At 60.2% G+C, this 54,053-nt stretch carries 52 protein-coding genes and 1 pseudogene (1 of these 53 only partly in view); 28 read left to right on the top strand and 25 right to left on the bottom strand.

Annotated elements, in window-relative coordinates; translation table 11 throughout:
• Positions 1–262: 262 nt before the first annotated feature.
• Positions 263–1,936, top strand: coding sequence for a putative bifunctional diguanylate cyclase/phosphodiesterase (locus tag J0G10_RS29900; protein WP_095049339.1), 1,674 nt, complete (start codon positions 263–265; stop codon positions 1,934–1,936).
• A 109-nt stretch (positions 1,937–2,045) separates the two neighbouring features.
• On the opposite strand, the gene J0G10_RS29895 is transcribed toward J0G10_RS29900, so the two are convergent.
• A complete protein-coding gene (locus J0G10_RS29895; RefSeq protein WP_095049340.1) occupies positions 2,046–3,443 on the bottom strand; it encodes a NorM family multidrug efflux MATE transporter in 1,398 nt (465 codons plus the stop codon).
• 158 nt (positions 3,444–3,601) lie between these two features.
• Here J0G10_RS29895 and J0G10_RS29890 point away from each other — a divergent pair, with 158 nt between their 5' ends.
• From J0G10_RS29890 to J0G10_RS29880, 3 genes are all read left to right on the top strand, one after another.
• Entirely contained in the window at positions 3,602–4,522 is a 921-nt protein-coding gene (locus J0G10_RS29890) for a LysR substrate-binding domain-containing protein (protein ID WP_007920406.1), read from the top strand.
• Positions 4,523–4,706: 184 nt separating this feature from the next.
• Positions 4,707–6,683 carry a methyl-accepting chemotaxis protein gene (locus J0G10_RS29885; RefSeq protein ID WP_007920409.1) on the top strand — a complete coding sequence of 659 codons (1,977 nt, stop codon included), beginning with the start codon at positions 4,707–4,709 and terminating at the stop codon, positions 6,681–6,683.
• A gap of 219 nt (positions 6,684–6,902) precedes the next feature.
• Positions 6,903–8,117 carry an aldose 1-epimerase family protein gene (locus tag J0G10_RS29880; RefSeq protein WP_095125012.1) on the top strand — a complete coding sequence of 405 codons (1,215 nt, stop codon included), beginning with the start codon at positions 6,903–6,905 and terminating at the stop codon, positions 8,115–8,117.
• Here J0G10_RS29880 and J0G10_RS29875 read toward each other — a convergent pair.
• The 4 genes from J0G10_RS29875 to J0G10_RS29860 all read right to left on the bottom strand — a co-directional run bounded on the left by J0G10_RS29875 (position 8,114) and on the right by J0G10_RS29860 (position 12,083).
• Positions 8,114–9,607: a YifB family Mg chelatase-like AAA ATPase gene (locus tag J0G10_RS29875; protein WP_220557162.1), complete on the bottom strand. Its 1,494-nt coding sequence runs from the start codon at positions 9,605–9,607 to the stop codon at positions 8,114–8,116. The two genes, J0G10_RS29880 and J0G10_RS29875, sit on opposite strands and share 4 nt — an antisense overlap.
• A gap of 596 nt (positions 9,608–10,203) precedes the next feature.
• Positions 10,204–10,749: an N-acetyltransferase gene (locus tag J0G10_RS29870; RefSeq protein ID WP_342593393.1), complete on the bottom strand. Its 546-nt coding sequence runs from the start codon at positions 10,747–10,749 to the stop codon at positions 10,204–10,206.
• Positions 10,750–10,944: 195 nt separating this feature from the next.
• Complete coding sequence (locus J0G10_RS29865; protein WP_220557161.1) at positions 10,945–11,463, bottom strand: BRO-N domain-containing protein; 519 nt, start codon at positions 11,461–11,463, stop codon at positions 10,945–10,947.
• A gap of 359 nt (positions 11,464–11,822) precedes the next feature.
• The gene (locus J0G10_RS29860; protein ID WP_095049348.1) at positions 11,823–12,083 is read right to left on the bottom strand and encodes an accessory factor UbiK family protein; all 261 of its coding nucleotides are present in this window, start codon (positions 12,081–12,083) and stop codon (positions 11,823–11,825) included.
• 413 nt (positions 12,084–12,496) lie between these two features.
• On the opposite strand from J0G10_RS29860, the gene glnK reads away from it, so the two are divergent.
• The 4 genes from glnK (at position 12,497) to sutA (ending at position 15,281) form a co-directional block, all read left to right on the top strand.
• Complete coding sequence (glnK, locus tag J0G10_RS29855; protein WP_002555808.1) at positions 12,497–12,835, top strand: P-II family nitrogen regulator; 339 nt, start codon at positions 12,497–12,499, stop codon at positions 12,833–12,835.
• 38 nt (positions 12,836–12,873) lie between these two features.
• Positions 12,874–14,211 carry an ammonium transporter gene (locus J0G10_RS29850; RefSeq protein WP_038359173.1) on the top strand — a complete coding sequence of 446 codons (1,338 nt, stop codon included), beginning with the start codon at positions 12,874–12,876 and terminating at the stop codon, positions 14,209–14,211.
• 215 nt (positions 14,212–14,426) lie between these two features.
• Positions 14,427–14,852 carry a secondary thiamine-phosphate synthase enzyme YjbQ gene (locus J0G10_RS29845; RefSeq protein WP_095049349.1) on the top strand — a complete coding sequence of 142 codons (426 nt, stop codon included), beginning with the start codon at positions 14,427–14,429 and terminating at the stop codon, positions 14,850–14,852.
• Between the two features lie 102 nt (positions 14,853–14,954).
• The gene (sutA, locus tag J0G10_RS29840) at positions 14,955–15,281 is read left to right on the top strand and encodes a transcriptional regulator SutA (RefSeq protein ID WP_007920420.1); all 327 of its coding nucleotides are present in this window, start codon (positions 14,955–14,957) and stop codon (positions 15,279–15,281) included.
• Between the two features lie 190 nt (positions 15,282–15,471).
• On the opposite strand, the gene J0G10_RS29835 is transcribed toward sutA, so the two are convergent.
• From J0G10_RS29835 to lptM, 6 genes are read right to left on the bottom strand one after another with little or no spacing between them, the layout of a single operon-like run.
• Positions 15,472–16,179 (bottom strand): HAD family hydrolase, encoded by a 708-nt coding sequence (locus J0G10_RS29835; RefSeq protein WP_220557160.1) that lies wholly within the window; start codon positions 16,177–16,179, stop codon positions 15,472–15,474.
• Positions 16,176–17,075, bottom strand: a complete 900-nt coding sequence (gene xerC, locus J0G10_RS29830) for a tyrosine recombinase XerC (protein ID WP_007950060.1) — start codon at positions 17,073–17,075, stop codon at positions 16,176–16,178. The genes J0G10_RS29835 and xerC overlap by 4 nt, the downstream gene beginning before the upstream one ends.
• A gap of 2 nt (positions 17,076–17,077) precedes the next feature.
• The gene (locus tag J0G10_RS29825) at positions 17,078–17,803 is read right to left on the bottom strand and encodes a DUF484 family protein (protein WP_220557159.1); all 726 of its coding nucleotides are present in this window, start codon (positions 17,801–17,803) and stop codon (positions 17,078–17,080) included.
• Between the two features lie 13 nt (positions 17,804–17,816).
• Entirely contained in the window at positions 17,817–18,647 is an 831-nt protein-coding gene (gene dapF / locus J0G10_RS29820; protein WP_007911094.1) for a diaminopimelate epimerase, read from the bottom strand.
• A gap of 3 nt (positions 18,648–18,650) precedes the next feature.
• Positions 18,651–19,898 carry a diaminopimelate decarboxylase gene (lysA, locus tag J0G10_RS29815; protein ID WP_220557158.1) on the bottom strand — a complete coding sequence of 416 codons (1,248 nt, stop codon included), beginning with the start codon at positions 19,896–19,898 and terminating at the stop codon, positions 18,651–18,653.
• 9 nt (positions 19,899–19,907) lie between these two features.
• A complete protein-coding gene (lptM, locus tag J0G10_RS29810; RefSeq protein ID WP_007911098.1) occupies positions 19,908–20,081 on the bottom strand; it encodes an LPS translocon maturation chaperone LptM in 174 nt (57 codons plus the stop codon).
• Between the two features lie 317 nt (positions 20,082–20,398).
• Here lptM and cyaY point away from each other — a divergent pair, with 317 nt between their 5' ends.
• The 3 genes from cyaY to rnk all read left to right on the top strand — a co-directional run bounded on the left by cyaY (position 20,399) and on the right by rnk (position 21,499).
• Positions 20,399–20,731 (top strand): iron donor protein CyaY, encoded by a 333-nt coding sequence (cyaY, locus tag J0G10_RS29805; RefSeq protein ID WP_077575013.1) that lies wholly within the window; start codon positions 20,399–20,401, stop codon positions 20,729–20,731.
• Positions 20,732–20,735: 4 nt separating this feature from the next.
• Positions 20,736–20,960: a DUF1289 domain-containing protein gene (locus tag J0G10_RS29800; RefSeq protein ID WP_093429716.1), complete on the top strand. Its 225-nt coding sequence runs from the start codon at positions 20,736–20,738 to the stop codon at positions 20,958–20,960.
• A 128-nt stretch (positions 20,961–21,088) separates the two neighbouring features.
• Positions 21,089–21,499 (top strand): nucleoside diphosphate kinase regulator, encoded by a 411-nt coding sequence (gene rnk, locus J0G10_RS29795; RefSeq protein WP_007911103.1) that lies wholly within the window; start codon positions 21,089–21,091, stop codon positions 21,497–21,499.
• 6 nt (positions 21,500–21,505) lie between these two features.
• On the opposite strand, the gene J0G10_RS29790 is transcribed toward rnk, so the two are convergent.
• The 3 genes from J0G10_RS29790 to J0G10_RS29780 all read right to left on the bottom strand — a co-directional run bounded on the left by J0G10_RS29790 (position 21,506) and on the right by J0G10_RS29780 (position 25,315).
• Positions 21,506–24,349, bottom strand: a complete 2,844-nt coding sequence (locus J0G10_RS29790) for a class I adenylate cyclase (protein WP_220557157.1) — start codon at positions 24,347–24,349, stop codon at positions 21,506–21,508.
• A 183-nt stretch (positions 24,350–24,532) separates the two neighbouring features.
• Entirely contained in the window at positions 24,533–24,778 is a 246-nt protein-coding gene (locus J0G10_RS29785) for a TIGR02647 family protein (RefSeq protein ID WP_047596728.1), read from the bottom strand.
• Between the two features lie 246 nt (positions 24,779–25,024).
• Complete coding sequence (locus J0G10_RS29780; protein WP_093429718.1) at positions 25,025–25,315, bottom strand: hypothetical protein; 291 nt, start codon at positions 25,313–25,315, stop codon at positions 25,025–25,027.
• A gap of 123 nt (positions 25,316–25,438) precedes the next feature.
• Here J0G10_RS29780 and J0G10_RS29775 point away from each other — a divergent pair, with 123 nt between their 5' ends.
• Positions 25,439–26,098 carry a glutathione S-transferase family protein gene (locus tag J0G10_RS29775; protein ID WP_095049355.1) on the top strand — a complete coding sequence of 220 codons (660 nt, stop codon included), beginning with the start codon at positions 25,439–25,441 and terminating at the stop codon, positions 26,096–26,098.
• Positions 26,099–26,235: 137 nt separating this feature from the next.
• On the opposite strand, the gene argH is transcribed toward J0G10_RS29775, so the two are convergent.
• Complete coding sequence (gene argH / locus J0G10_RS29770) at positions 26,236–27,630, bottom strand: argininosuccinate lyase (RefSeq protein ID WP_095049356.1); 1,395 nt, start codon at positions 27,628–27,630, stop codon at positions 26,236–26,238.
• Between the two features lie 334 nt (positions 27,631–27,964).
• Between argH and J0G10_RS30430 the strand changes: the two are divergent.
• The 8 genes and pseudogenes from J0G10_RS30430 to rsd form a co-directional block, all read left to right on the top strand.
• Positions 27,965–28,105: pseudogene (locus tag J0G10_RS30430) on the top strand (sensor histidine kinase); the annotation flags it as partial.
• A complete protein-coding gene (locus J0G10_RS29765) occupies positions 28,102–28,848 on the top strand; it encodes a LytR/AlgR family response regulator transcription factor (protein ID WP_093429721.1) in 747 nt (248 codons plus the stop codon). The pseudogene J0G10_RS30430 and the gene J0G10_RS29765, both read left to right, overlap by 4 nt.
• 138 nt (positions 28,849–28,986) lie before the next feature.
• Positions 28,987–29,928 carry a hydroxymethylbilane synthase gene (gene hemC / locus J0G10_RS29760; protein ID WP_093429722.1) on the top strand — a complete coding sequence of 314 codons (942 nt, stop codon included), beginning with the start codon at positions 28,987–28,989 and terminating at the stop codon, positions 29,926–29,928.
• Positions 29,925–30,686 carry a uroporphyrinogen-III synthase gene (locus J0G10_RS29755; RefSeq protein WP_095049357.1) on the top strand — a complete coding sequence of 254 codons (762 nt, stop codon included), beginning with the start codon at positions 29,925–29,927 and terminating at the stop codon, positions 30,684–30,686. Before hemC ends, J0G10_RS29755 begins: the two co-directional genes overlap by 4 nt.
• Positions 30,687–30,702: 16 nt before the next feature.
• Positions 30,703–31,845 carry a uroporphyrinogen-III C-methyltransferase gene (locus J0G10_RS29750; RefSeq protein WP_095049358.1) on the top strand — a complete coding sequence of 381 codons (1,143 nt, stop codon included), beginning with the start codon at positions 30,703–30,705 and terminating at the stop codon, positions 31,843–31,845.
• Positions 31,842–33,080 (top strand): heme biosynthesis protein HemY, encoded by a 1,239-nt coding sequence (locus J0G10_RS29745; protein ID WP_095049359.1) that lies wholly within the window; start codon positions 31,842–31,844, stop codon positions 33,078–33,080. The genes J0G10_RS29750 and J0G10_RS29745 overlap by 4 nt, the downstream gene beginning before the upstream one ends.
• A 218-nt stretch (positions 33,081–33,298) precedes the next feature.
• Positions 33,299–33,850, top strand: coding sequence for a disulfide bond formation protein B (locus J0G10_RS29740; protein ID WP_095125006.1), 552 nt, complete (start codon positions 33,299–33,301; stop codon positions 33,848–33,850).
• A gap of 183 nt (positions 33,851–34,033) precedes the next feature.
• Positions 34,034–34,492 carry a sigma D regulator gene (gene rsd, locus J0G10_RS29735; protein ID WP_095049361.1) on the top strand — a complete coding sequence of 153 codons (459 nt, stop codon included), beginning with the start codon at positions 34,034–34,036 and terminating at the stop codon, positions 34,490–34,492.
• Between the two features lie 60 nt (positions 34,493–34,552).
• On the opposite strand, the gene J0G10_RS29730 is transcribed toward rsd, so the two are convergent.
• Positions 34,553–35,218, bottom strand: a complete 666-nt coding sequence (locus J0G10_RS29730; protein ID WP_095049362.1) for an FKBP-type peptidyl-prolyl cis-trans isomerase — start codon at positions 35,216–35,218, stop codon at positions 34,553–34,555.
• 192 nt (positions 35,219–35,410) lie between these two features.
• Between J0G10_RS29730 and J0G10_RS29725 the strand changes: the two genes are divergently transcribed.
• Positions 35,411–36,619 carry an AlgP family protein gene (locus J0G10_RS29725; RefSeq protein ID WP_095049363.1) on the top strand — a complete coding sequence of 403 codons (1,209 nt, stop codon included), beginning with the start codon at positions 35,411–35,413 and terminating at the stop codon, positions 36,617–36,619.
• On the opposite strand, the gene J0G10_RS29720 is transcribed toward J0G10_RS29725, so the two are convergent.
• Positions 36,616–37,077 carry a TIGR02444 family protein gene (locus J0G10_RS29720; protein WP_095125002.1) on the bottom strand — a complete coding sequence of 154 codons (462 nt, stop codon included), beginning with the start codon at positions 37,075–37,077 and terminating at the stop codon, positions 36,616–36,618. The two genes, J0G10_RS29725 and J0G10_RS29720, sit on opposite strands and share 4 nt — an antisense overlap.
• Before the next feature lie 50 nt (positions 37,078–37,127).
• Here J0G10_RS29720 and J0G10_RS29715 point away from each other — a divergent pair, with 50 nt between their 5' ends.
• From J0G10_RS29715 to J0G10_RS29705, 3 genes are all read left to right on the top strand, one after another.
• Complete coding sequence (locus J0G10_RS29715) at positions 37,128–39,038, top strand: ATP-binding cassette domain-containing protein (protein ID WP_095049365.1); 1,911 nt, start codon at positions 37,128–37,130, stop codon at positions 39,036–39,038.
• Positions 39,038–39,619, top strand: a complete 582-nt coding sequence (locus tag J0G10_RS29710; RefSeq protein ID WP_095049366.1) for a mechanosensitive ion channel family protein — start codon at positions 39,038–39,040, stop codon at positions 39,617–39,619. Before J0G10_RS29715 ends, J0G10_RS29710 begins: the two co-directional genes overlap by 1 nt.
• Positions 39,620–39,785: 166 nt before the next feature.
• Positions 39,786–40,418, top strand: coding sequence for a LysE family transporter (locus tag J0G10_RS29705; RefSeq protein WP_095049367.1), 633 nt, complete (start codon positions 39,786–39,788; stop codon positions 40,416–40,418).
• A 114-nt stretch (positions 40,419–40,532) separates the two neighbouring features.
• Here the strand turns inward: J0G10_RS29705 and J0G10_RS29700 are convergent, their stop codons facing one another.
• The 5 genes from J0G10_RS29700 to J0G10_RS29680 form a co-directional block, all read right to left on the bottom strand.
• Positions 40,533–41,276 (bottom strand): penicillin-binding protein activator LpoB, encoded by a 744-nt coding sequence (locus J0G10_RS29700; protein ID WP_095125000.1) that lies wholly within the window; start codon positions 41,274–41,276, stop codon positions 40,533–40,535.
• A 3-nt stretch (positions 41,277–41,279) separates the two neighbouring features.
• The gene (lpoB, locus tag J0G10_RS29695; RefSeq protein ID WP_016772610.1) at positions 41,280–41,867 is read right to left on the bottom strand and encodes a penicillin-binding protein activator LpoB; all 588 of its coding nucleotides are present in this window, start codon (positions 41,865–41,867) and stop codon (positions 41,280–41,282) included.
• Positions 41,868–41,903: 36 nt separating this feature from the next.
• Positions 41,904–42,278 carry a YcfL family protein gene (locus J0G10_RS29690; RefSeq protein ID WP_007911131.1) on the bottom strand — a complete coding sequence of 125 codons (375 nt, stop codon included), beginning with the start codon at positions 42,276–42,278 and terminating at the stop codon, positions 41,904–41,906.
• Between the two features lie 15 nt (positions 42,279–42,293).
• The gene (locus tag J0G10_RS29685; protein WP_095049369.1) at positions 42,294–43,688 is read right to left on the bottom strand and encodes a COG3014 family protein; all 1,395 of its coding nucleotides are present in this window, start codon (positions 43,686–43,688) and stop codon (positions 42,294–42,296) included.
• Positions 43,689–43,895: 207 nt separating this feature from the next.
• The gene (locus J0G10_RS29680; protein WP_220557156.1) at positions 43,896–45,296 is read right to left on the bottom strand and encodes a COG3014 family protein; all 1,401 of its coding nucleotides are present in this window, start codon (positions 45,294–45,296) and stop codon (positions 43,896–43,898) included.
• Positions 45,297–45,485: 189 nt separating this feature from the next.
• Between J0G10_RS29680 and J0G10_RS29675 the strand changes: the two genes are divergently transcribed.
• Together J0G10_RS29675 and J0G10_RS29670 are read left to right on the top strand one after the other, a co-directional pair.
• Positions 45,486–47,381, top strand: a complete 1,896-nt coding sequence (locus tag J0G10_RS29675; RefSeq protein ID WP_220557155.1) for an FTR1 family protein — start codon at positions 45,486–45,488, stop codon at positions 47,379–47,381.
• A 121-nt stretch (positions 47,382–47,502) separates the two neighbouring features.
• Complete coding sequence (locus J0G10_RS29670; RefSeq protein ID WP_007911138.1) at positions 47,503–47,958, top strand: YaiI/YqxD family protein; 456 nt, start codon at positions 47,503–47,505, stop codon at positions 47,956–47,958.
• Positions 47,959–48,076: 118 nt separating this feature from the next.
• On the opposite strand, the gene elbB is transcribed toward J0G10_RS29670, so the two are convergent.
• Both elbB and J0G10_RS29660 read right to left on the bottom strand, forming a co-directional pair.
• A complete protein-coding gene (elbB, locus tag J0G10_RS29665) occupies positions 48,077–48,745 on the bottom strand; it encodes an isoprenoid biosynthesis glyoxalase ElbB (protein ID WP_038359087.1) in 669 nt (222 codons plus the stop codon).
• Between the two features lie 290 nt (positions 48,746–49,035).
• Positions 49,036–49,686 carry a DedA family protein gene (locus J0G10_RS29660; protein WP_095049373.1) on the bottom strand — a complete coding sequence of 217 codons (651 nt, stop codon included), beginning with the start codon at positions 49,684–49,686 and terminating at the stop codon, positions 49,036–49,038.
• A gap of 207 nt (positions 49,687–49,893) precedes the next feature.
• On the opposite strand from J0G10_RS29660, the gene hemB reads away from it, so the two are divergent.
• Together hemB and ppk1 are read left to right on the top strand one after the other, a co-directional pair.
• Complete coding sequence (gene hemB, locus J0G10_RS29655; RefSeq protein ID WP_008084506.1) at positions 49,894–50,907, top strand: porphobilinogen synthase; 1,014 nt, start codon at positions 49,894–49,896, stop codon at positions 50,905–50,907.
• Between the two features lie 18 nt (positions 50,908–50,925).
• Positions 50,926–53,151: a polyphosphate kinase 1 gene (gene ppk1, locus J0G10_RS29650; RefSeq protein WP_093429741.1), complete on the top strand. Its 2,226-nt coding sequence runs from the start codon at positions 50,926–50,928 to the stop codon at positions 53,149–53,151.
• 246 nt (positions 53,152–53,397) lie between these two features.
• Here ppk1 and ppx read toward each other — a convergent pair whose 3' ends face one another.
• Positions 53,398–54,053 carry the final stretch of an exopolyphosphatase gene (ppx, locus tag J0G10_RS29645; RefSeq protein ID WP_093429742.1) on the bottom strand. It continues 847 nt past the right edge of the window, so only the last 656 of its 1,503 coding nucleotides appear in the window; the start codon falls outside the window, past its right edge — the gene reads right to left on this strand; the stop codon is at positions 53,398–53,400.

Genomic DNA, 54,053 nt, shown 5'->3' with positions numbered 1-54,053 from the left:
ACGAAAATTCGGGAGTCGTTGACGAAATGGGCCGGCATTTTAACAGGCTCAGCGATTTGTGCTGCTCTCTCCGACTTGTGACGTACCACGCGATTCAAATTTGCCGGTTTTGTTACTTTCGCGGAGGATGCGCGGTGATTTTGCGGCTAATGTTCTCATTCGTGACACAAAATAACGTTTTGATAACCGTTGTCATTTGGTCATTGAACGGCGCAACGGCATAATGCCCCGCCCACATCATTGCAGAGTCTAGGGAGCTAGCTTGTCTACGCCTGTCGAACCCTTGCGTTTGCTGCTACTGGCCGAAGAGCCAGCGTGGACAGCGTTATTGCGTGAGTGTCTGGCTCCGATGGGGAGCGCGGCGGTGCTGATCAGCGCGCCGAGCTGGGATTCGGTCAGCAGCTTGTTCGAAGACAACCGCCATGCGGTGTTGTTGACCCTTCCGGCATTGCAACCGGCACCGGGCCGGTGCAGCCTGCCGACGGTCTTGCTGCTGGAACATGAACCGGACACCGCGCCGGTTGGCGTCAGTGACTGGCTGGTGTTCGACGCCCTCGACGCCGGCATGCTGCGCCGCTGCCTGCGCCATGTGCGCGAACGCGGCGTTCTCGAAAACACCCTGCAACGCCTCGCCGAGCAGGATCCGCTGACCGGCATCGCCAACCGTCAGGGTTTCCAGACCTTGCTTGCTGCGCGCCTCGCGGAAAACGACGGTCGCGGCCTGGCCCTCGGGCATCTCGATCTCGACAACTTCCGCCACGCCAACGATGCGCTTGGCCATCAGGCGGGCGATCGCTTGATCCTGCAAGTGGTCGCACGCCTGAAAAGTCAGCTCGAAGCCGGTGATCAACTGGCGCGGCTGGGCAGCGATGAGTTTGCCCTGCTGATCGACACCCGCCGTGCACCGCAGCGCGCCGAGTGGATGGCCGAACGCATCACCGAAGCGCTCGCCGAACCGTATTGGGTCGATGGCGAAAGCCTGCTGATCGGCTCCAGTCTCGGCATCGCCCACGCCCGTGCGCAGGGCGGCGCCGATCCGCTGATGTGGCACGCCCACATCGCCATGCAGCAGGCCAAGAGCACCCAGGGCTGCACCTTCCATATCTTCAACGAACGCATCAACCGCAATGCGCGGAGCATGGCCGACCTCGAAAGCGAGTTGCGCCGAGCGTTGCGTCGCGATGAGCTGGAATTGCATTACCAGCCACGCCTGAATCTTGAGGATGGCCAGATTGTCGGCCTCGAAGCGTTGGTGCGCTGGCGTCATGGCGAGCGCGGTTTGCTGCCGCCGAGTGAATTTGTCCCTTTGGCCGAACAGAGCGGTTTGATCGTGCCGCTGGGTTACTGGGTGATTTCCCGGGCCTTGCGTGACATGCAGGCGTTGCGCGAGCGCGGGCTGCCGGCGCTGCACATGGCGATCAACCTGTCATTCCGCCAGTTTCAAGACAGTCAGTTGTTGCCGACGCTGAGCCGGTTGATTGCCGAGCGTGGCGTTGAGGCGCAGTGGCTGGAATTCGAACTGACAGAAACCGCCGTGATGCGCCGTAGCGATCTGGTCAAGCAGACCATGGACGCTCTCGGCCGTCTCGGTGTGCGCTTCTCGCTGGATGACTTTGGCACCGGGTTCTCGTCGTTCGTGCACCTCAACAGCCTGCCGATCACCTTGCTGAAGATCGACAAAAGCTTTGTCGGCGGCATGGAGCAGCGCGAAGAGAACCGCAAACTGGTGCACGCGATGATCAATCTCGCGCACAACCTGCATCTGGAAGTGGTGGCGGAGGGGGTGGAAACCCCTGAACAGCTAGAACTGTTGCGCGGGTTTGGTTGCGATCAGGTGCAGGGTTATCTGATCAGCCGGCCGTTGCCCTTGGCGGAATTGGTTGAATATCTCACCTTCGGCTCAAGCCAGCAGCCAGCCCTCGAGATCGTAAGCTGAACACATAACCCCTGTAGGAGTGAGCCTGCTCGCGATAGCAATCTACCAGTCAACATTTGCTTCGACTGACACACCGCAATCGCGAGCAGGCTCACTCCTACAAGGGATCTCAGTCGGTCTGCGGGACCGTAAACTGACTTGATGACGCAGGCTCCAGCCGAATCATCCGCTTCATTTTCCACTCGAACGCCAGCGTCAAACTCACCGCCGCACACGCCAGGCCCAACGCCAATCCCCACCAGACGCCCGTCGGCCCCCAATTGAGGTGGAACGCCATCCACCACGCCGCCGGTGCGCCAATCAGCCAATAGCAAGCGAGCCCGACCAGAAACGTGGTCTTCGCATCCTTGAGTCCACGGATGCAGCCCATGGCAATCGTCTGCGTGCCGTCGAACAGCTCGAACCACGCCGCCACTGCTAGCAGGCTCACCGCCAGGCGAATCACCTCGGCAAACGCCGGATCGTTGTGATCGAGGAACAACCCGACCAACTGGTTGGGCAACAGCCAGAACACCATCGCGAATCCCAACATCACCACCGCGCCAAAGACGATCCCGACCCGTCCGGACATCCGCGCATCACTCAGTTGCCCGGCGCCGTAATGCTGGCCGACGCGCATGGTGATCGCGTACGACATCCCCGCCGGCACCATGAACGCCACCGAGACAATTTGCAGGGCAATCTGGTGCGCGCCCAACTGCGTGCTACCCATGGTGCCCATGCACAGAGCTGCGAACGCGAACAAACCGACTTCCACCGCATACGTGCCACCGATTGGCAGGCCGAGGCGCCACAACTCTTTCAGGTACTGCCGGTTCGGCCGCGACAGGCCCGCGCGCAGCGGGTACGCGTCATAGGCCGGATGCCGGCGGATGTGCCAGGCCAGCGCCAACGCCATGCAATTGGCGACAATCGCTGTGACCAGGCCGATGCCCGTCAGGCCCATTTTCGGCAGACCGAACATGCCGGTGATCAGCGCGTAATTGAGCAGGAAATTCGCCACCGTGCCGGCCAGACTGATGACCATCACCGGTGTCGCCCGGCCGATTGCACTGGTGAAACCGCGCAGGGCCATGAAACTGAGGTAGCCGGGCAGGGCGAAGGGCAGGGCAATCAGGAATTGCCCGGCCGCGTTGACGTTGGTTTCGGTCTGGCCGAACAGCAGCAACACCGGTTTCAGGTTCCACAGCAGCAACCCGGCGCCCAGCGCCATCAGCCACGCCAGCCACAATCCGGCCTGGGTCAGACGCGCAGCGCCAATGATGTCGCCGGCGCCCTTGCGAATCGCCACCAATGTGCCGACCGCTGCAATCACGCCGATGCAGAAAATCGACACGAACGAATAAGTCGCCGCACCGAGACCGCCGCCCGCGAGCGCTTCAGGACTCAGGCGCGCCATCATCAACGTGTCAGTCAGCACCATCAACATGTGCGCCAACTGTGAAGCAATCAACGGCCCTGCCAGCCGCAGAATGGCCCAGAGTTCGGTACGCACAGGATGCTGCATGGTCATCACCACTCAATTTCAGAGGGAACAGGAGACCGTCGATTCTCGGCGCTTGGCGGGCTTTGCACAAAGGGATAAAAAGGATGGGTCACATGATTAAAACTCATCCTAGGTAAAGGGTTTAAGATTGGCTTTATCCCGCTATCGGAGCTTTCTGCATGTCTCGTCGTCTTCCTCCCTTATATGCCCTGCGCGCATTTGAAGCGGCGGCGCGACATAGTTCGTTCACCCGGGCTGCCGAGGAACTGTCGATTACCCAGAGTGCGGTAAGTCGGCATATTCGGACCCTCGAAGATCACTTCGCCTGTCGGCTGTTTCATCGCAGCGGTCGCAATCTGCAACTGACCGAAGCGGCGCGGTTGCTGCTGCCCGGGATCCGCGAAGGCTTCAGTGCGCTGGAGCGGGCCTGCAATACCTTGCGTGCCGAGGACGACATTTTGCGCATGAAAGCGCCCTCGACCCTGACTATGCGCTGGTTGCTCGCGCGCCTGAGTCGCTTCCGCCATTTGCAGCCTGGCAACGAAGTGCAACTGACCAGTGCGTGGATGGACGTCGATTCGGTGGATTTCAACGATGAGCCTTTCGACTGCGCTGTTTTGTTGAGTGACGGGCATTTTCCGCCGGATTGGGAGGCGAGTTTATTGTTTCCCGAAGAGCTGATTCCGGTGGGGGCGCCAAACTTGCTGAATGATCAACCGTGGGATCTGGCTCGACTGGCTTGCACCGAATTACTTCACCCGACACCGGACCGTCGCGATTGGCGCAGTTGGCTGGAACACATGGGGCTGTCCGATCAGGTGTCACTCAAGGGTGGGCAAGTGTTCGATACCCTCGAATTGGGCATGATCGCGGCGGCGCGCGGGTACGGTGTGTCGATGGGCGACCTGTTAATGGTCGCCGAAGATGTGGCGCAGGGAAGGCTGAGCCTGCCGTGGCCAACCGCGGTCGCCAGCGGTTTGAATTACTACCTTGTGTGGCCAAAGACCCGCCCGGGAGGTGAACGTTTGCGCCGTCTCAGCGACTTTCTGCAAAGCGAAGTCCGCGCCATGGAGTTGCCGGCGGTCGCGCGCTTGAGCTGAAACGTTAGAGCCGCCACAATGCCGGCCTTGTGCCATAACCTTGTTTTCCGCTCAAGTATTTGGATCCACCGCCGAATACGTGCTTGTGGAACCGTCGTGCCGGTATCCACGATTCACCCCCACAACCAGAAAAATTTCCGAGTCGAGATCAAGGAGGATCCCGTGGCTCGGCCAGGAGCTGTCCATGTCTCAACCTCGCGCTCGGATCGCCTCGCAGCTGGGCCTCGCGCTCGCTGTAATACTGGCGATAGTTATCAGTGGCAGTACGGTGTTCGCCTTGCGTTCGCTGGACTCCGCCAACCTCGCCACTCGTGAAGAGCATCTGGCCAGTGAGGCGCGGCTGCTGGCCGACCAACTGAGCACCTTCCACGGCACGCTGCGTGAAAGCACCCAGCGCCTGAGCGGGCTGTTCGAGAAGCGTTTCAGCGCAGGTCTGAGCATTCACCCGAGTGAGCCGGTGAATGTTGCCGGCACCCAGACCCCGGGTCTGCATCTGGGCAGCGAAGTGCTGAACAACAACTTCAAGGAAGTCGACGAGTTCAAGCAGATGACCGCCGGCGTCGCCACCCTGTTCGTGCGCAGCGGCGAAGACTTCATCCGCGTCAGCACTTCGCTGACCAAACAGGATGGCACCCGTGCCATCGGCACCTTGCTCGATCACGCGCACCCGGCCTACGCGAAGTTGATGGCGGGGCAGGGTTACGTCGGTCGCGCCTTGCTGTTCGATCGCTCCTACATGACCCAATACACCCCGGTGCGTGATGGCAGCGGCAAGGTGATTGCGGTGCTGTTCGTCGGCTTCGATTACACCGACGCGCAGAACATCCAGTTCGATAACCTCAAGCGCTTCCGCATTGGCCAGAGCGGTTCGCTGGCGTTGCTCGACGAGCAAAACAAATGGCTGGTCGCGCCAGCGGGGGTGCAGGCGCTGGATCAAGCCGTTCCGGTGATCAAAGGTTTGGCTGCAAAGCCGGGCAAGGGTGAGTTCTGGAGCGACACCTCGGAAGATTTCTATAGCATTGCCGTGCCGTTCGATGGCGGACCATGGTCGGTCGTGGCGAGCATGCCGAAAGCTGAGATCCGCGCGGTGACCTGGAGCGTGGGTACGCAACTGGCCATTGGCAGTCTGTTGGCGATGCTGCTGGCGGTCGGATCTGTGGTCTGGCTGCTGCGCAGCAAACTGGCGCCTCTGGGGGATCTGGTGCGTCAGGCCGAGGCCTTGGGCGCCGGTGATCTGAGCGTGCGCCTGAACGTATCGAGCAACGACGAAATCGGTCAGCTGTCTCGCGCGTTCAACCAGATGAGCCAGGCGCTGTCGACCATGGTCGAGCACATCCGCCGCTCTTCGGAAGAGGTCAACAGCCGTGCCCAGGCCCTGTCCGGTTTGTCCGGCGGTGCCTATGAAGGCATGGAGCAACAATCTGGCGAAATCACCAGCATGGCCGGCGCGGTGGAAGAGTTCAGTGCGACGTCGTTGAACATCGCCGACAACATGGGCGCGACCCAGCGTCTGGCGCAGGAAAATGCCCAGCAAACGCAGATTGGCCGCAGCTCGATGGAAGAAGCGTCGTCCTCGCTGGAGCAAATCGCTGGCGCCCTGAACAGCACCGCCACCGTGATCAACACCCTCGGTCAGCGTTCGCAGGAAATTGGCGGCATTGTAGGTGTGATCACCTCGATCGCCGAGCAGACCAACCTTCTGGCACTTAACGCAGCAATCGAAGCTGCCCGTGCTGGTGAGCAGGGTCGTGGCTTTGCTGTGGTGGCCGATGAGGTGCGCAGCCTGGCCTCGCGCACCCGTCAGGCGACAGATGAAATTTCCAGCATGATCCACAGCATCCAGCAGGAAACCGGTAACGCGATCAGCACCATGGAGCAGGGCAATGTGCTGATGCAGGAAGGTTTGTCGCGCAACGCCAACGTCGCGTCGGCGCTGGCGCGAATCGATGAACAGAGCCGTTCGGCGGGGCAGCAGTTTGCCGCGATTACCACGGCCACTCAGGAGCAGAGCAGCACCGCGACTCTGTTGAGCAGCAATTTGCAGAGCATCGCACTGGCCAACAGTGAGCAGCGTGAGGTTGTGTCGAACCTGGCTGTTACCGCCAAGGAGCTTGAGAAGCTGGCGGCGGATCTGCGTTCCGAGGTTGATCGCTTTCGTTGATACAGCCTTGATATAGCTTTCGCGAGCAGGCTCGCTCCCACAGTGTCCGGTGCGAATCACAGATTTTGTGAAGACCCGGATCCCCTGTAGGAGTGAGCCTGCTTGCGAATGCAACACTGCAGATCTTCGGCTGAACCTGCAATCTGTCGATCTAATACACTTGCTGAAACGTTTCCGCAGCGCTATAAAAATGACACAACTCCAATAAAGGCTGCTGCCATGACCCCGCTCAAACTCGCCGTCGCCCTCGGCGCATTCTCTGCTGCTTCCCACGCCATGGCCTGGGATTACGTCCTTCTCGATACCAACAAACCCGCGCAAAACTGGACCATCACCAGTGAGCAGCTCGGCGTGAAAACCGCCAAACCCTTCTCCGTGAGCCTGCGTACCTTGCACGGTGGGCGGCAGGAAGGCGTCAGCATCGTTGATATCGATAACGGCACAATGAAACTCTCGGTGGTGCCCACCCGAGGCATGAACGTCTTGCAGGCTTCTGTCGGCGACGTGCGGATGGGTTGGGATTCGCCGGTCAAGGACGTGGTCAACCCGGCCTTTATCGAGCTCAACGGGCGTGGTGGGCTGGGTTGGCTGGAGGGCTTCAATGAACTGGTCGCCCGCTGCGGTTACGAATGGGTCGGCCATCCCGGCATCGACAATGGCGAACTGCTGACCTTGCATGGCCGCGCCGCCAACATTCCGGCCAGCACCGTCACGCTGCACATCGATGAAAAGCCGCCCTACGCCATCAGTCTGCGTGGCGAGCTGCAAGAGCAAGCCTTCAAGAAAGTCGACTTCTCGGTCGTTACTGAACTGGTCACCGAGCCTGGCAGCGTGCGCTTTGCACTCAACGATACGCTGACCAACAACGGCGACTATCCGAAGGAATACCAGGCGCTGTATCACAGCAACTTCAGTACGCCGTTCCTCGAGCAAGGCGCACGATTTGCTGCGCCGGTAAAACAGGTGTCGCCGTTCAACGACAAGGCCAAGGGTGATCTGGCCGACTGGCAGACCTATCGCGCGCCGACCAAGGACTATGACGAAACCGTCTACAACGTCGTGCCTTACGCCGATGCCAAAGGCGAAACCCTGACTGTTCTGCATAACAAGGCGGGCAGCCTCGGTGTTTCTGTTGGCTTCAATACCCAGCAGTTGCCGGTGTTCTCCTTGTGGAAAAATACCGACACTCAAGGCCAGGGCTATGTCACCGGGCTGGAGCCGGGCACCAGTTTTTCCTACAACCGTCGCTATCAGCGTCCGCTGAATCTGGTGCCGACCATTGCACCCAAGGAACACAAACAGTTCCAGATCAGCTACAGCCTGCTCGCGGACAAAGGTGCTGTGGATAACGCCTTGAAGCGCGTGACTGAGATTCAGGCCGGGCGCGAAACCGAAGTGCGGCAGACGCCGCTGGTTGATCTGACCGAGCATTAAGGTGTCGCCGGCCGGTATTGCAGTGCCTCGGCCAAGTGTTCACGTTTGATTGCATCGACTTGCTCGAGGTCTGCCAGAGTGCGGGCGACCTTGAGCAGGCGATGGGCCGAGCGCAGCGAAAGCGTCAGCCGTTCACAGGCTGATTCCAGCCATTTCTCATCGGCTGTGGATAACTTGCAGTGCCGCTTCAATCCCGGCAGATCGAGAAACGCATTGGCACAGCCCTGACGCTTCTGCTGTCGTTCGCGAGCCTCGGCTACCAACGCCGCAGCGCTGGCGCTGTCCTCTCCCGGCTTCACCTGCGGGTTCAACGCCGTCGCTTCCCGCGCCACTGTCAGGTGCAAGTCGATCCGGTCCAGCAAAGGCCCCGACAGTTTGTTGCGATAGCGCTGCACCATGTCCGGCGTGCAGGAACACTTGCCACTCGGCTCGCCAAGATATCCACAGGGACACGGGTTCATCGCCGCCACCAACTGAAATCGCGCCGGGAAACGCACGCGATCCTTGGCCCGGGCAATCACGATATGCCCGGACTCCAGCGGCTCGCGCAGCACCTCCAGCACCTTGCGATCAAACTCCGGCAGCTCATCGAGAAACAGTACGCCGTGGTGGGCGAGGGTGATCTCGCCGGGTTGCGGTTTTGAGCTGCCCCCGACCAGTGCCGGGCCGGATGCGGAATGGTGCGGCTGGCGAAACGGCCGCTGTGGCCAATGGGTCAACGGCACGCCGCTGGCGACAGATTGAATCGCCGCAACCTCCAGCGCTTCACTCTCGGCCAGCGGCGGCAACAGTCCCGGTAATCGGCTGGCCAGCAATGTCTTACCCGTTCCCGGCGGCCCACTGAACAGCAGGTTATGGGCACCCGCAGCAGCAATCAGCAACGCCCGTTTCGCCGCCACTTGCCCCTGCACTTCATTCAAGTCGGGATAAGGCTTGCTGGCATGCATCAACCCGTCTGATACATAGGGCTCAACCGGCGTATGCCCATTGAAATGCGCCACCGCCTCCAGCAGATGATCCACCGCAAACACTTTCAACCCCGATGCCAGGCAGGCTTCCTCAGCATTCGCTCGCGGCACCACCAGCGCACGACCCGCCTTGCGCGCTGCCAGTGCGGCCGGCAACACCCCACGCACCGCTCGTACCGCGCCGGACAACGCCAACTCACCCAGACATTCCACATCATCCAGCGTCAGACACGGCACCTGCACACTCGCCGACAGAATCCCCAAGGCAATCGCCAGGTCAAACCGCCCGCCATCCTTGGGTAGATCCGCCGGCGCCAGATTCAAGGTGATCCGCCGCGCCGGAAACTGCAGCCCGGAATTGATGATCGCGCTGCGCACCCGATCCTTGCTCTCCTTCACCGCCGCCTCGGGCAGCCCGACCATGGTCAGCGACGGCAGACCGTTGGCCAGATGGACTTCGACGGTGACAGCGGGGGCTTCCACGCCAATCTGGGCGCGACTGTGGACGATGGAGAGGGACATGGTCGTTCCTTGAGCTGAATCGGGGAGCCGCTTCCTGCGGGTTTTTGAAGGGTAGTTGAGCCGGGTTTCAGTGCTGAAATAGAGGTTTACAAGACGTATCAAGACCCGATGGGCTGTCAGTGCTTGCCTGAATTGGAGCGTTGACTCTCGCTCGGCATTGACGGATCCTCCCGCTCGAGGACTGCAACTGCGCATTCGTTGGGACTGGGCACCAGTAAAAGCTCCCCCGCATTTTTGGCAGCAGAGAAAGCTGGTTTTTCTGAAGTAGTGACGACGGGCCAGCTCGTCGGATTCTGAACCCATGGTTGCAAAGCCAGGAGCTAAAGAATCGCTGCGACTACTCCTCCAAACACAAAAAAGGCGTCCTATGGACGCCTTTTTATTTTTGACTCAGGATCTTCTACCGGCCAGCGGGCCGCTTGGCTCAAGCTCTGGCCCACACGTAACAGCAACTTCAATAAATCGCCGTTGGTTGGCTGACATATCCCCAGCCAACCGGAGTGCTTCGAGATGTAGTTCAACAATCTGAAGAAGCTTTGCCTTTCGCTTTTTTGGGCTCATACGCACCTCGTACGATTGGGTTGTTGATTTCGATGTTATTGACCGTTCACAGAAATGACAAGCCGGTTGGTATGGTCGAATTCGAACCCCAGTTTCCGGTAGTAAAAAACAACATTCGGATCAGGATCCTGAATTTCGATTTCTTTACATCCTAGCGCTCGCGCATAGTGATCTGCGACAAGCAGAGCAATCGGCGCGATCCTGCCGCGAAGCGGGTGCGCCCTGTCCGGATGCCCTTCCAACAGAATAATCTTTAAGCAGATAGAGCTTGCGCGCGGGGTCGCATAGCACATGCCGCAAAGAATCTGTTTGAACCATATCGCCAAATCCAGACCTTTCGCATCTTTACTTTTCCAGTCTGCAACGTCATCCCAAGGGAAAATTGTTGGCCCCTCCCAGAGAAAGTATTGCTTTATCGCTGCTGGGGTAATTGGCTCAAACTTGACCGCTGCTGCATCAATATTTGGGATTCTCGGGGCAATGTTCTTTAGAAAGAATTTGTAGGCGATCTTTCGCGAGTTTGATCTGAATGTCTGGTTACGAAGATCCGTTGCTTTGCCTTTTCTTCTCATTGTTTTCATCTGTTTGGATCTGGTCGCAGAAGATAGCCAGCAGAGAGGGGGCAGCGAAATCAGACGTGGGGGACGCGTTTTGTAGGACGTTACTTCTGTGAGTGGAGGATTTCGGAGTAGGGGGGGCGAGTTAACGAAGACACAAGACAGGTCATTTCAGTGGTATCACTGAAATGACCGTTGGTGAGGTTGCAGCGCAAAAATTCAGATCAATTGCAGAGCCTTTCTCCACCATGAGTTCACAACCGTGCGGTTTGCTTGTTCTCGCTCCGTCACCATGTGTGGCACATCCTGCAACCGTATCCACGGCTGATTATTCCAATGCAACAAACTCAACGTCATGTCCGGCCAACTGAGCAAGCTGAGGTGTGGGCGTTCGCCTGTGCAGGGATGTTGGGCGTCGCGCAGGGTGGGGATGACCTGGTGGGTGAGCCATTCGCGCAGGGCTCGGTATTCGGGGCAGTAGTGGTAGACGAGGAGGGCGTAGATGCCGGACTCGCTGATCAGCAGAGTGTTTTCGATCTGGTTGTGGATCAGGGTTTTGCGGGTTTGGTATTGGTCGGGGTCGAGTTTTCGCAGCATGCGTTCGTTGAGGTAGATGTGCAGCAGGCGGCTCAGGTCTCGGGCGCAGAACCAGGGTTGGTTCTGGATGAGGAGGGCGTGGAGGGGGAGTTTGTGGCGGGTGAAGATGTGCGGGCTTAGATAAGTCTCTTCTTGATTCATGGAGCAGTTCCTCTTGCTTAAGGGGCTGCCCTCAATCGTCGCCAAACGATTGGGTGGCAGTTGTACGCGGGTTGGCGAACCGGAGCAAAAGGAACCCGGCAGACCCGAAGGTCTCCCACGCACAACCGCCATGAAACGATGTGGCGGTAAATGTAGCCGCCATCATGGTTGTCGTGCGCCTTAAGCTGTTCGGGTCGCCAAACCCGGTGCTGAACATTCAGCATCGGGTGAGCTTAGAAACCTGGGCTTTTCGGCGCAATCGGGCGGCGGTGGTGCAGGTTGTAGGACGTTGCCGGGATGGTTGAAGGGCTGGAGATCAAAAGATCGCAGCCTTCGGCAGCTCCTACAGGGGGCGCGGATTATTCAGCGGACGGCGTCAGCTTCGCTTCCATCTCGGCAACTTTGGCTTCGAGGCTTTCAAGTCGAGCGCGAGTACGCGCCAACACAACCATCTGACTATCAAATTCTTCACGGCTCACCAGGTCGAGTTTGCTGAACGCACTCTGCAGCAGCATCTTGAACTGGCTTTCGATTTCGGCTTTTGGCAGCGGGGTGTCGCCGTTGAACAGGCGGGAAGCGGTGCCGCTCAGGGCGTCGAGGAAGTCTTTGGGCGCGAGCATGGTGGATGTCCTGGAAACAATGGCCGGCAGTGTATCACGCAGTGTCTATAGTCAATCTCGTGGTCAGGGATGCACGCTTTTCGCGCAGGCGGACGGACGGCGACGCACCGTTGTTGTGCGTATCCGCTGTGCCTTCTGCACGGGATGGCTTGAGGCAGCGGCCAAGGGATTGAAATCAGGGGATTTTGGCGAGATGGCAAGGTTTCTGCTTAGTCACCTTCGACCCATGCACTGATGCAGTCGCTGTGACGAATGCAGTGCGGCAGACGGAGCGGGGAGTTTCGTCAGCAGCGGTTAGCTGGCGTCAGTCGGGCAGGTAAGGCCGACGATGCGTTACAAAGCCAGGCACTGCGCTTAGACTTGAGTCGGGTTTGTTTTCCTGGGGCAAGTCCACCAATTCGGGAGAGAGTTTCATGAAGCTAGTCACTGCCATCATCAAGCCGTTCAAGTTGGACGACGTGCGCGAGTCGCTGTCCGAAATCGGCGTGCAGGGCATTACCGTTACTGAAGTTAAAGGCTTCGGCCGGCAGAAGGGTCACACCGAGCTGTATCGCGGCGCGGAATATGTGGTCGATTTTCTGCCCAAGGTGAAAATCGACGTGGCCATCGACGACAAGGATCTGGATCGGGTTATCGAGGCGATAACCAAAGCGGCCAACACCGGCAAGATCGGTGACGGCAAGATCTTCGTGGTCAATCTGGAACAGGCGATCCGCATCCGTACCGGCGAAACCGATACCGACGCGATCTAAGCGCCGCCACAAACCCCAACGCCCCAGGAGAAAACAATATGACTCTGCGTAAATTCGCAGGGCTAGGAGCCCTGTTGTCCATCGTAATGCCAAGCCTTGCAATGGCGGCAGACGAAGTGGCGGCCCCGGTCCTCAATTCCGGCGACACTGCCTGGATGCTCACCTCGACAGCCCTCGTGCTGTTCATGACCATCCCCGGCCTGGCGCTGTTCTACGGCGGCATGGTTCGCTCGAAAAACATTCTTTCCGTGATGATGCAGTGCTTCGCCATTACCGGTCTGATCAGCATCCTGTGGGTCATTTATGGCTACAGCATTGCGTTCGACACCACCGGCATGGAGCAGGGCGTCGTCAACTTCAACTCGTTCTTCGGCGGCATGGGCAAGGCGTTCCTCGCCGGTGTCACGCCTTCGAGCCTGACCGGCCCAGCGGCTTTGTTCCCTGAGGCGGTGTTCATCACCTTCCAGATGACCTTCGCGATCATCACCCCGGCGCTGATCGTCGGTGCGTTCGCTGAGCGGATGAAGTTCTCCGCGATGCTGATCTTCATGGCTATCTGGTTCACCCTGGTTTATGCACCGATCGCGCACATGGTCTGGTCCGGCAACGGCGGCCTGATGTGGGACTGGGGCGTGCTCGACTTCGCCGGCGGCACCGTGGTGCACATCAACGCCGGTGTGGCTGGTCTGATTGCCTGCCTGGTATTGGGCAAGCGCAAAGGCTTCCCGACCACCCCGATGGCGCCGCACAACCTCGGTTACACCCTGATGGGCGCGGCGATGCTGTGGGTCGGCTGGTTCGGCTTCAACGCCGGCTCCGCTGCGGCGGCCAACGGCACTGCCGGCATGGCGATGCTGGTCACTCAGATTGCTACCGCTGCTGCGGCACTGGGCTGGATGTTTGCCGAGTGGGTCACCCACGGCAAGCCAAGCGCACTGGGTATCGCATCGGGTGTGGTTGCCGGTCTGGTAGCGATTACTCCGGCTGCTGGCACCGTGGGCCCGATGGGCGCACTGGTGATTGGTCTGGCCGCAGGCGTGGTGTGCTTCTTCTGCGCCACAACCCTGAAACGCAAACTCGGTTATGACGATTCCCTGGACGCGTTCGGCGTGCACGGTATCGGCGGTATCCTCGGCGCGATCCTCACCGGTGTGTTCGCTGCGCCGGCGCTGGGTGGCTTCGGCACCGTTACCGATATCGGTGCGCAAGTCTGGATTCAGGTCAAAGGCGTGGGCTTCACGGTGATCTACACCGCGATCGTCACCTTCATCATCCTCAAGGTCCTGGACGCCGTCATGGGTCTGCGTGTGACCGAGGAAGAAGAGTCGGTGGGCCTCGATCTGGCACAACACAACGAACGCGGCTACAACCTGTAAGTACGCGCACTAAAAAACTTGCCCGGTTCGCCGGGCATTTTTTTGTCTGGAATTTGTCGCAGAGAGAATAGCTGAAAGGATTTTTCGTACGGCTTTGGTCGTGTTTACGACGAGCGTTTTTCTGCGGCCAATGGCTTACATCATTGCAGGAATATTAGGGCCTTTGTTTTTTCCCAGAGCGCGCTAGAATGCGCCCCGAACGTGCGGAGAACTGTATGTGGCAACAGACTCTGATAACCCTGCGGGCGCGGCCCCGGGGCTTTCATCTGGTAACGGACGAGTTACTCGCCGGGCTGCCTGAACTCAGGCAGTGTCGGGTCGGTCTGTTGCATTTGTGGCTGCAGCATACCTCGGCGTCGTTGACCATCAACGAGAACGCCGATCCGGCGGTACGTCGCGACTTCGAACGATTTTTCAATCGTCTGATCCCACAAGGAACAGACGGCTATGAGCATAACGACGAAGGCCTGGACGACCTCCCGGCGCACTTCAAGGCCAGCGTGCTTGGCTGCCAGATCAGTCTGCCGGTTTCGGCAGGTCGCCTGGCACTGGGAACCTGGCAAGGCGTTTATCTGGGCGAGCACCGTGATCATGGCGGTGCCCGAAAAGTCCTCGCCACCTTGCACGGTGAAGGGGCGTAAACCGTTGGTCATCAATGGTTACTGATTTTTTAACGGCGACTTTCGACAGTTGCCAAAGCTGGTCTATAACTAATCTGCTTTTCGCAAGTCATGAGGTAGAACATGAGCGACGATGATCTGGAAAACGACGACCTCGAAGTAGGCGACGAAGACGAGGCCGAAGAAGGCCTGGAAGCAGCAGCGGAAGACGTTGCTGACGACGATGGCGGTGACGATACGCCGGCCCCGGCTGCCAAAGGCAAAGCCAAGGCTGCGGTGTCGGTTGACGAATTGCCGAGCATTGAAGCCAAGAACAAGGAACGCGACGCCCTGGCCAAGGCCATGGAAGAGTTCCTGTCGCGTGGCGGCAAGGTTCAGGAAGTGGAGGCCAACGTGGTCGCCGATCCTCCGAAAAAGCCGGACAACAAGTACGGCAGCCGCCCTATCTGAGGCGTGCCGCTGGCTTGCTGAAAAGGCCCGCCGTCGCTGCGGGCTTTTTCATGCCTGGAATAAAGCTATCGAAACGAATGCAATTCCCTGTGGGAGCGAGCCTGCTCGCGAAAGCGGTGGGTCAGTCAACATCAGTATTGAATGACAGAATGCCTTCGCGAGCAGGCTCGCTCCCACAGGGGGTAGTAGATCAGTTTGAGGTGGCATTCCAGCGCGCGAGTACGGCTGGCAGATCCGTGAGGCTACGGATTTCAGCATCCGGCAGACGATCCGCTTCCCAGACTTTCCCCGCCGGGTTGAACCAGATCGCCCGCAACCCGGCCTGCTGCGCGCCGGCAATGTCATCGCCCGGATGATCACCAATATGCACGGCAGTTTCGGCTGTAGCACCACCACGCTGCAACGCCTCATGAAACAACCGGGCATCCGGTTTGGCGATGCCGATGTCTTCCGCGCACAACGCAAACTTGAAGTAGTCCGCCAAACCCAGCCGACGCACATCGGCATTGCCATTGGTGACTACGCCAAGCGAGTAATGATTGGCGAGAATCTCCAGTACTGGTTCGACTTCAGGGAACACTTCGATCTGATGCCGAGCATGCAGAAACACTTCAAAACTCTTGTCCGCCAGCGTCGACGCCTCGTCATGGGCGTACCCGGCTTCTTCCAGTGCATGGAACAACACCCGCCGGCGCAGCGCGCTGATGCGATGTTTTAGCCCCGGCTCATTGGCCAGCACCCGCTCACGAATCCCCCACAAATGCTCCACCGGCACCGCACCCAGATTCGGCGCATGTTCGCTCAGCCATTCGCGCAATATCGCTTCGGCGCTGACGATCACCGGAGCGGTGTCCCACAAGGTGTCGTCAAGGTCGAAGGTGATCAACTGGATGCTCATGAATCATCGCCTTTCATGCGTTTGGCCCGGGGGTGGGCGCTGTCGTAGACCGCCGCCAGGTGCTGGAAGTCCAGGTGGGTGTAGATCTGCGTGGTCTTGATGTCCGAGTGGCCGAGCAATTCCTGCACCGCGCGCAGATCCTGCGAGGATTCGAGCAGGTGGCTGGCGAAGGAGTGGCGCAGCATGTGCGGGTGCAAGTTCTGCCCCAGTTCACGTTCGCCGGCCAGTTTCACTCGCACCTGAATCGCCCGTGGACCGAGGCGTCGGCCTTGCTGGCTGACGAATACGGCGTCGTCTGCGGGGTTGGTCATGGCCCGCAGAGGCAGCCATTGTTCGAGGGCTTCGCGGGCCTTTTTGCCCACCGGCAGCAGCCGGGTTTTACTGCCCTTGCCGAGGACTTGAACCATGCCATCGGCGAGGTCGAGTTGATCGAGATTGAGTCCGGTCAGTTCGGAAAGGCGCAGGCCGGAAGAATAGAACAACTCAAGAATCGCCTGATCGCGCCGCGCGAGAAAATCATCCTCGACCGCCCCTTCAAGCAGTTGCAGTGCGCGATCAGTATCGAGGGTTTTCGGCAGTCGGCGCTCGCCTTTTGGCGGTGCCAGACCCGTCGCCGGGTCGTGGTCGCAAAGACCTTCGCGATTCAGATAGTGATAGAGCCCGCGTACTGCCGAGAGCAGCCGCGCGAGGCTGCGCGAGGATTGCCCCTGCGCATGCAGACGGGCGATCAGGCTGCGCAGGCGCTGAATGTCCAGCGCCGCCCAGCTGCCGATGTTCTGTTTGACGCACCAGCCAAGGACTTTATCGAGGTCGCGGCGATAGGCCGAGAGCGTGTGCGGCGACACCTGTCGCTCACTGCGCAGGTGTTCGCAGTAAGCGTCCAGTTGCCGTTCCATGCTCAGCGTACCGAGCGCAGGGAGCTATTGACCCGTGGCAGCACACGGCCCATGACTTCGGCGATGTAGCTGAGGAACAGCGTGCCGACCGAACTCTTGTAGTGCTGCGGGTCACGGCTGGCGATCGCCAGAATGCCGTGGATGCCTTGATGGCTGACCGCGACGACGGCAGTGGAGCCGATCTGCTTGCGTTGTTCTTCGCCGAAGAGGAAGTCCAGTTCATGCTCACGCAGGCTGCCGCTGACGCTTTTGCCTTCGGTAAGCAAGCCGCCGATGGCGACTTGGGCGTCAGCGTGAGTGACCCAGCGACCGACCGGCGCCGGGTTGTCACCGAGCAGGATCAGGCTGACAAAGGGCACCTGAAAATCCTGGCGCAGGCTGTCTTCGACGCTGATCACCACGTCTTCGAGGCTGGCGGCGTCCATCAGGGACAGTATGAGACGGCGGGTCTTGTCGAACAGGCGATCGTTGTCGCGGGCGACGTCCATCAACTGCGAGAGGCGATGGCGCATCTCGATGTTACGGTCGCGCAGAAGGGTCATCTGCCGCTCGACCAGCGAAACGGTATCGCCACGCTGGTGGGGAATACGCAGGGCGGGCAGCAGTTCTTCGTGCTCGACGAAGAAGTCCGGATGAGCCTCGAGGTATGCGGCAACCGCTGCCGCCTCCAGGCTCTCGGACGCTGATTCGTCGGACTGTCGGGCGGGTACCTGAGGCTTATCGGTCATGGTTTCTGCTCACTCAAAGACGTACTTGTCCTTCGTATACACGCACTGCCGGACCGGTCATCAGCACCGGTTGGCCAGGGCCTGCCCATTCAATGGACAGGCGCCCGCCGGGCAGGTCGATCAATAGCGGCGAATCCATCCACCCCTGGCTGATCGCAGCGACAGCCGCTGCACAGGCGCCGGTACCGCAGGCTTGGGTTTCCCCGGCACCGCGTTCCCACACGCGCAACTGCGCACGGTTACGGTCGATGACCTGGAGAAAACCGACATTCACTCGCGCGGGGAAGCGCGGATGGTGTTCGATTTTCGGCCCCAGCTCATGCACCGGTGCACTGTTGATGTCCTGCACGCGCAACACGGCGTGCGGGTTGCCCATCGACACGGCGGCCAGTTCGACCGTGGTGCCGTCGACTTCCAGCTGATAGCTGGTCGCTTGCGCTGGCGCTTCGAACGGAATGTCCGCTGGCACCAGACGCGGGGCGCCCATGTTCACGCCGATCTGGCCGTCGTTACGCACGTCCAGTTCGATGATGCCGCCCTTGGTCTCGACGCGAATCTGCCGTTTGGCGGTCAGACGCTTGTCGAGCACGAAGCGTGCAAAGCAGCGCGCACCGTTGCCGCACTGCTCGACTTCCGAGCCATCGGAATTGAAGATCCGGTAACGGAAATCCACGTCCGGATTGCTCGGAGCCTCAACGATCAGCAACTGGTCGAAACCGATGCCGGTGTGGCGGTCGCCCCACTGCTTGGCGTGCTTTGGCTGAATATGCGCGTGCTGGCTGACCAGGTCGAGAACCATGAAGTCATTGCCCAAGCCGTGCATTTTAGTAAAACGCAGCAGCATGGGTTACTCCGGCAGCAGGCTTTCGCCGGCAAACAGCTCGGCCACGGTTTCGCGGCGGCGCACTTCAAAAACCTGAGCACCGTCTACCAACACTTCGGCAGCACGGCCACGGGTGTTGTAGTTGGAACTCATCACAAAACCGTAGGCACCGGCCGAATGCACGGCCAGCAGATCGCCTTCGGCCAGGGCCAATTCACGGTCCTTGGCGAGGAAGTCACCGGTTTCGCAGATCGGGCCGACGATGTCGTATTTGCGCGCAGCGGTGTCACGCGGTTTGACCGCGGTGACGTCCATCCACGCCTGATACAGCGCCGGGCGGATCAGGTCGTTCATCGCCGCGTCGACGATGGCGAAGTCTTTATGTTCGGTGTGCTTGAGGTACTCGACCTGCGTCAGCAGCACGCCGGCATTGGCGACGATGAAACGGCCCGGCTCGAACACCAGCGCCAGGTCACGTCCGTTCAAACGCTCGCGCACAGCCTTGATGTAGTCGGCAACCAATGGCGGCTCTTCATCGCGATAGCGCACGCCCAAACCACCACCGAGATCGATGTGGCGCAGGTGAATGCCGCAGTCGCCCAGACGGTCGACCAGATCCAGCAGGCGATCGAGCGCATCAAGGAACGGTGGCAGGGTGGTCAGTTGCGAACCGATGTGGCAGTCGACACCGACCACTTCCAGGTTCGGCAGATGCGCGGCGCGCACGTACACGTCTTCGGCGTCGGCGATGGCGATGCCGAACTTGTTCTCTTTGAGACCGGTAGAAATGTACGGGTGGGTGCCGGCATCGACGTCCGGGTTCACGCGCAGCGAAACCGGGGCGCGAACGCCCAGCTCGGCGGCGACCACTTGCAGGCGCTCCAGCTCGTCGGTGGATTCGACGTTGAAGCAGTGCACGCCGACTTCGAGGGCGCGACGCATGTCGTCACGGGTCTTGCCGACACCGGAGAAGACGATCTTGTCAGCGCTGCCGCCAGCGGCCAGAACGCGTTCCAGCTCGCCACGGGAAACGATGTCGAAACCGGCACCGAGACGGGCCAGGACATTCAGTACGCCGAGGTTGGAGTTGGCCTTGACCGCAAAGCAGACCAGGTGCGGCATGCCGGCCAAAGCATCGGCGTAAGCCAGATACTGAGCTTCGATATGCGCGCGCGAGTACACATAAGTAGGCGTACCGAAACGATCGGCGATGGCGGACAGCGCCACACCTTCCGCGAACAGTTCCCCGCCACGGTAGTTAAAAGCGTCCATGGCGATCCCTTATTGGTAAACGTCGTGCTTATGTGCTTTGGACGGTTGCTTCTGCGAAGACTGGGCTTGCTCGGCCGGGTCCTGATCGTCATCCGGCAGGTACAGCGGGCCTTTTTGACCACAGGCCGAAACGAGGCAGGCAACCGCGACGAGCGCAGCAAGGGAAGAGATCAGGCGCTTCATGGCGAAATCCTTGAAAATGCGTTAATTGCGCCGGAGTATACCGGCCACCCGGCGGCTTGCCTATGTGATGGCCTTCCCGTCCGGCGGGGCTTGCCCGTGAGCACTGGTAACCCTGTGTGAGCGAGCCTGCTCGCGATGGCGGTGTGTCAGGCAACAATAATGTTGAATGTGCCGGCCATTCGCGAGCAGGCTCGCTCCCACAGGGTTGGGTGTTCGATGCCCTGACCGGTGCTTGGTCGTTAATCTTTGCAATCGGCCGGCAGCGTCCGTATCTTTCGGCGCTTGAGCCTGATCAGACATTTTTTGAGGTTGCCGCAATGAGTTTGTCCGAAGCCCGTTTCCACGATCTGGTCGATGAAACCCAGGAAAAACTGGAAGACATCTTTGACGAGAGCGACCTGGACATCGATCTGGAAAGTTCGGCCGGTGTGCTGACCGTCAAGTTCGAAAACGGCTCGCAGCTGATCTTCAGCCGCCAGGAGCCGCTGCGTCAGCTGTGGCTGGCAGCGGTGTCCGGTGGTTTCCACTTCGATTACGACGAAGAAAGCGAGCGCTGGATGTGCGACAAGAGCGAAGAGCAACTGGGCGAAATGCTAGAGCGCATCGTCAAGCAGCAGGCTGGCGCTGAATTCGATTTCGAAGGTCTGTGATTCCGTGACTGACACCGCTCCCGTTCGTCCACCGAAGCCGCTGTACAGCAACATCAGCCCGGCCGTGCCTTCGCCGTGCAGCGGCGTTTGCCGATTGGATGAGCAGAAGGTCTGCCTCGGCTGCTTCCGCCATGTCGAAGACATTCGCGAATGGCGCTCGGCAGACGATGACCGGCGACGTGTGATTTGCGCGCAGGCGTCGCAGCGCAAACAGTGCGGCGGGGCGTGACTTGTATATTTTTTGAGCTGTGATAGTGTCCGAACACGCCTCAACCCATCGAGGCCTGGTGAAAACCCCGTCTTTTTTGGCGGGGTTTTGCTTTTTTTGTGTGCAGAAGAAAGGAGTCTGCCCGGATCATGACCGCACCTTCCATCACCCTTACCCGTCTGGACGTGCAACGTCTGGAGCGCCTGATCGACAGCCTGGATGACACGCTGCCGGGCGTGATTGCGCTGCAAACCGAGCTGGATCGCGCCGACACCGTGGTCGGTCACGATGAAGTGCCCGCCGATGTCGTGACGATGAATTCCCGTGTGCATTGCCGCGAAGAAGGCAGTGGCAAGGATTACCACCTGACGCTGGTCTATCCGAAGGACGCCAACGCCGATGAAGGCAAGATCTCGATCCTGGCTCCGGTCGGCAGCGCGTTGCTGGGCCTGAAAGTCGGTCAGCACATTGACTGGCCGGCACCCGGTGGCAAGACCCTCAAACTGACTTTGCTGGAAGTCGAATCGCAACCGGCCAACGGTGGCGCGTTTCCCGAGTAACCCGCCTCAGACCTGTTCGAGTGCCTCGTTCAGGGCGCGCTCCAGATCAGCCTTGTAGCGCAGATACAGATTGCTTGAACTCTGCCCGTCACCGAGCAGGCCCGAAAGGTCGAGGTCGGTGATGTAGCAGCGATAGCGTTCGCTCTCGCGGCGCTGCTCGACGATCTCCCGGGCGACCACGCTGAACAGCTGGTCGCCATGTTCCAGTTCGCTGAATTCCCGTTGATTGCAATACAGGGTGACCTGCACTTCGCCCGGTGCGGCTTTGCCGACGATCGCTTGCACGTCGTAGAACGGCTTGTTCACTGGCGTCTGCGGTGCCGGCCGCGCTTCGACCCGGCGCGCGCGCCCCGGACCTGAAGGCAATAGCTGGTAATACAAAGTGTCGAGACGGCCGTCGGGACCGGCGTCCATCGGCAGCACGGCTTCGCGGCGAAACAGAATCGATTGCAGGAAGCGCTGCAACGGCACCAACAGACTCTGCTCGTCGTGATAGGGCAAATGTTGCTGCCACAGCGCGTTGAACTCATCCAGCACGTACAGCTCGGCCTGCTGCTCGGTGATCCGATAGAATACTTGAATGCACTCCGGCTGGCCCATCGGCAGGATCAGTGCAAGGTCGTGATCTTCCAGTGCCATGGGATCCAGGTGCAGCGGACTGTAGCGCGGCTGTTCTTCGCCAAGGTAATCGAGCAGGGCCGGAAGGGTGGCAAGCGCCACATGGTTGACCTGGCCCGGCACCAATTCCAGCACGTGATAATGCTGCTGCACCTGAATCAGGTAGCGATGGTTCAACTCGCTGAGCAACAGGTTCTGCGCGGTGTCGATGATTTCTTCAACGCGACGGGCAATGAACTGCGCGCGGTTGTGGCAGAAGCAGCGCACCTTCAATGACGGCTGCAACGGCCCGCGCGGCAGGTTATTGAGGTAATCGCGTAGGCAGTCGAGCAGGGCATGCGGGCCGTCGAAGCGGTTGACCAGTACTTCGTTCCAGCTATTGAGCGTGACCTGATCCAGCGTCAGCACGAGGTTTTCGCGCACTCCGGCGTAACTCAGCGAGTCGGTACGCTCGGTGGTCATCAGGATATTGAGGTCGCGGTGATGCTTGAGCGGGTCGACGCCGACGTTGACCAGAATCAGCACTTCGCTTGGCACCGCTGCACGCAGCAACGGTTCTTCCGCGACGGTGGGCAAGGGCAGGGCGATGCACTGTTGCAGGCTGCCGAGCAGGTTGAACAGCTCGAACTCGCTCAGGTCGCTGGTGCCGGGATGCAGGGCCAGGCGGGTGCTGCTGTCGATCACGCCGTTGCGGTGGCACCAGGTCAGCAGCTCCAGTAACTCGCGGCTGCGCTTGATCGGTGCGAAGTGTTCCCACTCCAGTGCGGTCAGGCTGCCGTTATATAAGCCCCACTGGGTTTGTCCCGGTTCCTTCTTGTTGCGCGACTGCACCAGGGTCAGGGTGTCTTCGGCCAGATCCGGGGCGATGCCGGGGTTGATGAACTCGACCTTGTCGGCCTTGCGTTCGAAGGCTGCGTAGAGCCGGCGCCCCAGCACATTGAGATCGCGTTTATTGATCAGGCTGACGGTTTGTTCTGTGCGGGCGAACTGGGTCAGGAAGCGGTAGCTGTAGTTCAGCTCATTGACCAGTGCGCGACGCTCGGCGCTGACCTGGCGGACTTTCCACTGGCTGCGGCTGTCGAGCAGCGTCAGTTGTCGCTGATCCCAATGCCATTCGCTGGCCAGTCGTTCCAGCAACGTGCGTTGCCAGCTCTGGGTGCGGCTGTTGCCAGTGAGCTTGCGGTTGACCTTCAGGTACAACGCGCGACGAACCAGCTCCAGCCGTTCCGGCTCGTTGCGCGCGGTGAGGTATTCCTCGATACGCCGGTACACGACCATGTACGGATCCAGTTCATCCAGATCCAGCTGGTTGGCGAACACGGCTTTTTTGAAGCGCAGGCTCAGGCACTGCACCTGCGGGTGTTCGCTGGCGTAGACCTCGGTCAGCAGCAGCTTGAGCACCGATTTATAGGGTGACTCGATGCCCTTGAACAACTGCCACAATCCGGCGCCGATGAACTCGCCCGGCGGAATCCGCGCCAGATGACCAAGGTCGAGGGTTTCGTCGGCGCGGATAAAACGCTTGGACAGCAGGGTGTGGGTGTAAAGGTCGTAGGCGGTTTCTTCGTAAACCGGCACCAGCCACCAGATCGGTGTGCGCCCTGCCAGCCAGATTGCAGTGCGATAAAACTCGTCGAGCAGCAGATAGTGCTGAGTGCTGCCGCAGTTTTCCGAGCTGAGCTGGGTGTCGCGTTCGCCTTTGACGAAGCGCTCCGGGTCGATCAGGAAAAAATGCGCTTCGGCGCCCTGACTCGCCGCCCAGGCTTCCAGCAGCTGGCATTTTTTGCGCAGTTCGGCAAGCTCGCTTTCGTTCAAGTCCGGCGCGTGGCAGACCCACACGTCCATGTCACTCTGATCGGCTTGCGCCAGCGTACCAAGGCTGCCCATCAGGAACAGGCCGTGAATCGGTCGCGGCGGATTGCTGCCGTGACGCGGTTTGTACGAAAACGAACGAGTCAGACGCTGTGCTTCGGTCAGCACGTTGGCGTCGGGCTCGTAATTCGACAGGCCGGCCGGCGTGCTGCCCGACACGTAGCCCGGCAGCAGCGGGTGATTAACATGAAAGAACAGCGGCAACAGCGTCAGTACGCTTTGCTGGCGTGTCGACAGCCCTTCAAGGGCACGACCGAGGCGGCCTTCATTGAGTTTGAGAAAACGCGCGCGCAGCTGGCTGAGTACCTTGCGGTCGATGCCTTCGTCCAGGTCGGGGCGGATTTCGTGGGTGCGCGTCATGTCAGCTCAAACCGGCTCGCAAGCTCGGACGAAGAGGGTCTCGGAATGGGAGGCAGTTTAGCCTTTGCGCAGCGGGACTTTTAAGCTGAATTTGTTTTTTGACGTCAGATTTCTATCGCGGATGGCCGGGCAAGCCCGCGGAAATCCCGTGGCAGGAGTTCCCGTGGGCGAAGTCAGGGGGAATCAGGCGGTTTCCTGCTCTCTCAGAATGGTCAGCACGGTTTGCACACTTTGTGCGGCATCGCGACCGAGGCTGGTCAGATACCCGCCATCGGGCTGGTCGGTCAGTTCTTTTTCAAAGAGGCGTTTGGCGGCGGCGATGTGTTTCGGGGCAGCGGTCTGATGAATTTTCAGACCTTCCTGGGAACTGTCCAGGTTGAAGAGTGCGAGGACTTCCAGTTCGGCAACCAACTCAGGGGTAAGCGACATAAGGACTCCAGACTTTCTAGGAATTGGACGACAGCGTCCCTAAGGTGAACCCGCTTTTGCGGCATGTCCAGTGCTCAGATCAGGGATTTTGTCTTGAGGCGGATTGCAGTGTAGTCGGGAGGCGGGAGTTGGCTGGATGGATGGGTGACAAATTGTGTGGGAGCGAGCTTGCTCGCGAAAGCGGTGTGTCATTTAGCGTTGTTTTTGCTGATGCACGGCATTCGCGAGCAGGGGGATGTGTTTGGCTTACTGCTTTTCTGGCGGTAATTCCGGCAAGGCGCGCAGCGCCGCTTCGTACCATTCGGTATTGAACGCACGGTCTTCATCGAGCATCGCGTCGATTTCGTAAGCCAGCACGTGAGCCATCAGATTGAGGATTTCTTCGCGCTCGACACCCACCAGGGTCAGCTTGTTGAACGTCGCTTTGGCGGCCGGCGGATTGTCGCTTTCGATCTGGTTTTCGATGGCTTCGATCAACGTCGCTTCGGTGAACTCTTCTTCGTCGTTGTCATTGTCGATGTCTGTCGGCTCGCTCATGGCAGGCTCCTCATGGAAAGGCGCCAGTTTACCCGCATTCAGTGGCGTGATGCTGCTGGCGGGAAAGGCTTGAGCGATCTATAAACAGGCACTGCCCACCCCGCACGGCCTGGAGGCTATGTGATGTTCAAGCTCTACGGATTCTCAGTCAGCAACTACTACAACATGGTCAAACTGGCACTGCTGGAAAAAGGCCTGCCGTTCGAAGAGGTCACGTTCTACCCGACGCAGACACCGGAGTCTCTGGCCATCAGCCCGCGCGGCAAAGTGCCGGTGCTGGGTGTAGACGATGGTTTTATCAACGAAACCGCGATCATCCTCGAATACCTCGAACAGACCCAGAAAGGCACGCCGCTGCTGCCGAGCGATCCGTTCCAACGCGCGCAGGTGCTGGCGATTGCCAAGGAAATCGAGCTGTACATCGAGTTGCCGGGACGCGCTTGTTACGGCGAGGCGTTCTTCGGCATGACCCTGCCGGAGGCGATCAAGGAAAAGACCAAGACTGAATTGCAGCTGGGTTTCGCCGCGCTGGGACGACACGGAAAATTTTCTCCGTACGTGGCGGGCGACAGTATGAGCATTGCCGATTTGTATTTCCTCTACAGCGTGCCGCTGGCCTATGCGGTCGGGCAGAAGCTGTTCGGGATTGATTTGCTGGCGGAGATGCCGCAGGCGAAGGCGCTGCTGGAGCGGTTGGAGCAGAATCCGCATGTGCAGAAGATCGCGGCAGACAAGGAAGCTGCGATGCCGGCGTTTTTGGCGATGATCGCTGCCAAGAAGTGAGTTTTATAGCGCTCTGAAGGAAGCCTTCGCGAGCAGGCTCGCTCCCACATTTGGATTTTTGTTGAACACAAAATTTGTGGCCGACAAAAATCCCCTGTGGGAGCGAGCCTGCTCGCGAAGCTTTTGGCTTTTGGCCTTTAGCGGCTAGCGATCAGCGCCTGACCGCGCACCACCGCTGCCTTGACCTGCGCCGGCGCAGTGCCGCCGATATGATCACGGGCATTCACCGAGCCTTCCAGGGTCAGCACGGCAAACACGTCCTGCTCGATCTGATCACTGAACTGACGCAGTTCTTCCAGGCTCATCTCGGCCAGATCCTTGCCAGTGTCGACGCCGTACTTCACCGCGTGACCGACGATTTCGTGGCAATCACGGAACGGCAGACCACGGCGCACCAGATAATCTGCCAGGTCGGTCGCGGTGGAGAAACCGCGCAGCGCCGCTTCACGCATGATCGCGTGTTTCGGTTTGATCGCCGGGATCATGTCGGCAAAGGCACGCAGCGAATCGCGCAGTGTGTCGGCGGCGTCGAACAGCGGCTCTTTGTCTTCCTGGTTGTCCTTGTTGTAGGCCAGCGGTTGGCCTTTCATCAGGGTCAGCAAACCCATCAGTGCACCGAACACACGGCCGGTCTTGCCACGCACCAGCTCCGGTACGTCAGGGTTTTTCTTTTGCGGCATGATTGAGCTGCCGGTGCAGAAGCGGTCCGGCAGATCAATGAACTGGAACTGCGCACTGGTCCACAGCACCAGCTCTTCGGAGAAGCGCGACAAGTGCATCATCGCGATGCTCGCGGCCGAGCAGAATTCGATGGCGAAGTCGCGATCGGAGACGTTGTCCAGCGAGTTGCCGCCAACTGCGTCGAAGCCCAGCAGTTGCGCGGTGTATTCGCGGTCGATCGGGTAGGTGGTGCCGGCCAGCGCGGCGCTGCCCAGTGGCATGCGGTTGGTGCGCTTGCGGCAGTCGACCAGACGCTCGTAGTCGCGGCTGAGCATTTCGAACCAGGCCAGCATGTGGTGCCCGAAGGTCACTGGCTGCGCGGTCTGCAGGTGGGTGAAGCCCGGCATGATGCTCGCGGCTTCGCGCTCGGCTTGCTCCAGCAGGCCTTTCTGCAGGCGGGTGATCTCGGCGAGGATCAGGTCGATTTCGTCACGCAGCCACAGGCGGATGTCGGTGGCGACCTGGTCGTTACGGCTACGGCCGGTGTGCAGCTTTTTACCGGTAACGCCGATGCGGTCGGTCAGGCGTGCTTCGATGTTCATGTGCACGTCTTCGAGGTCGACACGCCAGTCGAACTGGCCGGCCTCGATTTCGCCCTGAATGGTCTTCAGGCCGTCGATGATGCTGTCGCGCTCGGCATCGGTCAGCACGCCGACCTTGGCCAGCATGGTGGCGTGGGCGATCGAGCCCATGATGTCGTGGCGATACAGGCGCTGGTCGAAAGTGACGGAGGCGGTGAAGCGGGCGACGAAGGCGTCGACGGGTTCACTGAAGCGGCCGCCCCAGGACTGATTGGTCTTGTCAGTGCTCATGAATTCGCTCGTATCGGCTTGAAGAAAGAAGGCGTGAAACGCTGGCGCGGATAATAACAGGGTTGCCAATACTGTCGCTGACACTGGTCGATACGTTTTTTTCTCATTGCGTCAGCCATAGTGGCCGCTGGTGCTGGGAGATTTGCACAAGGATATTTTTCGATTGAGCAATATCGGCCCGGCGAGCGTCTACAGTTGGACATAAGGGTCGACGCGGCTCTGGATCGCGCAAAGGTCTGGCCGGCGACTATAAGAAGAGGGGGTGGGTGTTTTGTCCTTCGGCAAACCCCGTGAGAAACGCAGGAAACAGCGGGCTTTGAGCAGTACGACCCGGACACTGGCAAATATTGCTGGCCGACGTACGGCACTTTTTGGCGCTCGGGCTAGTCTTAGCGTGGATCGCGGTGACGGACGTCACTTCACCTGTCTACGCTATCCTTGTGCGAGACTCACGCAGGAATCCAGCGCAATATGAATGTCCTGATCGTTGATGACGAACCACTGGCTCGCGAGCGCCTCAGCCGAATGGTGAGCGAGCTCGAGGGTTATACAGTTCTGGAGCCCGGCGCCACGAATGGCGAAGAGGCGTTGGCACTGATCGACAGCCACAAGCCGGATATCGTGCTGCTCGATATTCGCATGCCGGGTCTCGATGGCCTGCAGGTTGCTGCCCGTCTGTGCGAACGTGAAACGCCGCCGGCCGTGGTGTTTTGCACCAGCCCCGATGAATTTGCCGTGGAAGCCCTGCAGGCCAGCGCCGTGGGCTATGTGGTGAAACCCGTGCGAACCGAACATCTGCATGACGCCCTGAAACGGGCTGAACGTCCCAATCGGGCGCAACTCTCAGCCCTGACCCGTCCCGCTGCCGAAAGTGGCAACGGCCCGCGCAGCCATATCAGCGCCCGAACCCGCAAAGGCATCGAACTGATCCCGCTGGATCAGGTGGTCTACTTTATCGCCGACCACAAGTACGTGACCCTGCGCCACGAGGCCGGTGAAGTGCTGTTGGATGAGCCGCTCAAAGCCCTCGAAGACGAATTCGGCGAGCGCTTTGTGCGTATCCATCGCAACGCGCTGGTCGCCCGCGACCGCATCGAACGTCTGCAGCGTACGCCGCTGGGGCATTTCCAGCTGTTTCTCAAGGGTCTAAATGGTGACGCGCTGATCGTCAGTCGTCGGCACGTGGCCGGTGTGCGCAAGATGATGCAGGGCCTGTAACCCGGTCATTCCGGACAGCTCCAGCTCCTTTTTACCAGGCACTGCGGGCCAGGGAGGCCGCGCCGACTCTGATTCAAGTCAAAGTGGATTTGGCTGAGCTGTTATTATCCGCCGTATCTATTCAGTACGGATTGATCCATGTCCTCTCGCGAAATCCGCATCGCCACCCGTAAAAGTGCGCTTGCCCTCTGGCAGGCCGAATACGTCAAAGCCCGTCTTGAAGCGGCCCACCCGGGCCTGCTGGTGACGCTGGTGCCCATGGTCAGTCGCGGCGACAAACTGCTCGATTCGCCACTGTCGAAAATCGGTGGCAAGGGCCTGTTCGTCAAGGAACTGGAAACTGCGCTGCTGGAAAACCAAGCCGACATCGCCGTCCACTCGATGAAAGATGTGCCGATGGACTTCCCGGAAGGCCTCGGCCTGTTCTGCATCTGCGAGCGTGAAGATCCGCGTGATGCCTTCGTTTCCAATACTTATGCCAGCCTGGAAGCATTGCCTGCCGGCAGCATTGTCGGTACGTCGAGTCTGCGTCGTCAGGCACAGTTGCTCACCCGTCGTCCGGATCTGCAGATCCGCTTTCTGCGCGGCAACGTCAACACCCGCCTGGCCAAACTCGATGCCGGTGAGTACGACGCGATCATCCTCGCCGCCGCCGGCCTGATCCGCCTCGGCTTCGAAGATCGCATCACCTCGGCGATCAGTGTTGATGACAGCCTGCCGGCCGGTGGCCAAGGTGCAGTCGGCATCGAATGCCGCAGCGCCGACACCGAAATCCACGCCTTGCTCGCACCGCTGCATCACGCCGACACCTCGTCGCGTGTGACTGCCGAGCGTGCTCTCAACAAACATTTGAATGGCGGCTGCCAAGTGCCGATCGCCTGCTATGCCGTGCTCGAAGGCGAGCAGTTGTGGTTGCGTGGTCTGGTCGGTGAGCCAAGCGGCGGCAAGCTGCTCAGCGCCCAAGCCCGCGCGCCACGTGCCGATGCCGAAGCACTGGGGGTGAAGGTCGCCGAAGACCTGCTCAGCCAGGGCGCCGACGACATTCTCAAAGCGGTCTACGGCGAGGCAGGTCACGAGTGACCGGTTGGCGCCTGCTGCTGACGCGCCCCGCGGAAGACTGTGCGGCGCTGGCGCAGACGTTGGCTGGGCAGGGCGTTTTCAGTAGCTGTTTGCCGCTTCTGGACATTGTCCCGCTGCCAGTCTCTGAGAAAATTCGTCAGGCGATTACGCAGTTGCCAAGTTGCAGTGCAGTGATTGTCGTCAGCAAACCGGCGGCGCGTATTGCGCTGGATCTGCTCGAAGGTGCATCTGCGCTGACGATGCCGTGGTTCAGTGTCGGCGCGGCGACTGCGCAGATTTTGCTGGATCACGGTCTGGACGCGAGCTTCCCGGCCACCGGCGATGACAGCGAAGCCTTGCTGCAATTGCCGCGTCTGCGTGAGGCGGTCAGCCAGCCCGGAGCGCAGGTGTTGATCTTGCGCGGGGAGGGTGGGCGTGAACTGCTCGCCGAGCGCTTGCGTGAGCTAGGTGCTAGTGTCGAGTATCTGGAATTGTATCGACGCGACCTGCCAGCCTATGCCCCGGATGAGCTGCCACGGCGGATCGAAGCGGAACGCTTGAACGGGCTGGTGGTCAGCAGTGGACAGGGTTTCGAGCACCTGCGCCAAATGGCCGGTAATACCTGGCCGGCCATCGCGTCGTTGCCGTTGTTTGTACCAAGCCCAAGGGTCGCCGAGCTGGCACGTGCCGCCGGGGCTCAAACAGTTGTGGATTGCCGCGGCGCGAGTGCCGCGGCTTTGCTGACGGCGTTGCGGGAGTATCCCGAACCCGTTTTCTAATGCAAAGGATGGATACGTGAGCGAAACAGCCTTGCCAAAAGATGACGTCCAGCCTGTGATTGAACCCCAGGTTGAAACTCCACCGCCGGCCACAGAGCCGCGCCGAGGCAATGGATTGGCCATCGTCGCCTTGTTGCTCGGCGCCGCCGGTGTCGCGATCGGCGGCTGGGGTGTCTGGCAGGTTCGTCACCTGCAGACCAACACTCAACAGCAGTCCGGTGAAGTGCAGGCATTGAACGATCAGGCGCAGAGCCTGAAGCTCAATGAACAGCGTCTGACCGAGCGCCTCGCGCAACTGCCGGGTGCTGACGAACTTGCCGAGCGCCAGCGTCTGGTGACCCAGCTTCAAGGTGATCAACAGCGCCTAAATCAGCGTCTGGAAACCGTTCTTGGCGCCAGCCGCAAGGATTGGCGTCTGGCTGAGGCTGAGCATTTGCTGCGTCTAGCCAGTCTGCGTCTTTCGGCGTTGCAGGACATCAGCAGCGCTCAGGCGCTGGTCCAAGGCGCTGACGAAATCCTCCGTGAGCAAAACGATCCAGGCTCTTTCGCCGCCCGCGAGCAAGTGGCGAAAACCCTGGTGGCGCTGCGCAGTACTTCGCAACCGGATCGCACCGGTCTGTTCCTGCGCCTCGGTGCGCTGCGTGATCAAGTCATCGACCTCACCGAGCTTGCGCCGGAGTACAAGGATCGTGGCGAATCGCTGCTGGGCCTGACTGCTGACGGTGACGGCGCCAGTCGTTGGGCGCAGTGGTGGGATCAGGTCTCGCGCTATATCCGTATCGATTTCAATGCCGACAAGAATGTGCGGCCGCTGCTGGCCGGGCAGAGCCTGAGTCAGGTGCGTCTGGCCCTGAGCCTTGCGCTTGAGCAGGCGCAGTGGGCAGCCCTCAACGGTCAGGCGCCGGTCTATACCCAGGCGCTGGCCGAAGCGCGCGATGTGCTCAAGGGCAATTTCAACCCGGACAATCCGCAAAGCAAAGTGATGCTCGAACAGGTCGGTGAGTTGAGCAAGGAACCGGTCACGGTCACGACGCCTGATCTGGCCGGCACGCTGAGTGCGGTGCAAGCCTACCTTGAGCGGCGCAACGTTAACGCCGAAGAGTCGGTGAAACCCTTCGCCAAGCCTGCCGCCAACACCGCGCAGGAGATCACGCCATGAAACGCCTGTATGTGATCGTGTTTCTGGTGATCGCTGCGACAGCGGCGCTGGGTCTGGCGATTGCCGAGCATTCCGGTTACGTGCTGGTGGCCTACAAAAGCTTCCGCTACGAGTCCAGCCTGTGGGCGACGCTGGCGGTCATCGCGGTGTTGTGGCTGCTGATCTGGGGGATCAAGGCACTGGTCGAATTGGTCATGGCCTCCAGTGGCGTAGTCAACCCATGGTCGCGCCGCAACCGCAGTCGGCGCGTGCAGGTGGCGATCGAGCACGGTCAACTGGATCTGGCCGAAGGTCGCTGGGCCAGCGCTCAGCGTCACCTGTCTCGAGCGGCTGAAGCCGAGCGCCAGCCATTGCTGTACTACCTCGGTGCTGCTCGCGCAGCCAACGAGCAAGGTCTTTACGAAGAGTGCGATCGTTTGCTGGAGCGGGCGCTTGAGCGTCAGCCCCAGGCGGAGCTGGCCATCGCTTTGAGTCATGCGCAGTTGCAGACTGACCGTGGCGACACCGACGGTGCCTTGGTGACGCTGCAAGCGATGCACGATCGCCATCCACACAATGCGCAGACGTTGCGTCAGTTGCAGCGCTTGTATCAGCAGCGCGGCGAATGGTCGGCGGTGATTCGTTTGCTGCCGGAATTGCGCAAGGACAAAGTCCTGCCGCGCGCCGAACTGGCTGAACTCGAGCGCCGCGCCTGGGGTGAAAACCTCTCGCTGGCTGCGCAACGGGAAGAGGATGGCAGCGTGGGTTTGCAGTCGCTCACGCGCGCCTGGGAGCAGCTCACTTCGGCGCAACGGCAGGAGCCGCCGCTGGTGTTGGCGTACGCCGAACAGTTGCGGCAGTTGGGCGCCCAGGTCGAAGCGGAAGAAGTGCTGCGCACTGCCCTCAAACGCAAGTACGACAGCCATCTGGCCCGTCTCTACGGGCTGGTGCGCGGCAGCGATCCGGCCCGCCAGTTGCAAACCGCCGAAGGCTGGCTGAAGGAGCATCCGAACGATCCAAGCCTGCTGTTGACCCTCGGCCGACTGTGTCTGCAAACCAGTCTGTGGGGCAAGGCACGGGATTACCTGGAAAGCAGTCTGCGTGTGCAGCGCAATCCCGAGGCCTGTGCGGAGCTGGCGCGCCTGCTCGCCCAGTTGGGCGATACCGAGCGCAGCAATCAGTTGTTCCAGGAAGGCCTTGGTCTGCTGGACGAGCGCCTGCTGGCCGCGCCGTTGCCGGTTCCGGCCCATGTCTGAAGTGGCGAGGGAGTTCGCTCCCTCGCTTACCTTTTGTGGCTGAATTTTCCACTTCGTTGAGCGCTTGAGGCAAATTCCTACAGCGGTCTACACCAATTCCTCTCGATCCTGTCGGGTTTTCCCTACACCTCTGGTGAACTGTCGGCAGGGCCTTGCCTTGAAAGGCTGACACGCTTTCCTCTACCGTAACCGTCTGTCTCTACTGTTACGGAAAAGCCATGTCGTTGGCCTGCTCACGCTCCTTGTTCTTCATGGCTTTCACTGCGGGGGCCTTTGCTCTGGGAGCTTCCTATTATCTTGAATATGCAGTCGGCCTGACGCCGTGCAGCCTGTGTCTGGTGCAGCGCCTGTTCCTTACGCTGCTGTGCGTAGTCAGTGGTCTGGCGGCGGTGCACGGTCCCAAACGTGTCGGTTTGTGGTTCTACTGGCTGTTGACCCTGGGCGCCAGCCTGGGTGGGACCACGGCGGCCTGGCGGCAGGTACTGATACAGAGCGATCCGATGCTGCACCTGCTCAATTGCTCGCCTGCTCCCGAGGCCTTGTTCAGTGGTCTGCCATGGATCTGTGCCCTGCAAACAATGTTTAGCGGCGGTACCGATTGTGCGGAAATATCCTGGACGCTGTTCGACCTGAGTGTCCCGGAGTGGAGCCTGCTGTTCTTTGTCGCGGTATCGATTCTGGCGGTGTATCAATTGTTGCGGCTGGTATGGAGTGCTCTGCAACGCCCGCTCAGCGGCCAAGCGTCGCACCCGGTGCTGTTGCGGGATTAAACACTTGTATGAACTTTATCTCCTGCGTACCTTGAAGCCATAGGCGTGCGGGCATAATCTGGCCCGCACGTGTCATTGGATTTATGTTGCTCGATGACGCTCTGCCCGGCCGACCCCCAAGCCAGAATCAAAAGAGGGGCGCGGGTGTAGAGCAGCATGACCCACAAGGGAAGAGAGATCGCCATGCTCGAAAGTTGTCAGAATGCTCAGGAACGTTGGGGTGGGGTTCATCTGCTGATCGACCGCTGGTTGCAAGAGCGTGAAGAGCTGATCGGTGCCTACGACAAGCTCGGCGCAGAGCCTGATTCGCTGTCTGAGAGCCGCAAGCCCTTGCAGGAGTTCTGCGGCGTGTTGGTCGATTACGTGTCGGCCGGGCACTTCGAAATCTACGAACAGCTGACTGGCGAAGCCAAGGCGTTCAACGACAAGCGCGGCCTCGAACTCGCCGAGACGATCTATCCGCGCATCGATGTCATCACCGAGAAGCTTCTAGCCTTCAACGACCTGTGCGATGAAGGCAAATGCGTTGCAGAGAAGTTCAAAGAGCTAGGTGGCCTGCTCCACGAACGCTTCGAACTTGAAGACTGCCTGATTGAAGTGCTGCACACAGCACACAAGGAAGAAGATCCGGTTCAGGCCTGATCCCGAACCCTGATCAAAAAAAACGGTGCGCCCGAAAGCGCACCGTTTTTTATTGCCCGATCAACTCGTCGCTCCACGCAATTCCACTTCAAACACCAGCGGTGTGAACGGCGCAATCAGGTCACCGGCACCGTCAGCGCCATAGGCCTGATCCGATGGAATCACCAGGCGCCATTTCGCGCCTACCGGCATGTTCTGCAACGCGGTGCGCCAGCCGGCAATCACGCTGTCGAGGTTGAACCATTGTGGCTGAGTGTTCTGATCGAACACGGTGCCATCCGGCAGCCGTCCGACATACAGCACCTGCACTTTTCCATCGGGGCCAGCCTTGCCGCCAGTGCCCGGTGTCAGCTCGGTGAGCAGGATGCCGTCAGCCAGTTCCTTAACACCCGGTTTGGCTTTTTCAGCGATGAGAAAGCGTTGCTCGTTTTCCATCGCCGCATCACTTGAAGGCTGTGCAGAGTGCTCGGCGTTTTGCGCTTCATGATCAGCCAGAATCTGCTCGATGCGTGCTTCGCTCAGCGCCAGCGGCTTGCCTTGGTAGGCTTGCTGCAAGCCATCGACCAGCGCCTGAATCTGCAGTTGCGGGACTTCCTGACGCAGTCGTTCACCGAGGCTGGCACCGAGGCTGTAGGCCAGATCGTGAGCATCGTTCGCGGTGTTTTTTTCGTCAGCGTGAACGGCCGAAAAAACCATGCAGAGGGATAAAAAAAAGTAGCGCGACATGGGCACACTCCGTCCTGAGATGCGGTGGATTATGCCAGCGCGAACGTCTGCAACGGTGAACTGCTTTTGACTTCGCGCAGAACATTTTCGATTCGGTGCAACGCAACGCAATCGATACTGTCAAGATGCCCTAGCGGCGGTAACTGCAGAGGTCTAGTATGAGCCGCACTCACGTCAGCCAGGAGGTAAACCATGTCGGCCACCAAGAAGCCTGTAAATACTCCGTTGCACTTACTCCAACAACTCTCGGGCAGCCTGCTCGAGCATCTGGAAAACGCTTGCTCCCAAGCCTTGGCTGATGCTGAAAAACTGCTCGCCAAACTGGAAAAGCAACGCGGCAAGGCGCAAGAAAAACTGCACAAATCCCGCACCAAATTGCAGGACGCAGCCACTGCCGGTAAAGCCAAGGCACAGAACAAAGCCAAGGCCGCAGTGAAAGAACTGGAAGACCTGCTCGATGCCTTGAAGGATCGTCAGTCCGACACTCGCAGCTACATTCTGCAACTCAAGCGCGATGCACAGGAAAGCCTGAAACTGGCCCAGGGTGTGGGTCGCGTTCAAGAAGCCGTGGGCAAAGTACTGTCCACCCGCGCCGCCAAACCGGCAGCGGCACCGGCGAAGAAAGCGGCTGCCAAACCGGCTGCAGCCAAGCCTGCAGCGAAAACCGCAGCGGTTAAACCTGCGGCAAAAACGGCGGCCAAACCTGCTGCCAAGGCACCGGTGAAAGCGGCGACCAAGCCAGCTGCCAAAACCGCGGCAAAACCTGCGGCGAAAAAACCGGCTGCGACGAGCGCTGCCAAACCGGCGGCTAAAACCACTGCTGCAAAACCAGCTGTTGCCAAGCCAGCCGCTAGAACGGCCGCCGCCAAACCGGCTGCAAAACCAGCCGCGAGCAAAGCTGCTCCGGCGAAAGCTGCAGCTGCCAAACCGGCCGCTAAACCTGCGGCGAAAGCTGTGGCGAAACCAGCCGCAAAACCTGCTGCCAAAACCGCCGCTGCCAAGCCAGCCGCAAAACCGGCTGCCGCTAAACCCGCTGTAAAAGCCGCCGCAAAACCTGCCGCCAAGCCGGCTGCAAAACCAGCAGTGAAAGCCGCCGCCAAGCCAGCCGCGAAACCGGCCGCCGCTGCTAAACCAGCGACCACTGCTGCCAAGCCTGCTGCTGCAAAACCGGCCGCCAAACCAACTGCCAAACCTGCCGCCAAACCAGCCGTGAAAAAGCCTGCCGCTGCCAAACCAGCTGCCGCCAAACCGGCTACCACTCCAGCTGCCAAGCCTGCCGTGCCAGCCACTCCGGCCACGCCAGCCGCCGCTGCTCCAGCCGCCGCCACCTCGACTCCTTCGACTGCGCCATCGCCAGCCGCTGCGTCGAGCGTCAGCAACAACCCGACCAGCGCTTCCTAAGTGCCGGTTGCCGCGACGCGCAGCACTTGCAGCGCGTCGCGGTTCGGGCTGGCCGCCATGCCGGCCAATCCTTCAAGCCAGGTCTTCGAGCCTGCATCGTTTAGCGCCCATTCCTGCGCCACCCCTTCAAGCCGTGACAGCAACGCTCGCTCAGCCTCAAGCTCCAGTGATTTGATCTGCTCGCGCATGCCTTTCAGCACCGCATCATCAACGGCCCGTACTTTCCATAGCATCCGCAGGGAGCGCAGCGGCTGTACCACCTCGGTATCCCAAGGCTCGGTCAGCGTCTGAAGCTGGCTTACACGTTGTTCATCACAGATCACCCCGCGTTGTTCGAGCCATAAACCGCACAGCAGCAGGCACACATTGGCGCCCGCCGTTTGCAGTCGCAGGCAGGCATCTTCCACGCCCGGGCGGGCGTAGGTGGCAAGGGAAAAGCTCCACAGGTCAGAGGACATCGTGCTACTCGCGCCAGTTGTGAGCGAAGCTGGTAGACTCCGCCGCCATTATGATCCGACTTCAGAACCTGACTTTACAGCGTGGCCCGCAACGTCTGCTAGAAGACGCCGAGCTGACCCTGCACGCCGGCCACAAAGCCGGCCTCATCGGTGCCAACGGCGCCGGCAAATCGAGCCTGTTCGCCTTGATTCGGGGCGAACTGCACCCCGACTCGGGTGATTGCTTCCTGCCGGCTGACTGGCGCATCGCCCACATGCGCCAGGAGATCGAGACCCTTGAGCGTCTTGCCGTCGACTATGTGCTCGATGGCGATTTACGTCTACGCGAGGTGCAACGTGACCTCGCCGCCGCCGAAGCGGCGCACGACGGTGCCGCTCAGGCCCGCCTGCACTCGGAACTCGACAGCGCCGACGGCTACACCGCCGACGCGCGGGCGCGCAAATTGCTCGCCGGTCTCGGCTTCACCAACGAGCAGATGGATCGCCAGGTAGGAGATTTCTCCGGTGGCTGGCGGATGCGTCTGAATCTGGCGCAGGCATTGATGTGCCCGTCCGACCTGTTGTTGCTCGACGAACCGACCAACCACTTGGACCTCGACGCGATCATCTGGCTCGAAGAGTGGCTGAAAAGCTACCCGGGCACCTTGCTGCTGATCTCCCACGACCGTGATTTCCTCGATGAAGTCGTCGATCACGTGGCCCACGTCGATCAGCGCAAAATCACCCTGTATCGCGGCGGCTATACCGCGTTCGAACGCGCCCGTGCCGAGCGTCTGGCGCAGCAGCAACAGGCCTACGAGAAGCAGCAGGCGCAACGTGCGCACATGGAAAGCTACATCGCCCGCTTCAAGGCGCAAGCGACCAAGGCCCGTCAGGCGCAGAGCCGGATCAAAGCCCTGGAGCGGATGGAAGAGCTATCGGCGGCCCACGTCGATTCGCCATTCGACTTCGTCTTCCGCGAGTCGACCAAGATCTCCAGCCCGCTGATCGACCTGTCGGATGCGCGTCTGGGCTATGGCGACAAAACCATCCTGGAGAAGGTCAAGCTGCAACTGACCCCGGGCGCGCGGATCGGCCTGCTCGGCCCGAACGGCGCAGGTAAGTCGACGCTGATCAAAAACCTCGCCGGCGAGCTGTCACCGATCGCCGGGCGCCTGACCCGTGGCGAAAACACCGTGGTTGGCTACTTCGCCCAGCATCAGCTCGATTCGCTGGATTCCAAGGCCAGCCCGTTGTTGCACTTGCAGCGTCTGGCGCCGACCGAGCGCGAGCAGACTCTGCGTGACTTCCTCGGCGGTTTCGACTTCCGTGGCGCGCGCATTGATGAGCCGGTACTGAATTTCTCCGGTGGTGAAAAAGCGCGTCTGGCCCTGGCGTTGATCGCCTGGGAACGCCCGAACCTGTTGCTGCTCGACGAACCGACCAACCACCTCGACCTGGAAATGCGCCTGGCGCTGACCATGGCGCTGCAGGAATTCAGCGGCGCGGTGCTGGTGGTGTCTCACGATCGTCACTTGCTCAAGAGCACCACCGACAACTTCTACCTGGTCGCTGATGGCAAAGTCGAAGAGTTCGATGGCGACCTCGAAGACTACGCGCGCTGGCTGGTGGAATACCGCCAGCGCAACGCGCCGGTCAGCACCACCCCGGTGAATCCGGACAAGACCGACAAAAAGGCCCAGCGTCAGGCTGCTGCTGCGTTGCGTCAGCAACTGGCCCCGCACAAGCGTGAAGCCGACAAGCTTGAAGCCGAGCTGGGCAAGCTTCACGAGAAACTGGCCAAGGTCGACGCCAGCCTTGGCGACAGCGACATTTACGAGCCGGCGCGTAAGAACGAACTGCGTGATCTGCTCGCTGAGCAGGCCAAATTGAAGGTTCGCGAAGGCGAGCTGGAAGAAGCGTGGATGGAAGCCCTAGAGGTGCTGGAAAGCATGCAGGCGGAGCTGGAGGCGCTGTCCTGATGGAAGCGTTCAAGCTGCCGCTGCCGGCGGAGTGGGTCGAGCCGATCTGGTTCGCGGTGCAGATTCTGCTGATCCTGCTGGCCGGTTATCTCACCCAGCGCTTCGTCGCCAAAGCCCTGACCCGCCTGGGTGAGCGCTATCCATTCCCGCCGCAGTTGCTGATGCCACTGCGCGGCGTGTTGCGCTGGCTGATCATGGGCAGTGCGCTGATCTTTGTTCTGGAACGCCTCGGTGTCTCGGCCACGGTGCTGTGGACGGCGCTGTCAGGGTTCGTCGCCGTGGCGGCGGTGGCGTTCTTCGCGATGTGGAGTGTGCTGTCGAATCTGCTCTGCGCGATTCTGATCTTCACGGTTGGGCCGTTCCGGCTGGGCGATATCGTTGAGCTGGTGGACACCACGGACAAGCCTGGTGTCAAAGGCCGGGTGGTGGCGATCAATCTGCTTTACACCACGTTGATCGAGGCGGAAGAGTTGGGGACTGGCAGCGCGATGGTGCAGGTGCCGAACAGCTTGTTTTTCCAGCGCTCGGTGCGACGTTGGCGCGGGACTGATGTGTTTCCTTCCAGCGGGTTTGAGAAGTAAGTCTTACAGCAAGATCAAAAGATCGTCCGATCGCGGCCCGAGCCTTCGGCAGCTCCTACAGGGATCGCATTCCAAAGTAGGAGCTGCCGGAGGCTGCGATCTTTTGCTTTTAGGCCCAATCCGCATTAGCTTGAGCGTCTGTCACGATTCAGATGCGAGGTGTGCGATGGAGCTTCAAACATGGCTGGCATTTTTTGCCGCCTGCTGGGTGATCAGTCTGTCCCCGGGTGCTGGCGCCATTGCGTCGATGTCCAGCGGTCTGCAATACGGTTTCTGGCGCGGTTACTGGAACGCCCTCGGCCTGCAGATTGGCCTGGCGGTGCAAATCGCGATCGTCGGCGCCGGTGTTGGCGCGATCCTGACCGCCTCGGCCACCGCCTTCCACGCGATCAAGTGGTTCGGTGTGGCTTATCTTGTTTATCTGGCCATCAAGCAATGGCGCGCGCTGCCCATGGACATGAGCGACGACGCGGCGGTACGACCGATCGGCAAGCCGCTGGCGCTGGTGTTCCGCGGCTTTCTGGTGAACATCAGCAACCCCAAGGCTTTGGTGTTCATGCTCGCGGTGCTGCCGCAGTTCATCAACCCGCATGCGCCGTTGCTGATTCAGTATGTAGTAATCGGTGTAACGATGATCTTCGTCGACCTGATTGTCATGGCGGGCTACACCGGTCTGGCGTCGAAGGTGCTGCGTTTGCTACGCACCCCGCAGCAGCAGAAGCGTATGAACCGCACGTTTGCCGGACTGTTCATCGGTGCGGCGGCGTTTATGGCGACGTTGCGTAAAGCGGCGGCGTAAACCTCGCGAGCACAAAAAAGGCGACCTTTGCGGGTCGCCTTTTTTGTGGCTGGGACGCAGAGCGTCCCGGGATGCATTCCCACGTCGAGCACGGGGACGATCAGGCGCCAGTCATCAGCGCAAAATCACCGGCGCAGTATCACGCGGCAGATTGTTGCGCTGTGGTGCTTCGCGCGGCTGCTCGTAACCGCCGCCACCGAGCTGCATGCTCAGTTGCCCGGCCACGTCCTCACCCAGCGCCTTCGACACGTCACGCACCACCCGTGGGCGGTTCAGCGAGATCTTGATGTCGCGGTGGTTCACCAGTTTGGTGTCCTGCGCTTCGCCCATCGCCGTGAAGGCCGAGGTGATTTCGAAGGTCTTGGTGTTGATCAGGCTGAAATCCGCCACCAGCGTCAGGCCCAGTACCGCCGAATAGCTGTCGGTGTGCGCCAGTTCGTTGATGTCCTGAGTGAAGTCGATGTCCGACACCGTACCAAACAGCACATAGTCGGCGCCCTTGAAGTTGCCGGCCTTGATGCGCTTGATCACGTCGTAGACGTCACCCTTGGACGACGCGGTGTACGGCGTGCCTTGCACTAGCTGGAACATGCCGGTGCGCAAAATTTCACCCTTGATGTCGCCGGTGAATTTGCGCAACTCGCCTTGCTCGATGTAGCTGGTGCTCGCTTCGATCTCGTTATAGCTCGAAGAGCCGCTGGAGCTGTAGTAACCCTCGCGATGATTGCTCTGGGCCGAAACGATGTGGATGTATTGCTCCACACGCTCCTGATAGGCCAGATCCGTCACCGCGACTTTCGGGGCCGCCTGCACGCTGAACGCGCAAGCCAGGGCCATCATGCCAATCCATGCGCGCATCAATTAACGCTCCGTGGTTTTGCGGATCTCTTTTTCGTCCATCCACTCGGCCAGACCGCTTTCAACGTCGATCAGTTGCAGGCTGAATTTGTAGAAGACGTCCTTGTAATCGCTGCTGCGCTTGACGATCGAGCTGATCGAGCCTTCGATGCGGTACTTGGCGGCAACCATGTTGCCAGTCTTGGCCACGGTGCTCTTCTTGTACAGGCCGCTCTGGTTTTGCAGCTTGAGCTGGTCAACCTGGCTCTGCATGGCGTTGTTGTCGCTGGCGAAGCGGGCCACGCCGGTTTTCATCAGCTGCGTCTTGATGCTGGTGGTGATTTCGCGGGTGTCGATGTATTCGCTGGTCTTGTTCTTCACGTCGTAGACCTGAACCACCGGACGGCCCTGCAGAATGCCGGACTGGGCCAGCGAGCGGGTCATCGACTCGGCGATCATTTGCAGGTCGGTCGAACCGAATTCGTTGGTCACGGTTTCAACCGCTTTGGTGTCGCCGTAGCTGATGTTCTTGCTGCCCAGGGTCGGCGAGGTGTTGGCGCAACCGGAGGCCAGTAGGGCGATAACAGCGATGCAGGAAAAGCGTGCAAACATGGGAATGCTCTCTAAAACAGGAATAGGGTGACAGGCTTACGGCGTCTTGATTTCCAGACGGAAGTCCACGGCTTTCGGGGTCGGGGCGATGCCTTGGATGAAGCTGGTCTGGGCGCCGTACATCATTTGGCTTTTCCACACTTCTTCTTCGGCAATCGGGAAGCCTTCCGCGCCGAGCCAGGCGAAGCGGTAGTAGAAAATCTTGTTGCTGTTGAGGGTGTTGCTCAACTGCACGTTGACCGTCATGAAGCCGTTTTCGCGGGCCACGCGCATGGCGCCGACGACAATGTGTTTCTGTGGACCCATGGCCACGACTTTGCTCGCGGCGCTGCCCGGCTCTGGCGGTGGCGGGGTGGCGCAGCCGCTCGCCAGCAAGGCGAGGGCGGCGACGGCGATGAGTTTGAAGCGCATGCAAAGACTCCGTTCTTAAGGTTGTTTGAGGCTGGCGACGTTGGTCGCGCTGGCGCTCGGGATGACGTGGGCGGCGAGGCCACCGGCGAACACCTGGTTGCCCACGGCGCGCAGAGTGATCACTTGATAACGCTGATCGACGGTGACCTTGACCACCGAACCGCCCACGGCGCTTGGCAGGGTAACCTGATGCTCACCCTTTTTCAGACGCAGACGCACCACTTGGGTGTTGTCCGGCAGGGTGCGCCACGTACGGGTATCGGCACCTTCGAGCACAGCTGAAGAGATACCGACGGCGAGACCTGCCAGCGGGTTGGTTTCGTTGATCTGCTTCTGCGCAACACCCTTGGTGATTGCCCGCACGGTGGTGCGCAGGATGATCCCCGGCATGTCGTCACGCAGGGCGCGGCGGGACATCGCGGTGGTGCTGTTGAGGGCGGTCAGATCGACCTGCTGGCCATCGACACCGATCTGCGCGAACGGCGCGGTGGAGGTGTCTGGCTTGATGATCGGGAACGACAGCGGCGTAATCACCACATTGTTTGAGATCGGCAATGGCAGCGGCACGCGGATCGAGTCGCGGGCTGGCGCCAGACCACTCTGGACGACGATGAGAATGTCGCTGTCGTCGGATTTGCCCGGCTTGTCGAGGTTGACCAGCGCCTGTTCCAGCAGCGGCGTGTTCGGACGCAATTCGGCAGCCTTGCGGTAGCCCGGTGCAGCCAGGCCTTTTTCGCCCAAGGCTTCATAGACGAACCCGGACAGGTAATGGCTGAAAGCACTCTGGTAGCTGTTCTTCAGACCGACCACTTCCGGTGCGTCGAGGCTGGCGACCGGATAACCCTGCAAGTCTTTGTACTGCGTTTTAATGCCTTCTTTCTCGGCCTCTTCTTCGCTCTTGAGGTATTCCTTGTCACGCAGCTCGGCGATCACCGCTTCGCGCTCGTGAGTCTTCTTGATCGCGGTACGCGCGCCGTCGAAGTCATTGACCGCCAGCAGGTTCAGGGCCATCTGGGTGGTCAGCATGACTTTTTCGTAGTCGTAGCCTTCGTAGCGACGCACCTTGTCGTTGACCAGGAAACTGCCGAACTGGGCCAGATATTTGTCGGTGTCGAGCTTGACCGAATCTTCCCACTTGCCCACCACCTGATCAGCGCTGGTCCAGGCGTTCTGGCTGCCGGACAGGTCGCCCTTGGCGCGCAGCAATTCACCTTTCTCGAAGTAATAGAGCAGGTCTTTGTCCGGGCCGGTGTTGTTCTTTTCCAGCAGAGTCAGCGCGGCGTCAACATTGCCGGTGGCCAGTTGCTGATTGGTCTGGGCGAGTTCGGAGTCGTAGTTGCGAAACGCCGAACAGCCGGACAGCAGAGTGACGGCGCTGAGCGCAATCAGAGTGGGAGCGCGGAATGCCATGGGGGTACTTCTTCCCTGGAGTAATACAGCCGCGAATGCTGGTCGGGCTGGTGTGACCCATCGACAGTGGCGCTGGCCTCCTGCCAATTCCTCATAACCTGAGGAGCTTTAATGCCGTTTCGCGATAGCGAGGGCGCGGCATTATAGGCGGGCGGTGGTGGCTATGTAATATCTTTTTAATTGCACTTGTTAGTTTGGTGCCATTACTTATTTCAGGTCGGATACCGCACTGCCGGTCGGCGCTCCGCTGGGCTGGAATGCGCTGCCATTGGCAAACACTCGCTCACCCAAAGCCCGCAGGCCGATGACCTGGCGGCTCTGGTCGATGCGGATTTTCATGGGCGTAGCGCCGGGAGCGTTGGGCAGGCTGATCAGGTGCTCACCTTTTTTCAGGCGCAGGCGCACGACTTGGGTGAGGTTGGGCAAGGTGCGCCAAGTGCGCGTGTCGGCATGCTCGAAAGCATCCCAGTGGGTGACGTAGGAGGCTTTGCTCGGATCGCGTCGATTGTCCCTGGCCTGAACATCGGCTGCCAGAAATGCCCGATAGGTTGTGCGCTGAATAATGCCCGGCATGTCGTCACGCAGGGTGCGCAAGGACATGTCGGCAATGCTGTTGACCGCAATCAGCTTTTTTTGACGACCATCGATGCTCAGTTGGTTGAATGAAGGCGTCGAGGTGTCGGGCACCATTATGGGGAACGAGATATTGGCGACGATGACCTGACCGTCCGCGAGCTTCACCGGGTAGGGCACACGCACGGAGCTGCGGGCCGGCGCCAGGCCGCTTTGTACGATGATCAGCACATCGCTTTCATCTGCCTTCAGACCAGGGCTGTCGAGGTCGCGCAGTGCCTGTTGGAAAAACGCCATGTCCGGACGCAGTTCAATTGCCTGACGATAGCCGGGCGCTGCCAGATCTTTCTCGCCCAGTGCTTCGTAGGTGAAGCCGGCGAGATAGTGACTGAATGCACTTTGGTAGCCGTTTTTCAGCGCAATCACCGCAGGCGATTCGAGCATCACCACGGGGTAACCTTGCAGGTCCTTGTAATGCACGCGCGCGCCCTGGGCCTTGGCTGCTTCTTCGTCACGCTCGTATTCCAGCTCCCGCTGTCGGGCTATAAGCGCTTCGCGCTCGTGGGTTTTCTTGATGTCGGCACGGGCGCCGTCAAAATCATTCATGGCCAGTTGGTTGAGGGCCATTTGCGTGGTCAGCATGACTTTTTCGTAGTCGTAGCCATCGTAACGGCGCAGCTTGTCATTGATGATGCTGCCCCAGTGATCGCCCATGGCAGCGAGCAACTTGTCGCCGGTGGTCTGGATCGTGTCCTGGCGCTCGATGATCATCTGCTCGGCGCTGCGCCAGGTTGTCTGGCTCTGCGCAAACTCGCCGCCCGCACTCAGTACGGCGCCCTTTTCGAAATAGTAGAGCAGGTCTTTTTCCGCAGCCGGATTGTTCGCTTCGATCACGGCCAGGGCGCTGTTGATGTTGCCGGCCTTTAACGGGTCGGTGGTCTGTTGCAGTTCCAGATCGTAGTTGCGATATGCACCGCAGCCGCTCAGTTGCACAACGGCGGCGATCAACAGGGGCAAGTGCAAGCGGTGGCGCATGAAAGCGGTTCATCCTTGAGCGGGAAATGCGACAGGTCGCGCAATATAGGGTGCAATAGTGGCTAAGTGATGTGGCGTTTTTGCAGGCCGATGGCTCGTGTCTTGTGTGGCGTTACGTCGACAAAGCTTGAGGGAAACGCGTTCGAAGTGAACAATATGTAACTTCGCATTTCCATTTGAGACTCATTCATGACTGCCTCGTCCCGTTTTCTGGCTTGGCTGGTGTTCCCGTTGTTTGCCCTGAGCAGCTTTAATCTGCTGGCCGATACCGTGGAAGGCGCGCCGCAAGCGCTGCACCTGCTCGATTACATCAGCGCCGACTACCCGCCGACGGTAGCGGCGGGCAAGGTTGTCGATGATTCCGAATACCGCGAGCAACTGGAGTTCACGCGGGCGCTGCAAGGCTTGATCGCCGGCATGCCGGCCAAGCCTGAAAAGGTTGCGCTGGAGCAGGGTGTCAGCGCTTTGCACGCGGCAATCACTGCCAGGCAGGATGGCGCCGAAGTGGCCCGGCAGGCACGGCAACTGGGCGCGCAACTGGCGGTGGCGTATGAGGTCAGCCAAGCGCCGATCATCACCCCCGATCCCACCCGGGGTGCGCCGCTCTATGCGCAGAATTGCTCGGTGTGCCACGGCGACAGTGGCGCCGGTGACGGTCCGGCGGGCCTCGGCATGACCCCGGCACCGGCCAATCTGCGTGATGCGGCGCGGCTGGATCACCTGAGTCTGTACGCGATCTACAACACCCTCGGCCAAGGCGTCGAAGGCACCGACATGCCGGCGTTTGCCGATCAGCTCGATGATCGGCAGCGTTGGGATCTGGCGACCTACATCGCCGGGTTCAGCGCTGATCCGGCGGCGGCCAAAGCCGAGAAAACCTACAACTTCGCCGATCTGGCGCGCCAGACACCGGCCGAAGTGCAGGCCGCCGATGGTCCGCAAGCTGCAGCGACGTTCCGTGCACAACGCGCGCAGCCGCCGCAGGTCAAGCGTGGCCCGGCGCAGTTGCTCGACTACACCGCCGCAACGCTGGACAAGAGCCTTGCCGCCTATCGCGCCGGTGAACACGATCAGGCTTACGACCTGTCGGTGGCGGCGTATCTGGAAGGCTTTGAGCTGGTCGAAAGCTCGCTGGATAATGTTGACGCCAATGTGCGCAAGGACACCGAAAAATCACTGATGGCGTATCGGCAATCGTTGCAGGACGGTTTGTCGGTCGAGCAGGCCGAGCAGCGCCTGGACGCCGCCAAAGCCAAGCTTAAAGAGTCCGCCGGGTTGCTCGGCAGTGACGGCTTGAGCTGGTCGCTGAGCTACATCTCCGGTTTGCTGATTCTGCTGCGTGAAGGTCTGGAAGCGATTCTGGTGCTGGCAGCTATCCTCGCTTTCCTGCGCAATACCGGCCAGCAATCGGCGGTGCGCAGCGTCAACGTCGGTTGGGGCTTGGCGTTGCTGGCCGGCCTCGGCACCTGGGCGCTGGCGGCGTATGTGATCGACGTCAGCGGTTCGCAGCGTGAACTGCTCGAAGGTGCGACGGCGCTGTTCGCCAGTGTCATGGTCTTGTGGCTCGGCGTGTGGATGCATGACCGTCGCCACGCAGCGGCCTGGCAGGATTACATCAAGAGCAGCCTGGTCGGCGGTGGCGGGCGTTTCGGCTTCGCGATCCTCGCGTTCTTCTCGGTGTACCGCGAGTTGTTCGAAGTGATCCTGTTTTACGAAACCCTGTGGCTTCAAGCCGGCCCGGCCGGGCATGACGCGGTGCTCGCGGGTGGCGCCACGGCGCTGGTGCTGCTGGTCGGTCTGGCGTGGGTGATTCTGCGCGGTTCGGCGAAGCTGCCTCTGACGCTGTTCTTCAGCATCAACGCGGCGCTGCTCTGCGCGTTGTCGGTGGTGTTTGCCGGGCATGGCGTGAAGGCGTTGCAGGAAGCCGGGATCTTCGGCACGCGGCCGGTGGCGTTCTTTGAATTCGATTGGCTGGGGATTCATGCCGATGCGTATTCGTTGACGGCGCAGGCGGTGGCGATTCTGGCGATTGCTGTGTTGTATGGGCGTAGTTGGATGGCGGAAAAGCGGCGGGTAGTCGCCTGAAAAGCATTCGCTGCGCTCACATTCGCGAGCAGGCTCGCTCTCACAGGCTTTACGCGTAACCTGTGGGGGTGACGGTGCGACGATTCGACTTGCTCGCGAATTGTTTTTGGAGATTAGAAAAATGCGTGTATGGATCGATGCCGACGCCTGCCCAAGGGCAGCGAAGGATCTGGTGGTGAAATTCGCCCTCAAGCGCCAGTTCGAAGTAGTGCTGGTGGCCGGGCAGCCGCAGATCAAGCCGGGACTGGCCATCGTCAAACTGATCGTGGTGCCGAGCGGTCCGGATGCGGCAGACGATTATCTGGTCGAACACGCAGTGCCCGGTGAGCTGGTGATTTGCAGCGATATCCCGCTGGCCGATCGTTTGGTGAAGAAGGGCGTCGCGGCGCTGGATCCGCGCGGCAAGGAGTTCGATGCGCAGAACATGGGCGAGCGCCTGGCCGTGCGCAACCTGTTCACTGATCTGCGCGAACAAGGCCAGATGAGCGGCGGACCGGCGCCGTTTGGCGATCGTGAGAAGCAGGCGTTTGCCAATGCGCTGGATCGCATTCTCACGCGCCTGACCCGCAAACCTTAAGCCTTGCACAAATCCCCTTGTAGGAGTGAGCCTGCTCGCGATAGCGGCCGGTCATTCAACAGATATGTTGCCTGATACACCGACATCGCGAGCAGGCTCACTCCTACAGTAGACCGTATCAGGCGTCGTTTTCGTGGGTCAGTTCGAGCACGCGGTCGACCAGTTTGTTGATCCCCGAAGCCGCCTCACTGATGTTCTGTGCCAGCATGTAAGCCGGGGTCGTCACCAGTTTGCGCGCCTTGTCTTCGATGATTTCCGTCACCGCACAGTCTTCGTGGGTGGCGCCCATCTTGTTCATCGCCGTGGCGGTGTCGGCGTCGTTGCCGATGGTGCAGGTTACGCCCGGGCCGTAGATCTTCGCCGCCAGTGCCGGCGAGATGCACATCAGACCGACCGGTTTGCCCGCTTCGGCAAATGCCTCGGCCAGCGCCAGTACTTCCGGCTGCACGCTGCAGCCAGCGCCTTCAACAGCAAAGTTCGACAGGTTCTTCGCCGCACCAAACCCACCCGGCACGATCAGCGCATCGAAGTCATCGACGTCGGCTTCGCGGATGTCCTTGATGTTGCCGCGGGCAATGCGCGCCGATTCCACCAGAACGTTGCGCGACTCGGGCATTTCTTCGCCGGTCAGGTGATTGATCACGTGCAATTGCGCGATGTTCGGGGCGAAGCACTGCACCTGCGCACCGCGTTGGTCGAGGCGCAGCAGGGTGATGACGCTTTCATGGATCTCGGCGCCGTCGTACACGCCACTGCCGGACAGGATCACTGCAACTTTTTTGCTCATGGGTTTCTCTCCAGATTCATGGCGCTAAATGTCCACTAAATTGTCGCGCGTTGCCATAGGCCCAAGTGGCGGCTGCACCTGCATGGAGCGCTTTCTACATGGATCGCAACGACGGCGGGGTGTTCATTATTTGGGGTTGCCTGCGGCGTAACGAGCGGGAGATTTTTGGCGTGACAACGCCGCTGGCGAACTTGAATGCCCCAGAGTAGCGAGGATAAAAGTGATCCGTCTGACTGAAAGGGTCGGCCAGCCCGCTCAGTGCCGGCGGGCTGTAGCAAGTCGCCAGCGAGTTATTCGGCTGGCGTCTTCGGTGCGGCAGGCTTGGGTTCTTCGGCTTGATTCAGCAGTGCAGCTTTCGCGGCTTGCTCGTCGGCGTAAACCTGTTTGGCCAGCCGCGCATTCTTGAAGCGGCGGCGCAGCCACAGGCCAACGCCAAGAATCAGCAGCGCCCCGAGTACCCACAACTCGTACTTCTTGATGCTGCCGAGCATGCCTTCCAGTACCGCACCGAAGTGGTAAGCGGCGGCAGCCAGTGCGGTCGCCCAGATCGCCGCACCGATGCCGTTGAGCAGCAGATAACGTCCCGGCGGATACCCCGACAGACCGATCGCCACCGGCATCACTGTGCGCAGACCGTAAACGAAACGGAAACTCAGTACCCAGATGTCAGGATGCTTACGAATGTGCTCCAGCGCGCGGTCGCCCATCAGCTGCCAGCGCGGTTTGCGCGCGAGTAATTTGCGCCCGTGCTTGCGGCCGAGGAAGTACCACAGCTGATCGCCGGCATAGCTGCCGAAGAACGCCACGACCACCACCAGGTTGATGTCCATGTATCCACGAAACGCGAGGAAGCCCGCGAGCACCAGAATGGTTTCGCCTTCGAAGAACGTGCCGAGGAACAAGGCAAAGTAGCCAAAGTCATGCAGAAATTGTTGGAGCATTGTCTGGGTGCTGGCGAAATGAACGCGCAGCCTAACCCTTCGGACACATTCATGAAAGTGTCCAAATGTGTCTCGACGTGAACAATTCCTACACTGACAATGGAATGCGGCTACATGTCACGGGGCACACATAACTGTCATCTGTTCGTCATAATGGCCGTCTATAACTGTCACGCTCGCCCGTTTGCGCGGGCTCAGGAGTCCGCCGTGAGCTTTACCCCTGCCAATCGTCTGTTCCCTGCCACTCGCCTGCGTCGCAACCGTCGTGATGATTTTTCGCGTCGGCTGGTGCGGGAAAATGTGCTGACAGTCGATGACCTGATCCTGCCGGTGTTCGTGCTCGACGGTGAAAACCGCCGCGAAGCCGTGGCCTCGATGCCTGGGGTAGAGCGGCTGACGATCGATTTGCTGCTCGAAGAAGCGGCCAAGTGGGTGGAACTGGGGATTCCGGCGCTGGCGCTGTTCCCGGTCACTCCGCCCGAGCTGAAATCCCTCGACGCCGCTGAGGCCTGGAATCCCGAAGGCATCGCTCAGCGCGCCACCCGCGCTCTGCGTGAGCGTTTCCCTGAGCTGGGCGTGATCACCGACGTCGCGCTCGATCCATTCACCACCCACGGCCAGGACGGCATTCTCGACGAAGAAGGCTACGTACAGAACGACATCACCGTCGACGCACTGGTCCGTCAGGCGTTGTCCCATGCTGAAGCTGGCGCGCAGGTGGTGGCGCCGTCGGACATGATGGACGGTCGCATTCAGGCAATCCGCGAAGCGCTGGAAATCGCCGGCCACGTCAACGTGCGGATCATGGCTTATTCGGCCAAGTACGCCAGCGCCTATTACGGCCCGTTCCGCGATGCTGTCGGTTCGGCGTCGAACCTCGGCAAGGCCAACAAGGCCTCTTATCAGATGGACCCGGCCAACAGCGACGAAGCGCTGCACGAAGTCGGCGCCGACTTGTCTGAAGGCGCGGACATGGTCATGGTCAAACCCGGCATGCCGTATCTGGACATTCTTTTCCGGGTAAAAGATGCCTTCAAAGTGCCGACCTTCGTCTATCAGGTTAGCGGCGAATACGCCATGCACATGGCGGCGATCCAGAATGGCTGGTTGAGCGAGGCGGTGATTCTCGAATCACTGACCGCCTTTAAACGTGCCGGCGCTGATGGCATCCTGACTTACTTTGCTGTCCGCGCCGCTCAATTGTTACGAGAGCAGAAATAGCCCTCCCAGGAACATTCAATGAATACCGAAGGACTCACGGAAGTTGCAGTAAAAGAAGCTCAACCGGTGGTCGAGCAAATCACCGAGACCCCGCCGGAACTGGAGCCTGCGCCACCCGCGCCGGTCGCTGAACCTGTCGCGGCGGCACCAGTGATTGCGATACCGGGCCTGGATGACAGCAGCCTGTACATCCACCGTGAGCTTTCGCAACTGCAATTCAATATCCGCGTGCTGGAACAGGCGCTGGACGAGTCCTATCCGTTGCTGGAACGCCTGAAGTTCCTGCTGATTTTCTCCAGCAACCTTGACGAATTCTTTGAAATTCGCGTCGCCGGCCTGAAGAAGCAGATTACCTTCGCCCGTGAACAAGCCGGTGCTGACGGCTTGCAGCCGCATCAAGCGCTGGCGCGGATCAGCGAGCTGGTTCACGGTCACGTTGACCGTCAGTACGCGATCCTCAACGACATCCTGTTGCCGGAGCTGGAAAAGCATCAGGTGCGCTTTATTCGTCGCCGCCACTGGACGACCAAGATCAAAACCTGGGTGCGCCGCTATTTCCGCGACGAGATCGCGCCGATCATCACCCCGATCGGCCTCGACCCGACGCACCCGTTCCCGTTGCTGGTGAACAAGAGTCTGAACTTCATCGTCGAGCTCGAAGGCATCGATGCCTTCGGTCGCGATTCCGGTCTGGCGATCATCCCGGCACCGCGTTTGCTGCCACGAATCATCAAGGTGCCGGAAGAAGTCGGCGGCCCGGGTGACAACTATGTGTTCCTGTCGTCGATGATCCACGCCCACGCCGATGACCTGTTCCAGGGCATGAAGGTAAAAGGCTGCTATCAGTTCCGCCTGACCCGAAATGCCGACCTGGCGCTCGATTCCGAAGACGTCGAAGACCTGGCCCGCGCCCTGCGTGGCGAGCTGTTCTCGCGTCGTTACGGTGACGCGGTGCGTCTGGAAGTCGCTGACACCTGCCCGAAACACCTCTCGGACTACCTGCTCAAGCAGTTCAACCTGAGCGAGAGCGAGCTGTATCAGGTCAACGGCCCGGTCAACCTGACGCGGCTGTTCAGCATCACCGGTCTGGACAGTCATCCGGAGCTGCAATACACGCCGTTCACCCCGCAGATCCCGAAACTGCTGCAGAACAGCGAAAACATTTTCAGCGTGGTCAGCAAGCAGGACATCCTGCTGCTGCACCCGTTCGAGTCGTTCACCCCGGTGGTCGACCTCCTGCGTCAGGCGGCGAAAGACCCGCACGTGCTCGCTGTGCGCCAGACGCTGTACCGCTCCGGTGCCAACTCCGAGATCGTCGATGCGCTGGTGGATGCCGCGCGTAACGGCAAGGAAGTGACGGCAGTCATCGAGCTGCGTGCACGGTTCGACGAAGAGTCCAACCTGCAACTGGCCAGCCGTCTGCAAGCGGCCGGTGCGGTGGTGATCTACGGCGTGGTCGGCTTCAAGACCCACGCCAAGATGATGCTGATCCTGCGTCGCGAGGCCGGCGAGATCGTCCGTTACGCGCACCTCGGCACCGGGAACTATCACGCCGGTAACGCCAAGCTCTACACCGACTACAGCCTGCTGACCTCCGACGATGCCTTGTGCGAAGACGTCGGCAAACTGTTCAGCCAGTTGATCGGCATGGGTAAAACCCTGCGCATGAAGAAGCTGCTGCATGCGCCCTTCACCCTGAAGAAGGGCATGCTCGACATGATCACCCGCGAGACGCAATTTGCGCTCGACGGCAAACCGGCGCACATCATCGCCAAGTTCAACTCGCTGACCGATCCGAAGATCATCCGCGCGCTGTACAAGGCCAGCCAGTCCGGCGTGCGCATCGATCTGGTGGTGCGCGGCATGTGCTGCCTGCGTCCGGGCATCGCCGGTGTTTCGCACAACATCCATGTGCGCTCGATCATCGGCCGATTCCTGGAACACACCCGCGTGTTCTACTTCCTCAATGGCGGCGATGAGCAGATGTTCCTCTCCAGCGCCGACTGGATGGAGCGCAACCTCGACAAGCGCGTCGAGACTTGCTTCCCGGTCGAAGGCAAGAAGCTGCTGACCCGCGTGAAGAAAGAGCTGGAGCTGTACCTGACCGATAACACTCATAGCTGGAGCCTGCAGTCGGATGGCCGTTACATCCGCAACACGCCGACCGGCAACCAGAACCCGCGGAGTGCGCAGGCGACGTTGCTGGAGCGGTTGGGCAGCCCGATCTTGCCGGTGAGCAGTTGAGGCCTTGAAGGTCAAAAGCCCCTCACCCTAACCCTCTCCCAGAGGGAGAGGGGACTGACCGGGTTGGATGGGCGAGTTACGCCGACCTGAACTACCGAGTCGAACTCAGGCCTTGAAGCCAACGGAGATCGGCTCCCTCTCCCTCGGGAGAGGGCTGGGGTGAGGGGGAAGGCCCACCTCCAATTTCAAGCCGAACCCAATAAAAAAGGCGATCCCTGTGGATCGCCTTTTTTGTGCCTGCCCGACTCAGTGGACGGTAAGGACGATACCAACCCGCGTCAGCCAATCCGCCTCAAGCCCGAAATCCGCCTGAGTCAGCTGGTTCTCATCCAGCCAGTTCTCCGGGAATTCCACATCGAGGGTGTTGCCCTTGGCATGCAGCACCACCTGCGGCATCGCCTGAGTACCGCGAATGTGGTGGAACAGGATCGCAAAGCGCAGCAACACGCACAGGCGGATCAGCTTGTCGCCGTCGTCGCCGAAATCGGCAAACTTGTCCTTGGGAATGTTGCGGCGATGACCACGCACCAATAGCGCGAGCATCTGTTGGTCTTCGCGGGAGAACCCGGCGAGGTCCGAGTGTTCGATCAGGTAAGCACCGTGTTTGTGGTAGTGATAGTGCGCGATGTCGAGACCGACTTCGTGCACTTTCGCTGCCCAACCGAGGAGTTCGCGCCAGATGCCGTCGTCCAGCTCCCAGTCCACTGCCACCTGGTCAAACGCGTGCAAGGCTTTGCGCTCAACCCGCGCCGCCTGTTCCAGGTCGACGTGGTAACGCTCCATCAGCGAGGTCAGGGTGCGCTCGCGCACGTCTTCATGATGATGACGGCCGAGCAGGTCGTAGAGCACCCCTTCACGCAGAGCGCCGTCGCAGTGGTCCATGCGTTGCAGTTCGAGGGCGT

Origin of the sequence: Pseudomonas germanica, from assembly GCF_019614655.1 — a bacterium.
GTDB classification, from domain to species: domain Bacteria; phylum Pseudomonadota; class Gammaproteobacteria; order Pseudomonadales; family Pseudomonadaceae; genus Aquipseudomonas; species Aquipseudomonas neuropathica.
This window is presented reverse-complemented; position numbering and strand designations above follow the sequence as displayed.

Excerpts from the sequence above, each read along its gene's own strand:
- J0G10_RS29895 (WP_095049340.1), bottom strand. The coding sequence starts at position 3,443 with ATGCAGCATCCTGTGCGTACCGAACTCTGGGCCATTCTGCGGCTGGCA.
- J0G10_RS29890 (WP_007920406.1), top strand. The coding sequence starts at position 3,602 with ATGTCTCGTCGTCTTCCTCCCTTATATGCCCTGCGCGCATTTGAAGCG.
- J0G10_RS29885 (WP_007920409.1), top strand. The coding sequence starts at position 4,707 with ATGTCTCAACCTCGCGCTCGGATCGCCTCGCAGCTGGGCCTCGCGCTC.
- J0G10_RS29880 (WP_095125012.1), top strand. The coding sequence starts at position 6,903 with ATGACCCCGCTCAAACTCGCCGTCGCCCTCGGCGCATTCTCTGCTGCT.
- J0G10_RS29875 (WP_220557162.1), bottom strand. The coding sequence starts at position 9,607 with ATGTCCCTCTCCATCGTCCACAGTCGCGCCCAGATTGGCGTGGAAGCC.
- J0G10_RS29870 (WP_342593393.1), bottom strand. The coding sequence starts at position 10,749 with ATGAAAACAATGAGAAGAAAAGGCAAAGCAACGGATCTTCGTAACCAG.
- J0G10_RS29865 (WP_220557161.1), bottom strand. The coding sequence starts at position 11,463 with ATGAATCAAGAAGAGACTTATCTAAGCCCGCACATCTTCACCCGCCAC.
- J0G10_RS29860 (WP_095049348.1), bottom strand. The coding sequence starts at position 12,083 with ATGCTCGCGCCCAAAGACTTCCTCGACGCCCTGAGCGGCACCGCTTCC.
- glnK (WP_002555808.1), top strand. The coding sequence starts at position 12,497 with ATGAAGCTAGTCACTGCCATCATCAAGCCGTTCAAGTTGGACGACGTG.
- J0G10_RS29850 (WP_038359173.1), top strand. The coding sequence starts at position 12,874 with ATGACTCTGCGTAAATTCGCAGGGCTAGGAGCCCTGTTGTCCATCGTA.
- J0G10_RS29845 (WP_095049349.1), top strand. The coding sequence starts at position 14,427 with ATGTGGCAACAGACTCTGATAACCCTGCGGGCGCGGCCCCGGGGCTTT.
- sutA (WP_007920420.1), top strand. The coding sequence starts at position 14,955 with ATGAGCGACGATGATCTGGAAAACGACGACCTCGAAGTAGGCGACGAA.
- J0G10_RS29835 (WP_220557160.1), bottom strand. The coding sequence starts at position 16,179 with ATGAGCATCCAGTTGATCACCTTCGACCTTGACGACACCTTGTGGGAC.
- xerC (WP_007950060.1), bottom strand. The coding sequence starts at position 17,075 with ATGGAACGGCAACTGGACGCTTACTGCGAACACCTGCGCAGTGAGCGA.
- J0G10_RS29825 (WP_220557159.1), bottom strand. The coding sequence starts at position 17,803 with ATGACCGATAAGCCTCAGGTACCCGCCCGACAGTCCGACGAATCAGCG.
- dapF (WP_007911094.1), bottom strand. The coding sequence starts at position 18,647 with ATGCTGCTGCGTTTTACTAAAATGCACGGCTTGGGCAATGACTTCATG.
- lysA (WP_220557158.1), bottom strand. The coding sequence starts at position 19,898 with ATGGACGCTTTTAACTACCGTGGCGGGGAACTGTTCGCGGAAGGTGTG.
- lptM (WP_007911098.1), bottom strand. The coding sequence starts at position 20,081 with ATGAAGCGCCTGATCTCTTCCCTTGCTGCGCTCGTCGCGGTTGCCTGC.
- cyaY (WP_077575013.1), top strand. The coding sequence starts at position 20,399 with ATGAGTTTGTCCGAAGCCCGTTTCCACGATCTGGTCGATGAAACCCAG.
- rnk (WP_007911103.1), top strand. The coding sequence starts at position 21,089 with ATGACCGCACCTTCCATCACCCTTACCCGTCTGGACGTGCAACGTCTG.
- J0G10_RS29790 (WP_220557157.1), bottom strand. The coding sequence starts at position 24,349 with ATGACGCGCACCCACGAAATCCGCCCCGACCTGGACGAAGGCATCGAC.
- J0G10_RS29785 (WP_047596728.1), bottom strand. The coding sequence starts at position 24,778 with ATGTCGCTTACCCCTGAGTTGGTTGCCGAACTGGAAGTCCTCGCACTC.
- J0G10_RS29780 (WP_093429718.1), bottom strand. The coding sequence starts at position 25,315 with ATGAGCGAGCCGACAGACATCGACAATGACAACGACGAAGAAGAGTTC.
- J0G10_RS29775 (WP_095049355.1), top strand. The coding sequence starts at position 25,439 with ATGTTCAAGCTCTACGGATTCTCAGTCAGCAACTACTACAACATGGTC.
- argH (WP_095049356.1), bottom strand. The coding sequence starts at position 27,630 with ATGAGCACTGACAAGACCAATCAGTCCTGGGGCGGCCGCTTCAGTGAA.
- J0G10_RS29765 (WP_093429721.1), top strand. The coding sequence starts at position 28,102 with ATGAATGTCCTGATCGTTGATGACGAACCACTGGCTCGCGAGCGCCTC.
- hemC (WP_093429722.1), top strand. The coding sequence starts at position 28,987 with ATGTCCTCTCGCGAAATCCGCATCGCCACCCGTAAAAGTGCGCTTGCC.
- J0G10_RS29745 (WP_095049359.1), top strand. The coding sequence starts at position 31,842 with ATGAAACGCCTGTATGTGATCGTGTTTCTGGTGATCGCTGCGACAGCG.
- J0G10_RS29740 (WP_095125006.1), top strand. The coding sequence starts at position 33,299 with ATGTCGTTGGCCTGCTCACGCTCCTTGTTCTTCATGGCTTTCACTGCG.
- rsd (WP_095049361.1), top strand. The coding sequence starts at position 34,034 with ATGCTCGAAAGTTGTCAGAATGCTCAGGAACGTTGGGGTGGGGTTCAT.
- J0G10_RS29730 (WP_095049362.1), bottom strand. The coding sequence starts at position 35,218 with ATGTCGCGCTACTTTTTTTTATCCCTCTGCATGGTTTTTTCGGCCGTT.
- J0G10_RS29725 (WP_095049363.1), top strand. The coding sequence starts at position 35,411 with ATGTCGGCCACCAAGAAGCCTGTAAATACTCCGTTGCACTTACTCCAA.
- J0G10_RS29720 (WP_095125002.1), bottom strand. The coding sequence starts at position 37,077 with ATGTCCTCTGACCTGTGGAGCTTTTCCCTTGCCACCTACGCCCGCCCG.
- J0G10_RS29715 (WP_095049365.1), top strand. The coding sequence starts at position 37,128 with ATGATCCGACTTCAGAACCTGACTTTACAGCGTGGCCCGCAACGTCTG.
- J0G10_RS29710 (WP_095049366.1), top strand. The coding sequence starts at position 39,038 with ATGGAAGCGTTCAAGCTGCCGCTGCCGGCGGAGTGGGTCGAGCCGATC.
- J0G10_RS29705 (WP_095049367.1), top strand. The coding sequence starts at position 39,786 with ATGGAGCTTCAAACATGGCTGGCATTTTTTGCCGCCTGCTGGGTGATC.
- J0G10_RS29700 (WP_095125000.1), bottom strand. The coding sequence starts at position 41,276 with ATGCGCGCATGGATTGGCATGATGGCCCTGGCTTGCGCGTTCAGCGTG.
- lpoB (WP_016772610.1), bottom strand. The coding sequence starts at position 41,867 with ATGTTTGCACGCTTTTCCTGCATCGCTGTTATCGCCCTACTGGCCTCC.
- J0G10_RS29690 (WP_007911131.1), bottom strand. The coding sequence starts at position 42,278 with ATGCGCTTCAAACTCATCGCCGTCGCCGCCCTCGCCTTGCTGGCGAGC.
- J0G10_RS29685 (WP_095049369.1), bottom strand. The coding sequence starts at position 43,688 with ATGGCATTCCGCGCTCCCACTCTGATTGCGCTCAGCGCCGTCACTCTG.
- J0G10_RS29680 (WP_220557156.1), bottom strand. The coding sequence starts at position 45,296 with ATGCGCCACCGCTTGCACTTGCCCCTGTTGATCGCCGCCGTTGTGCAA.
- J0G10_RS29675 (WP_220557155.1), top strand. The coding sequence starts at position 45,486 with ATGACTGCCTCGTCCCGTTTTCTGGCTTGGCTGGTGTTCCCGTTGTTT.
- J0G10_RS29670 (WP_007911138.1), top strand. The coding sequence starts at position 47,503 with ATGCGTGTATGGATCGATGCCGACGCCTGCCCAAGGGCAGCGAAGGAT.
- elbB (WP_038359087.1), bottom strand. The coding sequence starts at position 48,745 with ATGAGCAAAAAAGTTGCAGTGATCCTGTCCGGCAGTGGCGTGTACGAC.
- J0G10_RS29660 (WP_095049373.1), bottom strand. The coding sequence starts at position 49,686 with ATGCTCCAACAATTTCTGCATGACTTTGGCTACTTTGCCTTGTTCCTC.
- ppk1 (WP_093429741.1), top strand. The coding sequence starts at position 50,926 with ATGAATACCGAAGGACTCACGGAAGTTGCAGTAAAAGAAGCTCAACCG.